The organism is Lachnoanaerobaculum saburreum DSM 3986 (assembly GCF_000185385.1).
Classification (GTDB): Bacteria; Bacillota; Clostridia; order Lachnospirales; family Lachnospiraceae; genus Lachnoanaerobaculum; species Lachnoanaerobaculum saburreum.
In genome coordinates, this window is sequence record NZ_GL622296.1 from 1150435 (window position 1) to 1201756 (window position 51322).

At 37.1% G+C, this 51322-nt stretch carries 45 protein-coding genes; 41 read left to right on the forward strand and 4 right to left on the reverse strand.

Translation table 11 applies throughout. The features are described 5' to 3' along the window. From HMPREF0381_RS15850 to proC, 9 genes are all read left to right on the forward strand, one after another. Nucleotides 1-451, forward strand: a 451-nt coding sequence (locus HMPREF0381_RS15850) for a PTS sugar transporter subunit IIA (RefSeq protein ID WP_008750909.1), incomplete at its 5' end; no start/stop codon positions are given. Further along, the gene (locus HMPREF0381_RS15340; protein WP_008750910.1) at nucleotides 429-704 is read left to right on the forward strand and encodes a PTS sugar transporter subunit IIABC; all 276 of its coding nucleotides are present in this window, start codon (nucleotides 429-431) and stop codon (nucleotides 702-704) included. The genes HMPREF0381_RS15850 and HMPREF0381_RS15340, both read left to right, overlap by 23 nt. A gap of 136 nt (nucleotides 705-840) precedes the next feature. Further along, a complete protein-coding gene (locus HMPREF0381_RS05420) occupies nucleotides 841-1320 on the forward strand; it encodes a pyridoxamine 5'-phosphate oxidase family protein (RefSeq protein WP_008750911.1) in 480 nt (159 codons plus the stop codon). A 9-nt stretch (nucleotides 1321-1329) separates the two neighbouring features. After that, complete coding sequence (locus HMPREF0381_RS05425; RefSeq protein ID WP_040461183.1) at nucleotides 1330-1743, forward strand: EamA family transporter; 414 nt, start codon at nucleotides 1330-1332, stop codon at nucleotides 1741-1743. Between the two features lie 54 nt (nucleotides 1744-1797). Continuing rightward, nucleotides 1798-4023, forward strand: coding sequence for a beta-carotene 15,15'-monooxygenase (locus HMPREF0381_RS05430; RefSeq protein WP_008750913.1), 2226 nt, complete (start codon nucleotides 1798-1800; stop codon nucleotides 4021-4023). A gap of 516 nt (nucleotides 4024-4539) precedes the next feature. Then, nucleotides 4540-7119 (forward strand): selenium-dependent xanthine dehydrogenase, encoded by a 2580-nt coding sequence (gene xdh, locus HMPREF0381_RS05435; RefSeq protein ID WP_008750914.1) that lies wholly within the window; start codon nucleotides 4540-4542, stop codon nucleotides 7117-7119. Nucleotides 7120-7213: 94 nt separating this feature from the next. After that, nucleotides 7214-7864 carry a GDSL-type esterase/lipase family protein gene (locus HMPREF0381_RS05440; protein WP_008750915.1) on the forward strand — a complete coding sequence of 217 codons (651 nt, stop codon included), beginning with the start codon at nucleotides 7214-7216 and terminating at the stop codon, nucleotides 7862-7864. Then, a complete protein-coding gene (locus HMPREF0381_RS05445) occupies nucleotides 7861-8772 on the forward strand; it encodes a LysR family transcriptional regulator (protein WP_008750916.1) in 912 nt (303 codons plus the stop codon). The genes HMPREF0381_RS05440 and HMPREF0381_RS05445 overlap by 4 nt, the downstream gene beginning before the upstream one ends. 9 nt (nucleotides 8773-8781) lie before the next feature. Continuing rightward, nucleotides 8782-9561, forward strand: a complete 780-nt coding sequence (gene proC / locus HMPREF0381_RS05450; RefSeq protein ID WP_008750917.1) for a pyrroline-5-carboxylate reductase — start codon at nucleotides 8782-8784, stop codon at nucleotides 9559-9561. A 58-nt stretch (nucleotides 9562-9619) separates the two neighbouring features. Here proC and HMPREF0381_RS05455 read toward each other — a convergent pair whose 3' ends face one another. Next, nucleotides 9620-9901, reverse strand: a complete 282-nt coding sequence (locus tag HMPREF0381_RS05455; RefSeq protein ID WP_040461186.1) for a hypothetical protein — start codon at nucleotides 9899-9901, stop codon at nucleotides 9620-9622. Nucleotides 9902-10158: 257 nt separating this feature from the next. Here HMPREF0381_RS05455 and HMPREF0381_RS05460 point away from each other — a divergent pair, with 257 nt between their 5' ends. The 31 genes from HMPREF0381_RS05460 to HMPREF0381_RS05610 all read left to right on the forward strand — a co-directional run bounded on the left by HMPREF0381_RS05460 (nucleotide 10159) and on the right by HMPREF0381_RS05610 (nucleotide 47117). Next, nucleotides 10159-11316 (forward strand): NAD(P)H-hydrate epimerase, encoded by a 1158-nt coding sequence (locus tag HMPREF0381_RS05460; RefSeq protein ID WP_008750919.1) that lies wholly within the window; start codon nucleotides 10159-10161, stop codon nucleotides 11314-11316. A gap of 108 nt (nucleotides 11317-11424) precedes the next feature. After that, nucleotides 11425-14349, forward strand: coding sequence for a DNA translocase FtsK 4TM domain-containing protein (locus tag HMPREF0381_RS05465; RefSeq protein ID WP_008750920.1), 2925 nt, complete (start codon nucleotides 11425-11427; stop codon nucleotides 14347-14349). A gap of 13 nt (nucleotides 14350-14362) precedes the next feature. Beyond that, entirely contained in the window at nucleotides 14363-16033 is a 1671-nt protein-coding gene (locus HMPREF0381_RS05470; protein ID WP_040461720.1) for a formate--tetrahydrofolate ligase, read from the forward strand. 17 nt (nucleotides 16034-16050) lie between these two features. Then, nucleotides 16051-17541, forward strand: coding sequence for a UDP-N-acetylmuramoyl-L-alanyl-D-glutamate--2,6-diaminopimelate ligase (locus HMPREF0381_RS05475; RefSeq protein ID WP_008750922.1), 1491 nt, complete (start codon nucleotides 16051-16053; stop codon nucleotides 17539-17541). Next, nucleotides 17528-18901, forward strand: coding sequence for a UDP-N-acetylmuramoyl-tripeptide--D-alanyl-D-alanine ligase (locus HMPREF0381_RS05480; RefSeq protein ID WP_008750923.1), 1374 nt, complete (start codon nucleotides 17528-17530; stop codon nucleotides 18899-18901). Before HMPREF0381_RS05475 ends, HMPREF0381_RS05480 begins: the two co-directional genes overlap by 14 nt. After that, on the forward strand, nucleotides 18882-21107 hold the full coding sequence (gene priA / locus HMPREF0381_RS05485) for a replication restart helicase PriA (protein WP_008750924.1): 2226 nt from the start codon (nucleotides 18882-18884) through the stop codon (nucleotides 21105-21107). Before HMPREF0381_RS05480 ends, priA begins: the two co-directional genes overlap by 20 nt. A 10-nt stretch (nucleotides 21108-21117) precedes the next feature. Then, entirely contained in the window at nucleotides 21118-21618 is a 501-nt protein-coding gene (gene def, locus HMPREF0381_RS05490; RefSeq protein ID WP_034773353.1) for a peptide deformylase, read from the forward strand. Beyond that, complete coding sequence (fmt, locus tag HMPREF0381_RS05495; RefSeq protein WP_008750926.1) at nucleotides 21615-22562, forward strand: methionyl-tRNA formyltransferase; 948 nt, start codon at nucleotides 21615-21617, stop codon at nucleotides 22560-22562. The genes def and fmt overlap by 4 nt, the downstream gene beginning before the upstream one ends. A gap of 35 nt (nucleotides 22563-22597) precedes the next feature. Beyond that, entirely contained in the window at nucleotides 22598-23308 is a 711-nt protein-coding gene (locus HMPREF0381_RS05500) for a zinc metallopeptidase (RefSeq protein ID WP_008750927.1), read from the forward strand. A 2-nt stretch (nucleotides 23309-23310) separates the two neighbouring features. Further along, on the forward strand, nucleotides 23311-24645 hold the full coding sequence (rsmB, locus tag HMPREF0381_RS05505; protein WP_008750928.1) for a 16S rRNA (cytosine(967)-C(5))-methyltransferase RsmB: 1335 nt from the start codon (nucleotides 23311-23313) through the stop codon (nucleotides 24643-24645). After that, nucleotides 24638-25693: a 23S rRNA (adenine(2503)-C(2))-methyltransferase RlmN gene (gene rlmN, locus HMPREF0381_RS05510; RefSeq protein WP_040461189.1), complete on the forward strand. Its 1056-nt coding sequence runs from the start codon at nucleotides 24638-24640 to the stop codon at nucleotides 25691-25693. Before rsmB ends, rlmN begins: the two co-directional genes overlap by 8 nt. Before the next feature lies 1 nt (nucleotide 25694). Next, nucleotides 25695-26423, forward strand: coding sequence for a Stp1/IreP family PP2C-type Ser/Thr phosphatase (locus HMPREF0381_RS05515; RefSeq protein WP_008750930.1), 729 nt, complete (start codon nucleotides 25695-25697; stop codon nucleotides 26421-26423). Nucleotides 26424-26427: 4 nt separating this feature from the next. Continuing rightward, entirely contained in the window at nucleotides 26428-28608 is a 2181-nt protein-coding gene (pknB, locus tag HMPREF0381_RS05520) for a Stk1 family PASTA domain-containing Ser/Thr kinase (protein ID WP_040461190.1), read from the forward strand. Then, nucleotides 28601-29518: a ribosome small subunit-dependent GTPase A gene (rsgA, locus tag HMPREF0381_RS05525; protein WP_008750932.1), complete on the forward strand. Its 918-nt coding sequence runs from the start codon at nucleotides 28601-28603 to the stop codon at nucleotides 29516-29518. Before pknB ends, rsgA begins: the two co-directional genes overlap by 8 nt. Beyond that, on the forward strand, nucleotides 29515-30174 hold the full coding sequence (gene rpe / locus HMPREF0381_RS05530) for a ribulose-phosphate 3-epimerase (protein ID WP_008750933.1): 660 nt from the start codon (nucleotides 29515-29517) through the stop codon (nucleotides 30172-30174). The genes rsgA and rpe overlap by 4 nt, the downstream gene beginning before the upstream one ends. Before the next feature lie 5 nt (nucleotides 30175-30179). Next, complete coding sequence (locus HMPREF0381_RS05535) at nucleotides 30180-30830, forward strand: thiamine diphosphokinase (RefSeq protein ID WP_008750934.1); 651 nt, start codon at nucleotides 30180-30182, stop codon at nucleotides 30828-30830. A gap of 19 nt (nucleotides 30831-30849) precedes the next feature. Further along, complete coding sequence (locus HMPREF0381_RS05540; RefSeq protein WP_008750935.1) at nucleotides 30850-31686, forward strand: hypothetical protein; 837 nt, start codon at nucleotides 30850-30852, stop codon at nucleotides 31684-31686. 182 nt (nucleotides 31687-31868) lie between these two features. After that, nucleotides 31869-32744 carry an Rpn family recombination-promoting nuclease/putative transposase gene (locus tag HMPREF0381_RS05545; protein ID WP_040461191.1) on the forward strand — a complete coding sequence of 292 codons (876 nt, stop codon included), beginning with the start codon at nucleotides 31869-31871 and terminating at the stop codon, nucleotides 32742-32744. 44 nt (nucleotides 32745-32788) lie between these two features. Then, nucleotides 32789-33490: an ABC transporter ATP-binding protein gene (locus HMPREF0381_RS05550; protein WP_008750937.1), complete on the forward strand. Its 702-nt coding sequence runs from the start codon at nucleotides 32789-32791 to the stop codon at nucleotides 33488-33490. Further along, nucleotides 33480-34313: a hypothetical protein gene (locus HMPREF0381_RS05555; protein WP_008750938.1), complete on the forward strand. Its 834-nt coding sequence runs from the start codon at nucleotides 33480-33482 to the stop codon at nucleotides 34311-34313. The genes HMPREF0381_RS05550 and HMPREF0381_RS05555 overlap by 11 nt, the downstream gene beginning before the upstream one ends. Before the next feature lie 139 nt (nucleotides 34314-34452). Beyond that, nucleotides 34453-35049 (forward strand): ECF transporter S component, encoded by a 597-nt coding sequence (locus HMPREF0381_RS05560; RefSeq protein WP_040461193.1) that lies wholly within the window; start codon nucleotides 34453-34455, stop codon nucleotides 35047-35049. Nucleotides 35050-35309: 260 nt separating this feature from the next. Beyond that, nucleotides 35310-36017 carry a phosphoribosylaminoimidazolesuccinocarboxamide synthase gene (gene purC / locus HMPREF0381_RS05565; protein WP_008750940.1) on the forward strand — a complete coding sequence of 236 codons (708 nt, stop codon included), beginning with the start codon at nucleotides 35310-35312 and terminating at the stop codon, nucleotides 36015-36017. A gap of 60 nt (nucleotides 36018-36077) precedes the next feature. Then, on the forward strand, nucleotides 36078-37457 hold the full coding sequence (gene purB / locus HMPREF0381_RS05570; RefSeq protein ID WP_242822765.1) for an adenylosuccinate lyase: 1380 nt from the start codon (nucleotides 36078-36080) through the stop codon (nucleotides 37455-37457). Nucleotides 37458-37467: 10 nt separating this feature from the next. Then, nucleotides 37468-38745, forward strand: coding sequence for an adenylosuccinate synthase (locus tag HMPREF0381_RS05575; protein ID WP_008750942.1), 1278 nt, complete (start codon nucleotides 37468-37470; stop codon nucleotides 38743-38745). Between the two features lie 74 nt (nucleotides 38746-38819). After that, nucleotides 38820-39839: a phenylalanine--tRNA ligase subunit alpha gene (gene pheS, locus HMPREF0381_RS05580; protein ID WP_008750943.1), complete on the forward strand. Its 1020-nt coding sequence runs from the start codon at nucleotides 38820-38822 to the stop codon at nucleotides 39837-39839. A 32-nt stretch (nucleotides 39840-39871) separates the two neighbouring features. Further along, complete coding sequence (gene pheT / locus HMPREF0381_RS05585; protein ID WP_008750944.1) at nucleotides 39872-42292, forward strand: phenylalanine--tRNA ligase subunit beta; 2421 nt, start codon at nucleotides 39872-39874, stop codon at nucleotides 42290-42292. A 45-nt stretch (nucleotides 42293-42337) separates the two neighbouring features. Then, a complete protein-coding gene (locus HMPREF0381_RS05590; RefSeq protein WP_008750945.1) occupies nucleotides 42338-43822 on the forward strand; it encodes a bacterial Ig-like domain-containing protein in 1485 nt (494 codons plus the stop codon). A gap of 68 nt (nucleotides 43823-43890) precedes the next feature. Next, entirely contained in the window at nucleotides 43891-44121 is a 231-nt protein-coding gene (gene secG, locus HMPREF0381_RS05595) for a preprotein translocase subunit SecG (protein WP_008750946.1), read from the forward strand. A gap of 14 nt (nucleotides 44122-44135) precedes the next feature. Next, nucleotides 44136-46313 carry a ribonuclease R gene (gene rnr, locus HMPREF0381_RS05600; protein WP_008750947.1) on the forward strand — a complete coding sequence of 726 codons (2178 nt, stop codon included), beginning with the start codon at nucleotides 44136-44138 and terminating at the stop codon, nucleotides 46311-46313. Continuing rightward, nucleotides 46297-46758 carry an SsrA-binding protein SmpB gene (gene smpB / locus HMPREF0381_RS05605; protein WP_008750948.1) on the forward strand — a complete coding sequence of 154 codons (462 nt, stop codon included), beginning with the start codon at nucleotides 46297-46299 and terminating at the stop codon, nucleotides 46756-46758. Before rnr ends, smpB begins: the two co-directional genes overlap by 17 nt. A gap of 80 nt (nucleotides 46759-46838) precedes the next feature. Beyond that, complete coding sequence (locus tag HMPREF0381_RS05610) at nucleotides 46839-47117, forward strand: LysM peptidoglycan-binding domain-containing protein (protein WP_207635179.1); 279 nt, start codon at nucleotides 46839-46841, stop codon at nucleotides 47115-47117. A 12-nt stretch (nucleotides 47118-47129) separates the two neighbouring features. Here the strand turns inward: HMPREF0381_RS05610 and HMPREF0381_RS05615 are convergent, their stop codons facing one another. Beyond that, entirely contained in the window at nucleotides 47130-48185 is a 1056-nt protein-coding gene (locus tag HMPREF0381_RS05615) for a tyrosine-type recombinase/integrase (RefSeq protein ID WP_008750950.1), read from the reverse strand. Between the two features lie 162 nt (nucleotides 48186-48347). Between HMPREF0381_RS05615 and eno the strand changes: the two genes are divergently transcribed. Next, nucleotides 48348-49646 carry a phosphopyruvate hydratase gene (gene eno / locus HMPREF0381_RS05620; protein ID WP_008750951.1) on the forward strand — a complete coding sequence of 433 codons (1299 nt, stop codon included), beginning with the start codon at nucleotides 48348-48350 and terminating at the stop codon, nucleotides 49644-49646. 81 nt (nucleotides 49647-49727) lie between these two features. Here the strand turns inward: eno and upp are convergent, their stop codons facing one another. Together upp and HMPREF0381_RS05630 are read right to left on the reverse strand one after the other, a co-directional pair. Further along, nucleotides 49728-50357 (reverse strand): uracil phosphoribosyltransferase, encoded by a 630-nt coding sequence (gene upp / locus HMPREF0381_RS05625; RefSeq protein ID WP_008750952.1) that lies wholly within the window; start codon nucleotides 50355-50357, stop codon nucleotides 49728-49730. A gap of 66 nt (nucleotides 50358-50423) precedes the next feature. Further along, nucleotides 50424-51209 (reverse strand): hypothetical protein, encoded by a 786-nt coding sequence (locus HMPREF0381_RS05630; RefSeq protein WP_040461195.1) that lies wholly within the window; start codon nucleotides 51207-51209, stop codon nucleotides 50424-50426. Nucleotides 51210-51322: the final 113 nt, after the last annotated feature.

Sequence of the window (51322 nt, forward strand, 5' to 3'; positions counted from 1 at the left end):
GGTAGTTCACAAGGCAATGATTATTTATGCGAAAAGTGATGAAGGTGTGGAGTGGGAAAGCTTTGACTCTCAGCCTGCAAAACATATATTTATGATTTGTGCACCTGCAAACGGAGCTGATGAGCATCTGAAGGCATTAGCCACATTGTCTACCGCACTTATGAATCCTGATGTAAAGGGCAGACTTGATAATGCCTCTACCAAGGAAGAAGTACAGGGTATATTTGAGGATTTTGTAAAGTCAAGTGAGGAGCAAAAAAAAGAGCCTGATAAAGAAAGCGGCGGTGCAGGAGAGAACAGAAAATATATTGTAGCGGTTACAGCCTGCCCTACAGGTATTGCACATACATTTATGGCGGCAGAGAAGATAAAGGAAGCCGCTAAAGAAATGGGACTGGATGTAAAAGTTGAAACCAACGGTCAGATTGGTGTTGAAAACAAGCATAACTGAAGGGGCAATACCGTTTGCAGCAAGTAATCCGCTGAGAGTAATACCTCCATTGTTTATTTCAAGCGGTGTGGCAGGTGCTTTGAGTATGGTATTTGATTGTAAATCAAAGGCACCACATGGTGGAATATTTGCATTATTGGTAGGAGCAGTTTCAAATCCGTTGATGTATATAATTGCACTGATTGCAGGTACTTTTATAGGAGCATTTCTTTTGATGATATCTTTAAATCTTGGTAAGAAGAAAGAAAACTAAGATATAAAGGCTTATGGGTTTTACCATAGGCCTTTATTGTTGTTAAGAAAAACTTATTCAGTAAAAATGATTCTATGATATAATTATGTGAAAAACTAATATGATTTGCAGTATATTGCAATAGAATGGAGATAAGATGGAATTTAGAGCAATGAGAAGATTTAAACAGCAGTTGTCACATAAGGAGTGTATTGAAATCCTAAAGAATGCACCAAGAGGAGTTATAGCTATGAATGATGAAAACGGATATCCGTATGCTGTTACAATAAATCAATACTATGATGAGGCTGACGGCAAAATATATTTTCATGGCGCAATGCAGGGGAAAAAGGTGGAACTTTTGGCTAAGAACAATAAGATATGCTTTACAACCACTGATGAAGGTCATATAGAAGAGGGCGACTGGGCAAATACATTTAAAAGTGTGGTATGTTTCGGACATGTAGATGAAGTGACCGATAAAGAAAAGATATATATTAAACTGCGCAGATTGGCAAAGAGATTTTATCCGAGTGCGGAATCCATTGAGAAGGAAATGGAAGAAGCAGGCAGCAGAGTAAAAATGTTTATGATAAGTATTGACCATATGACAGGAAAGTCGGTAAATGAGAAGTAAGGGGTGAATATGTGGTTTATATTTGCTTTATTTTCGGCAATATTTGCAGCACTTTCATCAATACTTGCAAAGGTAGGTATTGATGGAGTTAATTCAAATCTGGCAACAGCAATCAGAACGGCTGTAGTGGTTTTGATGGCGTGGGTATTGGTTTTTATAACAAAAACAGAAAATAGTATACTTTATATAGGAAGAAAAAGTTGGATATTTCTCATTTTATCAGGGCTTTCTACAGGTGTATCATGGCTTTGCTATTATAGGGCATTACAGATAGGAGATGCATCAAAGGTAGTGCCGATTGATAAATTGAGTGTAGTTATCACACTTGTACTTGCTTTTATATTTCTACATGAAAATTTTACTGTAAAATCACTGATAGGCTGTATACTGATAGGTATCGGAACATTGATAATGGTGCTTTGATATTTTGAAACATGAGTATAAAGATTAAAATTTTGGAAACACCGGAGAATACCAATGATAAAAAAAAGACTGATATATATATTACTTTTTATAATCTCATTTGCAATGAGTATATATAGCGGTTCACTGTTAGCCGGACAAACATTTATATTAAAGTACATAGAAGATTCAGCTACAAAAGAGCTGTTTATTGAGCATCTGATACTCTTTATAGGCTTTTACCTGATCTTAAGAATAGTAAAAAGAAAAAGTATCATTGTTTTTGCCGTAAGTTTTATCTCAGGGGCATATTTATATCTGCATCAGTCAGCTACAGCACTTATTTTAGATCTTTTATATATTAGAGTATTGATATGTCTTGGGGACATATTATTGCTTTTCATAAGAAAAAAATATACTGAGGAGAGTAGAATTGCAGGTGTTTTAAACAGCTTTGTTATAGGCAGTCTTTTTTATATTATTTCTATATGCATACTGTCAAGTCTGCATATAGCTTCAATAAAAGCGGTTAGAGTTTATACTTTCGGGCTTGTTGTATTTACTATAGCGATATATCTGTGGTTAAGAATTTTTAAATTAATAGAAATAAAGCCATATGCGATATCTGAATATGAAAATATTTTAGAATTAAAGAAGAAAAATTATTTCTGTGTAGGTATGGCGATAATGCTGTCGGCTTTGCTTTTGCAACTTGGCAGAATAAATATTGCGCTTGACTATGACTCACTTAGGTATGGACTTAGAAGCTTGTCCGTGTTGATAGGCAATACGGGAATATATGACAGACTTGGCACTGTAAATGATGTATATGTGTATCCTAAGGGTTTGGAGATACTTACATTGGCTTTAAATAATAAAATATCTTTCGGATTTGTACTTAGCTTCAATTATATGTGTGCCATACTGGTACTGATTTGTGTATATGAGATAATAGCGGTATGCAGTGATAATATAAATAAGGCATGGCTTGGAATAATACTGGTTTCAGTAACACCTGCCGTTATGAATATGAGTATATCAGCAAAGACTGATATGATAACTTTGCTGATGCAACTGATCACGGTGTTAAATATGTGCTTATATGTAAAAAAGAAGCAAGGTTACTATATTATATTTGCATTGGTGTCATTGCTTGCAAGTCTTATCTATAAGCCTACAAGTCTCTTATTCAGTTTCGGAATAGGCTTGTCAAATCTTATTTATCTGTTTTCTCTATATATTTTTAATGAGAATAAGTCGGAGAATGTATTAAGGGATAAGAATAATTATTTTGTAAGTGTCATATATCTGCTTACCTTTCCGGTACTTGCAATAGTACTTGTATATGCAAGGACATATATGCTGACAGGGCATATCATTACCTCGGTGTACTCATCTGTCTGGTACAAGCTTGGAATAGAGACAAAGTATCCGTATACTATCGGGATATATAAAAGCGGCGGCATGAATATGTCATCAGGGGAGAAGGTAGATATGCTTTATCGGTTGTTTCAGTTATTTATAGCTCCAACCGGGGAAATGCATATATATATTGCTTCTCCAACTGTAATTATAACAGTATTACTTGGGTTATCGGTTATATTTACTGTCAGATTTTTATTTAAGAACAGAGAAAACAGGGGTATATTTGCCTATATCGGTATATTACTGTCGGTAGATGCTGCGGTAAGCCTGATTAGCTTATTTATATTAAATCAGATAGACGGCAATTATTTTATACTGTTTTTTACACTGGTAATAATAACGGTATGCTTTTTGACTGAGACCGATTCTGTAAAATATTTATTCAGAGGTCTGTTGCCCTGTATAGTATTTGCATTTTTTATAACGGGTGTAACAAACTGGGCAGGAGTAAGCGGACTTAGTGAAATTGTAAAGAGTGGAAGCAGGTTCGGTATCTACAATCATCATGCCAAGTTTTTAGACAGGGACTTAAAAGAGAGAAAAGAGTTTGCAGATGTGTATGAAGATTTGACGGCACTGGGCAATCCGAGAACGCTTTTATTGTCAGATGATAATTCATTATCAGTTTTGGGTCTTGATATCAGAACTTATACGGACATTACAGGAAGCGGCGGAAATCCGGCAGTGGTAAAGACACTTGATCACTTCAAAAAGTATCTTGACTACGCACAGATTAAGTATATATGTGTAGATGAGGAGTATTTAAAGGACAGGCAGAGAGCATCGGATGTTGTGAAATATATGTACGAAGAAGGCAGTACCGAGGTTTATAAAAAGTATGGTGACGTGGTGATATATAAGGTGACTGTAAAATAATATTTATCAAGTGATAATCAGATATAAAGGCAATTTTAGAAAGAAGAGATATTTATGAGGTCAAAAAGATAAGCGGAATTTCCAAGGCGACTTGAGTATATACAAAAAAATATTTAGATATAGAGAATATACATGATGCTATATTCAGTAATATTAATTACATAAAAAATATTTTGGTGTCATCTAAGTAAATTATGGCATAAATAAAGGACAGACAGGTTTTATAAAAGATTAAATTATTGAGAACCTAAATAAAAATGAGTTTATTTATTGAAATAATTATGTTATAATATTATTATTACATTGTTTGAAAATGTGAATGAATTTATGAAATTTACTTTTGAAATGATATATAAATACCAAGGGTAAGTTGTCGTTACCGGTATTTATGCATAATTTCGATAAATAAATTTCACGATGGTAAATATTGTTTATGCAATAAGTTTTACTAATTATTATATATGTCTTATCTAAAAAAGTTTTAGGCATATAAATGCATCATGGAGGGGAATTTTGATGTACAGTTTTACAGTAAATGGGAAATCGGTTGAAACTGAAAAAGAAGTGTCACTGTTAAGATTTTTACGTGATGACTTAAAGCTCAAATCTATAAAGGACGGTTGCAGTCAGGGCGCATGTGGTACCTGTACCATCATTATTGACGGTAAGGCTACCAGAGCCTGTGTTATGACTACCAAGAGAGCTCAAGGGATGAACATAGTTTCAGTAGAAGGGTTGAGTGAGGAAGAAAAAGAGATTTTTGTATATGCTTTCGGCTCTAAGGGAGCAGTACAATGCGGATTTTGTATTCCGGGTATGGTAATGTCAGGTAAGGCTCTTATAGACAAGAACCCAAATCCGACAGAGGCTGATATCAAAGAGGCTATAAAGGGTAATATTTGCAGATGTACAGGCTATAAGAAAATCATTGAAGCTATTGATCTGGCAGCACAGATAAAAAGAGGTGACAGGCAGATTGATAAGGAACTTGAAAAAGGTGATAAGTTCGGTGTAGGTTCAAATGCTTTCAGAATTGACGTAAGAGAGAAGGTGCTTGGCTACGGTGAGTATGTTGATGATGTTGAGATGGAAGATATGTTGCATGTATCGGCGGTAAGAACAAAATATCCAAGAGCAAGAATACTTGATATTGATTTTTCTGAGGCATTGAAGCTTGAGGGTGTTGTTGCGGTATATACAGCTGAGGATGTACCGAATAATAAGGTTGGACATATTCAACAGGACTGGGATGTAATGATTGCAAAGGGCGAGGTTACCAGATTTGTAGGTGATGCACTATGTCTTGTTGTAGCAAAGAGTGAAGAAATATTAAAGAAGGCCAAGACTTTGGTAAAGGTGGAGTATGAGGTGCTTGAGCCTGTAAGAAATATTACTGAGGCTATGGCGGAGGATGCACCGAAGATTCATCCAAGCGGTAATCTTTGTCAGTCTCGTCATGTGCGAAGAGGTGATGCCAAGACGGCACTTGAAAAATCAAAGTATACTGTTACCGAGACCTTTGATACACCTTTTACAGAGCATGCGTTTCTTGAGCCGGAGTGTGCCATAGCATTTCCTTATAAGGACGGTGTGAAGATATACAGTACTGACCAAAGTGTATTTGATACAAGAAAAGAGGTGTCACTTATGTTTGGCTGGGATCCTGAAAAGGTTGTTGTAGAGAATAAACTTGTAGGCGGCGGTTTCGGAGGTAAGGAAGATGTTACCACACAGCATATAGCGGCACTTTGTGCATATAAGCTGAAAAGAGCTGTAAAAGCAAAGTTTAGCAGAGATGAATCACTTGCTTTCCATCCGAAGCGTCATGCAATGCATGGTACATTTACTTTGGGTTGTGATGAAAACGGTATATTTACAGGACTTGACTGTGATATATATTTTGATACAGGTGCCTATGCATCACTTTGCGGTCCTGTACTTGAACGTGCCTGCACTCATGCGGTCGGACCGTATTGCTATCAAAACCATGATATAAGAGGATATGGATATTATACAAATAATCCGCCGGCAGGCGCATTTAGAGGATTCGGTGTTTGTCAGAGTGAGTTTGCACTTGAGTCTATGATAGACTTACTTGCTGAGAAGGTAGGTATTTCGCCTTGGGAAATCAGATATAGAAATGCTATTGAGCCTGAGAAAGTACTTCCAAACGGTCAGATAGCGGACTGTTCTACAGCACTTAAGGAGACTTTGGAAGCTGTAAAACCATACTATGACAAGTATTATCCTAATGTAGGAATTGCCTGTGCTATGAAGAATGCGGGTGTAGGTGTAGGACTTCCTGATACAGGTCGTGCAAGGTTGAAGATAAATGACGGAAAAGTGGAGATATACTGTGGCGCTTCAGATATCGGTCAGGGATGCTCGACAGTATTTATACAGATGGTTGCAGAGACTCTGGGCTTGTCAAGGTCTAAGATTAAGAACATGGGCAGCAACTCTGAACTTGATCCTGATTCAGGTACCACATCAGGCTCAAGACAGACACTTATAAGCGGTGAGGCCGTAAGAAGAGTTTCACTTGAAGTTAAGGCGGCACTTGATGAAGTAGGCGGTGACCTTGATAAGCTTAACGGCAGAGAGTTCTATGCCGAGTACTTTGAACCTACAGATAAACTTGGTGCAGATGTGCCGTTCCCTAAGTCACATGTGGCATACGCATATGCTACACATCTTGTAGTACTTGATGAGGACGGTAAAGTTTCAAAGGTGGTTGCGGCACATGACTCAGGCAAGGTTGTAAACCCTATCTCTATACAAGGCCAGATAGAAGGCGGAGTACTTATGTCACTCGGATATGCGTTTACTGAGGACTTTAAGCTTCAAGACTGTATGGTTAAATCAAAATACGGAACTCTTGGACTTATGAGAGCTACAGATATACCTGATATTCAGGCTATTTATGTTGAGAAGAAGGAACTTCTCGGAGTGGCTTACGGTTCCAAGGGTATTGGAGAGATTGCAACTATCCCTACAGCTCCGGCTGCACAGAATGCCTACTATAAGAGAGACGGAAAGCTTAGACCGAAGTTACCTATGGATGATACATACTATACTAATAAGAAGAAAAAATAATTTATATTTAAAAGGGGTTGGCATTTGCCAATCCCTTTATTTGTTTATATAATAGATAGAAAAGAATATAAAGAAAAACCGGATAGGAAAATATATGAAAAAGAGAATTGTTATTTTTGGAGATTCGAATACTTGGGGCTATGATGCAAAGAGCGGAGGCAGATTTAATGAAGAGATCAGATGGCCGATGGTAGCTGCAAAAATACTGGGAGACAGATATAGAGTCTGTGAAGAGGGACTTTGCGGCAGAACCACCTGTCTTGACGACCCTTTTAATGAAGGACTTTCAGGACTTAACTATCTTTTGCCATGTTTACAGAGCCATTCACCGCTTGATATGTTGGTGATAATGCTTGGAACTAATGACTGTAAGGAAAGGTTTTCACTTACAGGAGCAAATATTGCACTTGGTATGAGAAGACTTGTGATAAAGGCTCTGGGAGCCGATGTATGGAGAGACAAGCCGAATATACTTATAATTGCTCCGGGTCCTATATTAAAGGAGTGTGAAAACTCAGCTGTGGGCAGCAATATGGGCAAATGTTCAGATAAATCATATAAGCTTTCTATGGAGTATAAGTTTGTGGCGGATGAACTTAAGGTAGGATTTTTTGATGCCGCTCCTTATGTAGTGATGAATGATATTGATTTTATGCATCTGACAGCAGACTCACATATAGCACTTGCAAAAAAGGTAAGTGAAATTATAAAAGAAACTTTGGAAAATAAAGAAGTGAAGATATGACTTTAACACAACTAAAATATGCTATAGAGGTGGCAAATGCCGGTTCTATAAATAAAGCGGCAGGTAATCTGTTTATCACACAGCCCAGCCTCTCATCGGCTATCGCTGAACTTGAGGCTGAGATTGGGATAAAACTTTTTTCAAGGAATAACAGAGGTATATTTTTGACACCTGAAGGAAGTGAGTTTGTAGGATATGCCAGACAGGTGGTGGAGCAGTTTGATCTGATAGAAGCAAAGTATATTTCAAATCCGAGCTTAAAAAAGAAGTTCAGTGTGTCAATGCAGCATTATACATTTGCAGTCAGTGCCTTTGTAAATCTTGTAAAGCAATTCGGAATGGATGAATATGAGTTTGCAGTGAATGAGACAAAGACCTATGACGTTATCAATGATGTTAAGACCTTTAAAAGTGAGATCGGTATACTGTATATAAATGATTTTAATAAGAATATCTTGACTAAACTTTTTAAGGATTCAAATCTTATATTCACACCGCTGATGGAATGCAGTATTTATGTGTATTTGTACAAAAATCATCCATTGGCAGGACATGATAAAATAAAGATGGATGAGCTTATGGACTATCCCTGTCTGTCATTTGAACAGGGAGAGTACAATTCTTTTTATTTTGCTGAGGAAGTACTTTCCACATATGAGTATCATAAGCTGATAAAGGCAAATGACAGAGCTACATTATTAAATTTGATGGTCGGTCTGAACGGGTATACACTTTGTTGCGGTATAATCTGTGAGGAGTTAAACGGTGAGGAGTATAAAGCTGTCAAGCTTGATTCGGATGAGAGAATGACAATAGGTTATATTATAAGGAAGGATATTTCTGTCAGTGAGCTTGGAAAAAAGTATTTGGAAGAAGTAGCAAAATTTAACGATAAGATTTTAGAATAGGAGAAAGATATGAGACTGGGTGTGATAGGTTTCGGAAATATGGGTGCGGCTATTGCAAAAGGTATTGTAGAAAAAAAGGCAATGGATATCAATGATATCGGTATTTTCGATATATATACCAAATCAAGGGAAAAGGCAAGAGAGTATGGATTTAAAGTATATAGTGATGAAATAGACTTGACAGAACATTTTGATAAAATACTTGTGGCAGTTAAGCCGATTCATGCAAAAGCACTTTTTGAAAAAATTTCAGAACATGTAGACGGAAAGTTGATTATGTCAATAGTTGCAGGACTTGAAAGTGCTGATATTAAGTCATATATAGGTGAACAAAGAGTGCTTAGAATCATGCCGAATACACCGGCGCTGGTCGGTGAAGGCGTATTTGCACTTGACAGTGAAAGCAATGCAACAGAAGAAGAAAAAGAGGAGATAGAAAGGATTTTTACTGCAATAGGTCTTGTGGAATGGGTTGAAGAGAGACTTTTCCCTGTAGTCACAGGACTGTCAGGTGGCGGACCTGCATATGTAGCTATGTTTATAGAGGCATTGGCGGATGCGGGAGTACTTTATGGATTAAAGAGAGATGTAGCAATTAAGATAGCTGCAAAGACTGTGCTTGGAAGTGCAACACAGATTCTTGAAACAAATATTCATCCTGCCAGCTTAAAGGATATGGTGTGTTCACCTTCAGGTACCACTATAGAAGGGGTAAGGACATTGGAAGAGCATAGCTTTAGAGCCGGTGTAATAGAAGCTGTATCTAAAGCTACGTTAAAAAGTCAATGAAAAAAGTTAACAAAATAAAAAAGGTCAGCCAAAAGGCTGACCTAAGGGTGATTATACATTATTTAGCAGTTGTAGATTCTACAGTTGTTTCAGCACCCGACTCACTTGAAGACTCGTTTGCAGATTTGTCTTTTGCAGACTCAACAGCACTTGAAGCTTCCTTAGCGGCAGATTCAGCCGCACTTGAAATCTCTTTACCGGCAGACTCGGCAGCACTTGAGGCTTCCTTACCAGCAGACTCAACAGCACTTGAAGCATCAGCCTTAGGTGCACTTGAACCACAACCTGTGAAAGCAAGCATAGCTACAGCAGCAACAGCAAATAATTTAAATTTTAACATTTTAATACCTCCCTTAATAGACACTAACCTATGTCCCTTAACAAAAACCGATTTTATACCTGTTTTTCAAAAATGTCAAATATAATTAGGCTTTATATCTAAAAAAAAGGAAAAAAGTTTCGAAATAATAAATTAATATTAGATAACATTTTTTTAAGATTATATTTTAACGTTCTGATATGATATAAAGTATCGGTTCGGTATATTATTGTGAGGTATTTCTATATTGTAAAATATATAGTAAAGATTGGAGTACTATGATTAGATTTGAAAAGATAGATGAAAATACAAAGAATTTAGAAGAAATAAAACAGTTATATTGGGATGCATTTCCTTTTGAAGAGAGAATTCCTTTTTATATTATGGTATTGGTGGGAAATGACAGAGGTGTAGAGTTTTTGTCTGTTTATGATGATGATATATGGCTTGGATTTATTCACACTTTGGTAGGTGAGAAGTTGTCATATATTTTTTATTTTGCTATAGACGGCAGACTTAGGCGGAGCGGATATGGAAGTAAGATACTTCGTGAGTACAAAAAAATGCACCCACGACTTTCGCTTGCTATTGAACCTGTAGAAGAGGGGAGTGGCAATATAAAGCAGAGAAAGAAGCGACTTGAGTTTTACAATAAAAACGGATTTGAAACTTTAGATACCAGAGTTGTGGAGATGGGAGTTGAATTTGAGCTTATGGGTGCAAAAGGTATGGAAATCAAAGAGAGTGATTACAAATCATTGGTAAAGAAATTTTTTGATTCTTTTGACAGGGATAAGAGAGTTATGTCTGTAAAAGAGATGAGAGATGCCGACAGCTATACCATTAAAAATTTTATGGACAGTAAAGAGCTTATGTACAGAGCAGGTGAAGCTATATTTTATGTAGCGGACTGGAATATAGGGGATAAGGTACTTATACTTGCAGGTAGCGGAAACAATGCGGGAGACGGATATGTGGTAGCTGATTTACTGGATATAGAAGGAATAGATGTAGAAATACTGCTGATAAAGGATAAATTCTCAGAAGACGGAAAGTATTATTTTAATATATGTAATCAAAAAGGAATAAAGTATTCTGTATTGGATGACGGTACGGATTATAATACATTGCTTAAAAAATTTAATTCATACGACTATATATTGGACTGCATATACGGCACAGGTTTTGTGGGAGAGGTGAGAGAGCCTGTTTATTCTGTTATAAAGGCTGTAAACAATTCAAAAGCAATTGTAGTCAGTGCGGATATAAATTCAGGTATGAATGGAGATACAGGAGAGTCAAATATATGTATAAACTCGGATCTGACAGTAAGTATAGGTTTTTTAAAAAAGGGACTTATAACGGATGAGGCAAAAAAACATATAGGTAAGCTTGTAAATATGTATATAGGGATTGTGGCAAAAGAGGAAAGTTAACATGTAGCCCGGAAAATCAATATGTGTTAGAATATTTTCAGCTATATTGCAAATAATACCTATATTAGGTATACTTTAGGGTAGACTTTATGGAAGTGGGGAATTGATGTGGCAGGTCGAAAACAAGAAACCAAAAAAACTAAAAACAGCAGCAGTACAGATAGAGTGAGTAAAAAGACAGAGAACAATGAGCAACTGGAGTTTCTGAATTCGGAAATTTTGATGATTGCCTTGTTCGTTATGTCCCTGGTTCTTTTTTTGAGTCATTTTGGACTTATGGGAGTAGTGGGAAAGTTTTTCAGATCATTACAGATGGGGTTATTCGGCATACTTGGATATGCGGTACCGATGTTTGTATTTATAGGCGGAGCTTTTCTTCTGTCCAATGTAGGTTCAAGTGTCGCAAAAATAAAATTTATCGGAGTGGTGTTGGCGGTTTTGGCAGTGGACACACTTATATCACTGATAGGAATCCCAAGTCTAAAGGCAGTAAGCCTTTTAAAATTTTATACTGAGGGGTGGTATGGCGGTCTTATAGGAGGAAGTCTGGGACTTATTATCTCATCTGTATTGGGTAAGATTGGGGCAATTATATTTTTTATTGCAGTTTTTATCATAGCCATTGTAATACTTACAGGTAAGTCATTCATATCTATGGTAAAGACAGGCGGTAAGATGACCATATCAAGGGCAAAGAGTGATATGGCAAGAGTGATGGAACAAAGGAAACAAAGACGGGAGACAGAGTATGGTGACGGATACTATGACGATTTTGATAACTTTGTAGAGCTGGATATTGACAATAAAAAAGACGGATATGTAGATGAACTTTCAGGTTATAACAAGAGACAAAACAGAGGGAATATAAATCTTGGTGCCATAGACTTTTCAAAGAGAAAGGTAAAGCATACTGTAAGTTTGCCTCCTACAGGTGCCGGTGAAAAAAAAAGTGAACCGATGGTTGGACTCTTTGACAGTAAGAACAATGAGGATTTTAAAAGAACAGAGGCTGATGAGGGTGTAATAGATACCAATTTTTTGGCTGATGATAAAGATATGGAGGAGCCTACAGATTCTATAATAATGAATAAGAGGGCGGACAACTTCTATGGAAATATAAATAGAGGGGATGTAGATTCAAGGCTTGAAAATGATATAGATGAGGAAACTTTAAGAAGAGCTAATGAGATACTGGCAAGAAAAGATGAGATAGATATTTATGAACAACCGTTTTCTACTGTCAGGATCACAGAGGAAGGATCACATGACGACTTCAGCTATATAGATGATGATACTCCGGTTGGAGTATCAAATCAAATGAACAGCGATGATATTGAGTTTAGAAAAGAATACGGTAATGAAACCGGATATAATGAGCAAGACAGTAACACCGATAAGAAATCAGGCAGAGATGATGCTTTATTAAGCAGTGCTGGTGAAAAAACTCTGGTCACTGCAAGCGGCAAGGTTATATTTTCAGATACTTCGGCAGTGCAAAAGAAGTTTGAAGAGCAAAGAGCGGATTCACAAAAGGGCAGGATAAAAACTGAAATTGAAAATAAAAAAACTGTAAAAAGACCGTATGTCTGCCCCGGAACGTATCTGTTAAAGAAAAGTAATAATGCAAATCAGATATTGTCGGACAGTGAATACAGACAGACCGCTATCACATTGCAGGAGACTTTGGCAAGCTTTGATGTAAATGTAACTGTAGAGAATATCAGTGTCGGACCGTCCGTTACACTTTATGAGCTTAAACCTGATCAGGGTGTAAAGGTGTCCAAGGTATTATCGCTTGCAAATGATATTAAACTCGCGCTGGCAGCCAGTGATATAAGAATAGAGGCACCTATTCCTGGAAAATCCGCTATAGGTATAGAGGTTCCGAATAAGCAAAAGCAGACAGTATTTTTACGTGATTTGTTTGAAAGCAGGGCCTTTAGAAACGGTGGGGAGAGTATAGGCTTTGCGGTAGGTAAGGATATTTCAGGTAAAGTTATTGTCTCAGATATTGCAAAGATGCCGCATGTACTTATTGCAGGTGCTACAGGTTCAGGTAAGTCGGTATGTATCAATACATTGATAATGAGTATTATATATAAGTACTCACCTGATGATGTGAAGCTTATTATGGTGGATCCGAAGGTGGTGGAGCTTTCAGTGTACAACGGTATACCGCATTTGCTTATTCCTGTAGTGACTGAGCCGAAAAAGGCGGCTTCGGCACTGAACTGGGCAGTTGCGGAGATGGGTGAAAGATATAAGAAGTTTGCGGCTACAGGGGTAAGAGATCTTACAGCTTATAATAAGAGAATAGAAGATGCAAAAAGAAGAGGTAATATTGAGGGGCTTCCTAAGAAGTTGCCCAAGATTGTTATAATTGTTGACGAGTTGGCGGATCTTATGATGGTTGCAAATGCCGAGGTGGAAGATGCTATAGTCAGACTGGCTCAACTTGCAAGAGCCTGTGGAATACATCTGGTTATTGCCACACAAAGACCAAGTGTCAATGTTATTACAGGAATAATAAAGGCAAATATTCCTTCAAGAATTGCATTTGCAGTATCATCCGGTATAGACTCAAGAACTATACTTGACAGCAATGGTGCTGAAAAGCTTCTTGGAAAGGGTGATATGCTGTTTGCACCATACGGTTCACCAAATCCTATCAGAGTACAGGGTGCTTTTGTATCTGATGAGGAAGTATCTGCTGTGGTGGATTTTATTAAGAATCAAAATATGCAGGCGGGTTATGATGAAAATACAATAAGGCATATAGAAGAGAGTGAAAAGATTGCCGACGGCACAAGTGATACGGCGGACAGAGATGAACTGTTTGAGGCGGCCGGCAGATATATTATAGAAAAAGACAGAGCTTCAATAGGCAATCTTCAAAGAAATTTTAAGATTGGCTTTAACAGGGCTGCAAGAATCATGGATCAGCTTGCGGATGCAGGGGTGGTAGGTGATGAAGCAGGCACAAAGAGGAGAGAAATACTGATGAGTATGGATGAGTTTTTGAATGTATTATAGATTTGGAGAATGTATGTTTAGCGATATTGAAATTGCAAGAAGTGTTAAGATGAAAAATATTGCAGATGTTGCAAGTGATTATGGAATAGCTGAAGATGATCTGGAAATGTACGGCAAGTACAAGGCAAAGCTTAGTGAAGAGTTTTTAAAGTCTCGTAAAGGAATAAAAAGCGGAAAGCTTGTACTGGTTACAGCCATCAATCCTACACCTGCGGGAGAGGGCAAGACCACTACACTTGTAGGACTTGGTCAGGCATTTAAAAAGATGGGTAAAAAGGCGGTAACAGCACTTAGAGAACCGTCTTTAGGCCCTTGCTTCGGTATAAAGGGAGGTGCCGCAGGCGGAGGACTTTCACAGGTAGTACCTATGGATGAGTTAAATCTTCACTTTACGGGAGATTTTCATGCTGTCACATCCGCCAATAATCTTTTGGCGGCAATGCTTGACAATCATATTCAGCAAGGTAATGCACTTTCAATAGATACCAATGCAATTATTCACAAAAGATGTATTGATATGAATGACAGAGTGCTTAGAAATATAGTAGTGGGTATCGGCGGCAAGACTGACGGTGTGGTAAGAGAAGATCACTTTGTGATATCGGTGGCTTCCGAAATAATGGCAATACTTTGTCTGGCTGATGATATGGATGATTTGAAAGAAAGACTTTCAAACATTATAGTTGCTTATAACTTTAAAGGTGAGCCGGTGTTTGCAAGAGATATTAAGGCGGTAGGAGCTATGGCGGCACTGTTAAAGGATGCAATCAAGCCGAATATTGTGCAGACGCTTGAACATTCACTTGCATTGGTACATGGCGGGCCTTTTGCAAATATTGCACATGGATGCAACTCGGTCAGAGCAACTAAGATTGCCATGGGTATGGGTGATATTGCACTTACTGAGGCAGGTTTCGGTGCCGACCTCGGAGCGGAAAAATTCTTTGATATAAAGTGCAGGAAAGCAGGGATAGCACCTGATTGTGTAGTGCTTGTGGCTACTGTAAGAGCCTTAAAGTACAATGGAGGTATTGCAAAGGACGAGCTTTCAAAAGAAAATCTTGAAGCACTTAAAAAAGGAATTGTAAATCTTGAAAAGCATATAGAAAATATCAAGCTTTTTGGTGTACCTGTGGTTGTTACACTAAATCACTTTGTGACTGACAGCAAAGCGGAGATTGATTTTATAAGAGAGTTTTGTGAAAGCAGAAAATGTGAGTTTGCAGTTTCAAAGGTATGGGAAGAAGGCGGAAAGGGCGGAGTCGAACTTGCAAAGAAGATTCTTTATACTCTTGAAAACAAAGAAAGTCATTTTACACCGCTCTATCCTGACGATATGAGCATTGAAGATAAGCTCTACACTATTGCAACAAAGATATACGGTGCAAAAAATGTAACATATTCTCCTGCTGCAAAAAAGGCAATTGACAGGGCTAAGGCACTCGGATTTGGCAATTTGCCCGTGTGTGTGGCAAAAAATCAATATTCACTGTCGGATGATCAAAATAAGCTTGGCAGACCTGAAAACTTTGATATAAATGTAAGAGAGGCCTATGTAAATGCCGGCGCAGGATTTGTAGTTGCTGTTACAGGCAGTATTATGACTATGCCGGGACTTCCAAAGGTGCCAGCAGCGGAAGCTGTGGATGTGGATGAAAACGGAAATATAGTAGGACTTTTCTAAATGACTTGGGAGAAAAAATGAAACTTATAGAAAATACTGACGGTCTTGATATTGATATAATATCCGGAAAGTTTGATGATGATTTTTCGGATTTGGTATTCAACACAAAAAATGTGGTTAAGGATTGCCTGTTTGTATGTATTAAGGGTAGAAATTTTGATACACATGATGTAATAGATGAGATTGTAAAGCTTGGTGCCAAGGCTGTAGTAGTGGAAAGAAATATAAAAAGAGATGATATCTGTGTTATAAAGGTAGACAGTACCAGAGCGGCACTTGCAAGACTTTCAGCTGCATATTTTGGTCATCCGGCAAAAAAAATGAAGATAATCGGAATCACAGGAACAAAGGGCAAGACCACATCATCTTATATGTTAAAAAAACTCTTGGAACAAAACGCCAAGGTCGGACTTATAGGTACAAACGGTATAACCGTCGGTGATATACACAGGAGTACGCTAAATACAACACCTGAGTCCTATGAACTGCAAAAGACCTTTAAAGAATGTTTGGATGCGGGTTGTGAATATGTGGTAATGGAAGTATCTTCACAGGCTGTGATGCTAAAGAGAATTGAAGGAATAAAATTTTATATCGGTATTTTTACAAATATTTCACCTGATCATATCGGACCTGATGAACATAAGGACTTTACAGAGTATCTGATGTATAAGTCACTTTTCTTTAAACAATGTGAAAAGACTGTTGTAAATGCTGATGATGAACATTCTGCATATATATTGGAGCAGTCCACATCAGATGAAAAGTATGAGTTTGGAAAGTGTGGAGATTTTGTTATAAATAATATTAATTATATTTCAAAGAAGGACTTTTTAGGTACAAGTTTTTGTATAAGCTGTTCCAAGAATGTAAAAGATAAATACCGGGTAAGTGAGGTCGGTGATATACTTGTAGGAATCCCCGGAGAGTTTAATGTATATAATGCTTTATCCGCACTGAGTGCCGCAATTATCTGTAGGGTAAAACCTGCGGTATTGCAGACCGCACTAAAGGATATTAAGGTAAACGGCAGAATGGAAGTGGCATATTCGTCACATGATATAAAGATAATCATTGACTATGCGCATAATGCAATAAGTACGGAAAGTCTGATAAAAACTCTTCGCAGATATGAGCCGAAAAGACTTGTGGTAGTCTTTGGTTCAGGTGGAAACAGGTCTAAGGACAGAAGATATTCTATGGGTGAAATCTGTGGAAAGATGGCAGATTTCTCAGTGGTTACGGCAGATAACTCAAGATATGAAAAGACGGAGGATATCATTGCGGATATTGTTGAGAAATTATCTGAAACAGGTGGAAAGTATATCACTGTTCCGGATAGGAAAGAGGCGATATTTTATGCAATGGAGAACTCTAAGCCGGGTGATATTATTGCAATAATAGGCAAGGGACATGAGGACTATCAGGAGATAGACGGAGTGAGACATCATTTCCTTGACAGGGAAGTAGTGGAAGAATGCTTGGAGAAGATGAATGAGAGAAACTAGTGTGAGAGAGCTTATAGCTGCTACAGGCGGTGTGCTTATCTTTGGAAATGAAGATGCCGTATTTTCAAATATTGTGATTGATTCAAGAGAGGCAAATAAAAACAGCCTTTTTGTTCCGGTAGTCGGAGAAAAAAATGATGCACATAAGTTCTTAGAATCGGTCTATGATGCCGGATGCAGAGTGGCAATAAGTTCAAGAAAGGATATTTTCTCAAAACCCGATTTTAATATAGTGCTTGTAGAGGATACAATTAAGGCACTGCAAAGTCTTGGCATATATCTTAGAAGTAAACTTTCTTTACCGCTTGTAGGAGTGACCGGAAGTGTGGGAAAGACCACTACAAGAGAGATGACAGCACTTGCACTCTCAGACCTTAAGGTATTTAAGACTCCAAATAATTTCAACTCACAGCTTGGTGTGCCTGTCACAATCAGCAGGATAACTGATGAGGAGATAGGAATTATAGAGCTTGGTATGAGCCTGTTCGGTGAGATGGAGCGTATTGCAAAAATAGTCGGATGTGACAGTGCCATAATTACAAATATAGGTACTGCACATATTGAAAATCTTCACACAAAAGAGAATATAAGGTCTGAAAAGTTTCATATAATGGACGGTATGAAAGCCGGCAGTGTGGTATTTTTAAATGCCGACAATGATATGCTCTCCAACCCTCCTAAGAGAGAGGGTATAATATATAAGTTTTTCAGTGCCAAGGGAAATACCGATTGTGATTACTATGCAACTGATATTGTATTTCACAATGCGATGCCGGAGTTTACAGCACATATTTGCGACAGAAGTATAAAAGTAACTTTGAATGTATTTGGGGAACATCAGGTATCAAATGCATTGGTTGCACTGGCTGTAGCACACCACTATAATCTTGATATAGAGTCCGCAAGTAAGCATCTGTCTTCGTTTAGAGGCTTTTCACACAGACAGGAGCTGATAGAGTTAAAGAATCTTACTGTCATAGATGATACCTATAATGCCTCACCTGACTCTATGAAGGCATCGCTTTCTATCTTAAAGGACTTTAGGGCAAGGAGAAAAATTGCCGTTCTGGCAGATATGAAAGAACTTGGAGCGGATGAAGTTAAGTTTCACAGGGAAGTCGGAGAGTTTATATCTGAAAATGTGAAACCGGATGCTGTATTTAGTGTAGGAGAATTGGCAAGAGAGATTGTAAACTGTACAGATATTTTCGGCAAAAGTTTTGACAGCAATGAAGCATTGGAAAAATATCTGTTGGAATATTTGGAGGATGGCGATGTATGCCTGTTTAAGGGTTCTAACAGTATGAGACTTTTTGATGTGGTAGATAAAATAAAAAATTATGAAAAATTTATTCGCTGATATAATTATAGCAAATACAAATGTGGACAGACCATTTACCTACCTTATTCCTATTAATCTTAGAGATAAGGTCACTCGGGGCTGTCCTGTTTTGATTGAGTTTGGGAAACTGACTAAAAAGGGTTATATAATAGATATAAAAGAAGAAAGTGATATAGATATATCTAAACTGAAATATATAACAGATATAGAAAAGGGGGGATTAAGTACAGATGAAAATTTACTGCGCTTGGCTATATGGATAAAGTACAGATATGGTGTGACTTTTGATAAAGCAATAGCCACAGTAATGCCGGTGAAGTCAGGCATGAAAGAAAAATCAAACAATGAGATTTTCTTAAACGGCGAGATTGAAGAATCGGTTTTAGATGAACTTAGGAGAAAGAGAAAAACTGCCAGAATAAGGCTCTTAGAAGAACTCAAAAAAACTTTCAGTTTGCCGCAAAGCTATGTAAATAAGGAACTTAAGGTTAATTCGGCTACAATAAAGAAAATGGTTGAAGAGGGCTATATCACAGTCGGTACCAAGAAGGTTAAATCAAATCCGCTTCTGCCGGTATTAAAATCTTTGGGTGTGGATAAATTTAGTGAGATACAAAAGCCGAAAGAATATATTCTAAATGAAGAGCAAAAACAGGTAACAGATATCTTCAAAACAGACTTTTGTACAGGTGAAAGAAATACCTACTTACTACATGGCATTACAGGAAGCGGAAAGACTCTTGTATTTATAAATATGATAAAATATGTGATAAGTAACGGTTTACAGGCTATTGTACTTATACCTGAGATTTCATTGACTTATCAGACAGTGTTAAGGATGGTAGAGTATTTTGGAGACAGAGTGGCTATAATTAATTCAAAGCTGTCAAAGAATGAAAAATTTTATCAGTTTGACAGGATAAAAAAAGATGATGCAGATGTGATAATAGGTCCAAGGTCTGCGATATTTGCACCTGTAAAAAGGCTTGGACTTATAGTAATAGATGAAGAGCATGACTCCGCCTATAAAAATGAAAGTGTACCGACCTTTAACATTAGAGATGTAGCAGGCAAACTTGCAAAAATTGCCGGTGCATCATTAATTTTGGCATCTGCGACTCCGACTCCTGAAACCTATAACAGGGCTATAAACGGAGAGATAAAGCTTTTAGAGCTGAAGAAAAGAGCTAAGAATACTTCACTTCCGAAAGTAAGTATAGTGGATATGAGAGACGAGCTCAAAAGAGGTAACAGAAGTATTTTCAGTAACAAATTAAAAACTTTGATAGAGGACAGATTAAGGAAACATGAGCAGGTGATGCTCTTTATGAATAGAAGGGGATATTCAAGCTTTGTATCATGTCGATTTTGCGGTGAAGCAATAAAATGTAAGCACTGTGATGTGACAATGACTTTGCACAATAACAATAAGCTGATATGTCACTACTGTGGATATAGTGTCGATTTGCCGAAGGTTTGCCCAAGCTGCGGTTCAAAATATATTGCAAACTTCGGCACCGGTACACAAAAACTTGAAGTGATGACAAGGGAAGTCTTTCCAAATGCCAAAGTTTTACGAATGGATACAGACAGTGTTTCAAAGAAAAACAGTGCAAATGATATGATTAGAGACTTTGCAAGAGGTGATGCGGATATTTTGATAGGCACACAGATGATTGTAAAAGGTCATGACTTTGACAATGTGACACTTGTAGGGATAATGGCGGCAGATACTTCACTGTATGTGAGCAATTATAACAGTGCACAAAGAACATTTGAGTTGCTCACACAGGCGGCAGGCAGAGCAGGCAGGGCTAAGACGGGAGAGGCTGTAATACAGACATATAAGCCGGAAAACTATGCGATAGCGGCCGCCGCCGCACAGGACTATAAAAAATATTTTGAAAATGAGATGGCATACAGGAAACTGGGCGGTTATCCTCCTACCTGTTATATGCTTACCGTAATGTTTAGCAGTATCAAAGAGGAAGAGCTGAATAAATGTGCAATCAGTATAGTTGGCATATTGAAATCAGATAATAAATTTAAAAATTCGGCAATAATAGGACCTACCGATCCGAGTGTGGTGAAGGTAAAGGACTATTATAGAAAACTGGTATACATAAAAAATACTAATTATGATATACTTTTAGATATACAAAAAAAAATAGAAGAAGGTCTAAACTCTTACAGAAACGTAGGAGCAGTGTATGACTTTAATTAAGGAGATAGATATGGCAATAAGAGCAATACGAGTAATGGGAGACAATGTCTTAAATAAAAAGTGTAAAGAAGTAAAAGAAGTAAATGACAGAACAAAGATTTTGATAGAAGATATGATTGAGACCATGAGAGAGGCGGGAGGTGTGGGACTTGCGGCTCCTCAGATAGGTGTATTAAAAAGAATAGTGGTAATAGAGACGGAGCCTGACAATGTGCATGTGCTTATAAATCCTGTAATAATAAAGCAGGACGGTGAGCAGGTAGGATATGAGGGTTGCCTTAGTGTGCCGGGAAAAAGCGGTATAGTAAAAAGGCCTAATTATGTAGCGGCAAAGGCATTTGATATTGATATGAACGAGTATACTATAGAGGGTGAGGGATTACTTGCAAGAGCAATCTGCCATGAATGTGCACATCTTGACGGTGAATTATATGTTGACCTTGTAGAGGGTGAACTTATAGACAATGAAGAACTTGAAAAGATGCAAAAAGAAGAGGCAAATGAAGAATGAAAATAGTTTTTATGGGAACTCCCGATTTTTCCTTACAACCGCTGAAAAAGCTTATAGAGGCAGGACATTATGTCAGCCTGGTACTTACAAGGGAGGATAAGAAAAGAAACAGAGGTGAGCTTAGCCCTACACCGGTAAAGGAGCTGGCACAGGAGTTAAATATTCCTGTGCTTACTCCTTCAAGAATGAAGGATGAAGCACTGCTTGAGAGACTTAATTCGGAAAGGGCTGATTTTTTTGTAGTGGTGGCATATGGAAAAATTTTGCCTAAGGAAATACTTGATATGCCGAAGTTCGGCTGTATCAATATTCATGCATCACTTTTGCCTGAGTACAGAGGTGCGGCACCTATACAGTGGTCAATCATAGACGGCAAGAAAAAGACGGGGATTACCACAATGCTTATGGATGAGGGGCTTGATACCGGAGATATTTTAAAGCAATATGAACTGCCTATTTCCGATAATGAGACGGGAGGTTCACTATTTGAAAAGCTTGCTTTACTTGGAGGTGAGGCTATTGTTGATACTATAGATAATTTTAATAATATTACACCGAAAAAGCAGGGGGAGTCTACTACCGGGTATGCCAAGATGATTTCAAAGAGCATGGGTGACATAGACTTTAATAAATCAGCCATAGAGATAGAAAGACTTATAAGAGGGATGAATCCATGGCCAAGTGCATATACAAAGTATATGGGCAAGGTTTTAAAGATTTGGGAAGCAAAGGTGGCAGAGAATATATCGGAATTACCAAATATAAAATTAAATGAAAATTATGGCAAAATATATAGCTTTAATAATAGAATTTTTATAATATGCAATAGCAGTGCATTGGAAGTGATGTCATTGCAACTTGAAGGCAAGAAGAAAATGTCTGCAAAGGACTTTTTGCTTGGGAGAGAGATAGAGCAGGGATATGTATTGGGAAGTAAAGTATAATTGCAGGTTCTATAAATAACAATAAGGAGGGGTTTATGTACTACGGTTACGGTTTGGATATAACATATATATTTGTAATCATCGGAATGATAATAACATTGTCAGCTTCATGGAGAATGAAAGCAACATTTGCAAAGTATGAAAGAGTGAGATCTGAATCAAATCTTACAGGAAGAGAAGTGGCGGAAAGAATACTGAGGGCAAACGGAATTTATGATGTGGGAGTAAGACCTGTATCAGGCAGACTTACCGACCACTATGACCCGAGAGATAAAACTGTCAGCCTAAGTGAAGTGATATATAACTCCACATCAGTGGCGGCAATTGCGGTAGCGGCACATGAATGTGGTCATGCGATACAGGATAATGTAGGGTATGTACCGCTAAACTTAAGAAGCGCATTTGTACCGGCAGCAAACTGGGGAAGCAGACTTGCCTGGCCGATGATAGTTATAGGGCTTTTCCTCGGATACGGAAATATGTCAAATATATTTATTCAGATAGGAATCGGTATGTTTTTGCTTGCAGTAATTTTCCAGATTATAACATTGCCTGTAGAGTTTGATGCTTCAAAAAGAGCATTGGCAGAACTCAAGAGCAATAATATTCTACCGTCAGGTGAGGACAGGAGTGCAAGAAAAGTGCTTTTTGCGGCGGCTATGACCTATGTGGCTGCTGCTGCTTCAGGAGTGTTACAATTACTGAGACTTTTGCTTTTATTTAACGGTAGGGGAAGAAGAAACTGATAATGGAAAAAACAAATATAAGAACTCTCATTTTGGAAGCTCTGATGCTTATAGATGTTGAGGGAGAATACAGCCATAAGGTCATAGATATGGCACTTGAAAAATACTCATATCTGTCTAAGGCGGACAGAGGATTTTTTTCAAAGGTAGTTCATGGAGTAGTGGAGTACAGACTGCAACTTGACTTTATTATAAAAAAATATAATGGGGGCAAGCGCATAAAGCCTGTAATCAGAGAGATACTTAGAATGGCAATCTATCAAATACTGTACATGGACAGGGTACCTGACAGAGCCATAATAAATGAGGCTGTAAATCTTGTGAAATTAAGGAGATTGACAGCACTTACCGGATTTGTAAACGGCATACTCAGAAAGATAAGCAGTGAAAAAGAAACTGTAAGCTTTGACAATATCGGTATAAGGTATTCTATGCCTGAGTTTTTGCTTGATATAATAAAAGAAAATACCGGTAAGTATTTTGATAAGACATTGGAGTATTTTCTTGAAGGCAGACCGGTATCTATAAGAGTAAACACATCAAAGTCAAAGGTTACCGATGTGGTTAAGGAGCTTGAAGAAAGCAATATCAGGGCTGAAAGATCAAGCCTTAATGATGCCGTTTTGTATATCAGGGGATTTGATAAAGTAGACGATATCTCTGTGATAAAATCTGGTAAGTGCTACATTACAGATGTGTCATCTTCGATGATAGCGGAACTTATAATACCTGATAATATAAAAAAGGTTTTAGATGTTTGTGCGGCACCGGGAGGGAAGAGCTTTTTACTGGCAGATAAGATAGATAATGAAGCTTTGATTTATTCCTGTGATATCAGTGAAAATAAGGTCAATCTGATAACGGAGAATGCAAAAGTACAGGGATTTAAAAATATAATTCCTTTGGTGGCGGATGCAAGGGTATTTAATGAAAGATTTGCAGAAAGTGATTTGGTAGTGGCGGATCTTCCATGCAGCGGTATAGGTATTATAGGTAAAAAGCCTGATATAAAGTATAGATTAAATGCTGAGAATATGATCTCACTTGCCATTTTGCAAAAAGAGATACTTGACAATGTATCGCAGTATGTGAAAATTGGTGGAGAACTTATATTTTCCACATGTACATTGAATAAAGCGGAAAATGAAGAGAATGTATCATTGTTTTTAAAAAATCACAGTAATTTTAAAGCAGTGGATTTAACTAAGAGACTTAAATCCATACTGATTGAAAAGTTTGATAAAGATGAATTGGAAAAAGGGTATCTTAAGCTGATACCGGGAAGAGACGGCTGTGACGGTTTTTTCATTGCAGTATTTAGGAGAGATGATGACTGATATAAAGTCAATGGATTTTGAAGAGTTAAAGACCTTTGTAAAGGATATAGGTGAACCGGCATTCAGAGCAAAGCAGTTGTTTGAATGGATGCATAAATTGCTTATAGAATCCTTTGATGAATGTACAAATCTTTCAAAGGCATTCAGAGAAATATTAAAGTCACAAGTTATACTGACAAGACTTAAGATGGTGGAAGTCTTTACATCAAAGATAGATGATACAAGAAAGTATTTGTTTGCGCTGTCTGACGGAAATATCATAGAGAGTGTGAGAATGAAGTATGAACATGGCAACTCGGTATGCATATCATCACAGGTGGGATGTAGGATGGGATGCAAGTTCTGTGCTTCTACACTGGACGGGCTGGTCAGAAATCTTACAACGGCTGAGATGCTTGATCAGGTATACAGCATTCAAAGGATTTTAGGAGAGAGAGTATCCAATATAGTTGTGATGGGTTCAGGTGAGCCTTTGGATAACTATGATAATATAGTGAAATTTGTTAGAATTATAAGCAGTGATATGGGATTAAATATCAGCCAAAGAAATATTACAGTGTCTACCTGTGGCATTGTTCCAAAGATAAAAAAGTTGGCGGATGAAGGACTGAATATTACTTTGGCACTTTCACTGCATGCACCGAATGATGAAATAAGAAAGACTATAATGCCTGTAGCCAACAAGTATGCATTAAAGGATATTATCGCAGCCTGTGACTACTATTTCAAAAAGACCGGGAGAAGAGTATCATATGAGTACTCTTTGGTGGCAGGAGTAAATGACAATATGGAAGAGGCAAAAAGTCTTGTAAGACTTGTAAACGGTAGGAATATCCACATCAATCTTATACCTGTAAATCCTATAAAGGAGAGAGATTTTAAGCAGTCGGATAAGCTTAAAATAAAGGCGTTTAGAGATTTTTTGGAAAAGAAAGGTGTCAATGCCACAATAAGAAGAGAGATGGGCAGAGATATTGATGGTGCCTGTGGACAGTTGAGAAGAAGATTTATTGAGTCAAGCAATAAATCTGAAAGCTTGGAGGTGTAATATGTATTCGGTTGCATTGACCGATGTAGGTAGGAGAAGACTTATAAATCAGGATACGGTATATATAAGTGATGTGCCGATAGGGGTGTTGCCAAATTTATATATTGTAGCTGACGGTATGGGAGGAGAAAAAGCAGGAGACTATGCATCAAAGTCCTTGATAGGATATATGTTAACATATATTGAAAATACAATGAAGATGCCTGTAGTGGCAATACGGGAATCCATAGAGTATGCAAATGAAAATTTGTTTGCAGAAGGAAGTAAAAATCCGAATCTTACAGGAATGGGCACTACTGTAGTTGCGGCAAGTATAATAGATAATATATTGCATGTTTTCAATGTCGGAGATTCCAGATGCTATATATTGGATGACAAAGATATATATCAAATAACAAAGGATCATTCTCTTGTGGAAATGCTTGTATCAAAGGGTGAAATCACAAGGGAGAGTGATGAGTATAAGGAGAACAAGAGTAAGATAACGAGGGCTGTAGGAGCAGAGGCAAAGGTACTTATAGACAGTTTTGAGGTGGAACTTTTGGGGAATGAGTATGTGTTATTATGTTCAGACGGACTTACAAATATGGTAGATGACAGGAAGATTTTTAATATAATATCTTCAGGAGCCGGTGTGGAGTCAAGTGCAAAAAGACTAATAGAGGAGGCAAATCTGTCAGGTGGAAGTGATAATATATCAATTTTACTTATAGATATGAATGCGAGGTAATATTATGAATCTTGAATCAGTTGTCTTGCAAGGGAGATATGAAATCATAGAGAAAATAGGCTCAGGCGGTATGTCAAATGTATTCAGAGCCAAGGACTTAAAACTGGGAAGAATGGTTGCCATAAAGGTGCTGAAAGATGAGTTTTGTACAGATTTGGACTTTGTTGACAAGTTCAAAAAAGAGGCACAGGCGGCGGCAGGGCTTTTAGGTGAAAATATAGTAAATATCTATGATGTAGTAGATGAGGGCAGGTACCATTTTATAGTAATGGAGCTTGTAGACGGTATAACTTTAAAGGAATATATAAGAATAAAGGGAAAGCTTGATATAACAGAAGGGGTAAGTATAGCTATACAGGTGGCAAGGGCACTTAAGACAGCTCATGCACAGCATATAGTTCATAGAGATATAAAACCGCAAAATATACTTATAACGGATGACAGCAAGGTGAAGGTAGCGGATTTCGGTATAGCAAGGGCTGTATCTGAGCAGACTGTCAATGCAAATGCTATAGGTTCGGTACATTATATTTCTCCGGAACAGGCAAGAGGTGGAAGATGTGATGCCAGAAGTGATATATATTCTTTAGGTATCACAATGTATGAAATGTTTACAGGTAGAGTTCCTTTTACAGGGGAGTCTACTGTAGCGGTGGCGCTTGCACATCTTGAACAGGCTATGACACCACCGGGGGTATATAACAATAAGATATCCCCAAACCTTGAAAGAATTATACTAAAGTGTACAAAGAAGGATCCGGCCAACAGATATCAAAATATTACAGAGCTTCTTGATGACCTTGAAAATGTACTCTTAAATCCTGATAAAGCATATGAGGTAAGCGGCTCTACTAAGGTAATAAAAGCTGAGGATACAGCAATGTTAAGTCAGGTAGAACCTATTGATGATATGAGCGATGACGAGTATGAAAGAGGCGAGAAAGAAGATGAAGATGAAGATGATGATGACTATGATGAGGAAGATGAAAAGATGGATAAGATTATGTCCATTGCAGGTGTAGTCATAGCGGTAATAATAGTAGTACTTTTGGTTTTCTTTGTAGGCAGATTTACAGGAGTCTTTGGCGGAGGTAAAACTGATAATTCACAGAGCAAAATGGACTCTACACAGACGACTATGCCTGATGTAGTTGGACTGTCTGAGAAGATGGCGGATAAGAAACTATCAGACAATAACCTTCAGATGCAGGTAAAGTCAAGTGAGTACTCGGATACTGTGGAAAAGGGCAATGTAATATCACAGGAACCTAAGTCCGGTGAGGTGGTCTCAAAGTATTCCAAGGTGAGTGTGGTAATAAGTCTGGGTTCAGATGCCTTTGATATATCAAAACTGAATCTGGTAGGAAAGACTAAGGAAAGTGCAGAAAGTTTGTTGAAGGAAAACGGATTTTCAGTGGATACCAAGGAGGAAGTTTCAGATACCGCTGCAAAGGGTACAGTCATATCATACTCTCCTACAAAGCCGAAAAATGGTGAAAGAGTGACTTTGACTGTCAGCAGCGGTAAAAAGATAACCAAGGTGGTAGTACCGAATATTACAGGTATGAGTGAATCTGAGGCAAAGGCATTGCTTGAGACAAACGGTTTAGTACTTGGTAAAAAGGCGGAACAGCACAGTGCAACTGTGGCAAAGGGGATTATAACAGGTCAGTCGCTGGCAGCAGGTTCAAGTGTAGACAGTGGAAGCAGTGTAGACTTTGCAGTAAGCAGCGGCACGGCACCCGAGACAACTCAGGCAAGCAGTGAACAGCAGCAGCAAAGTGCAAGTGAACAACAGCAGGCAACACAACAACAGACACAGCAGCAGGCAACACAACAACAAACACAGCCTACTAAGGCAACAGTGGCACCGGCGACTGCCGCATCAAATTACAGATATGTAGGTTCAATTGATACAAACTATTCATTGCAGGATGTTATAGGACCAAGCTCAGGACTTACAAGTGTAAAGGTCATGATTCGACTTAAGCAGACTGTTAACGGAAGTGATGTATATTCCACATTGATGGATGCAAGGACGGTAACAGGTGACACAATACTTCCTGTAAGATTTAGAACTATTGTAGGTGCTAACGGAGTGGATCAGGGACAGGTTGAGATTGTAAATGTAGACAGTGGAGATGTATTGAAATCATATACGGTGGAGTTCTTTAGAGTTGAGTAATTTTGATGAAGGCAAAGTTTATTTTGCAAAAATAATAAAGGGAATTGCAGGTTTCTATTACTGTATCATCTTTGATGAGTGTGAAAGAAAAGGGCAGATTTTTGCCTGTAAGGCAAAGGGTATTTTTAGAAATATAGGTGTGAAGCCGCTGGTTGGTGACAATGTTGATTTTGAGATTACAGATACTAAGGATTTTGAAGGAAATATTGTAAAGATTCATACAAGAAAAAATGCCCTGATTAGGCCGGCAGTGGCAAATATTGACAAGGTAGTGCTTGTTTTGGCGGTGGAATCTCCATCGCCTGCATTCTATTATTTGGATAAGTATTTAATAAATATGTCAAATGCAGGTATAAAGGTTGAGATATGCTGGAATAAGACCGACTTAAATATGGATAAAGCTTTGGAGTATGCAAAAATATATAGTGATGCAGGTTTTAAAAATATTATAGCTTCAACTGTGGAAGACGGTGGACTTAAAACTTTAAAAGAAGCATTAAAGGGAGAGGTGAATGTGCTTGCCGGTGCTTCAGGTGTTGGAAAGTCATCCATTACAAATATTTTGGCACCTGAGGCAAATATGGATACCAATACGGTAAGCAAAAAGATAGAAAGAGGCAGGCATACCACCAGACATTCCGAACTCTTTATGATTGATAATGATACATTTGTGTTTGACACTCCGGGATTTACAAGCGTGGAATCTCCTACATTTGATAAGGAGGAGCTAAGGTTTCATTTTAATGAGTTTACAAAATATGAGGGTAAATGCAGATTTGCGGGCTGTATGCATATAAATGAACCTGACTGTGCGGTAAAAGAAGCTCTGGAAAAAGAATATATAAGCGAATCCAGATATCAGAGCTATAAAAAAATGTATGAGGAAATGTCTGAAAGGAGAAAATATTGAAAAAGAATATTGCACCGTCATTACTTGCAGCAAACTTTTTTGATTTATCATCACAAATGAAGCTTTTAAAAGAGGGGAATATAGAAATATTGCATCTGGATGTAATGGATGGAATGTTTGTACCCAGTATTTCATTCGGAATGCCGGTGATAAGTTCATTAAGAAAGTCGGTGGATTTTTTCTTTGATGTACATATGATGGTGGAAAATCCCGAGAGATATATTGAAGATTTTTATAAAAGCGGTGCTAACGGTATAACAATACATTTTGAGGCATGCAAGCATATAGACAGATGTATTTCGCTGATAAAATCTTTTGGACTTAGAAGCGGTATTGCAATAAATCCCGCCACGCCGGTTTCTTTTTTACATAATATCATTACTGAGGTGGATATGGTGCTTATAATGAGTGTGAATCCGGGTTTTGGAGGTCAAAAGTTTATCCCGTACAGTTTGGACAAAGTAAGAGAATTGCATAAGATTAAGACGGAAAAAAATAAGAATCTTATAATTCAAGTGGACGGAGGTATTGGAACAGAAAATATTAAGGCACTTTCAGATGCCGGTGTAGATGAGTTTGTTGCAGGGTCTTCCATATTTAAAGGAGATATTCTAAGTAATATAACAGATTTAAGAGATGCACTGGGAAGGGATTGAAGTTAATGAATGCAATAATTATTACAGGCGGTGATATTGATTTATCACTGCTTGAATCATATATAAGTCAAAATAGATATGCCACTGTTATAAGTGTGGATGCAGCTGTTAAAAAGCTTGAAGAGATAAATAAAATGCCGAATGTAATGGTAGGAGACTTTGATACTTTAACAGATGAAAGTAGACTTGAGCATTATGCCGGCTTAGGAGTTGAGATAGTAAGGCATAATCCTGTTAAAGATTTCTCAGACAGTGAGCTTGCAATAGATTGGGCATACAAAAGAAATATAAGTGAAATTGTGGTTTTTGGAGCTTTGGGAAGGAGATTTGATCACACCTTTGCCAATATTTTGCTCCTACAAAAGTACAAAAAGCTTGGTGTGGATATTACTATAATTGATAGATTTAACAGGATATATGTAAAATCCAACCCTTTTATTTTGGAAAAGCGGTCTGTATGGGGCAAGTATATAAGCTTTTTTGCAATAAGAGAAAAGGTTCTTATAGAATCACTTACCGGAGTGGCGTATCCTGTAGAAAATAAATATCTTGACAATATAGAAAGCCCAAGTCTGTTTATAAGTAATGAGATAGTAGAGGATTATATGAGTGTGATATTTAACGGGGAGATATTGGTGGTGGAAAGTAGAGATTGATTGACATAAGGAAAATATTATGTTTACAGAGATGATAAAGTGTGAATTTAAACAATTACAAAAACCGCTGAAACTTGTATCGGTGACAATAGCTATGATGACAGTAACAGTTTTTTTGATTGTAAGATTAATATTCTTAATCTCCGGTATAAAGAGTACATCAGCAATAATATTGTGGTATATAATTAGCGGTATTGTTAATTTATTTTGTGAGTTTATATACCCTGTTTTTACATTACTTATGTATATATATGGGGGAGATGTATTTTATAGAAGTATGTATTCTACAGATACATCTTCTGCAAATAAACTGATTTTAAGTAAATTTATACCTATGGCAATATTTCAAGTAGCGGTTAGAGTTGAAATGTTTGTAGCTGCAGCACTGATAATGGGTGAATTTGATTCAATAAGGTACGGGTATGGATATGGAATATCTTTCAGTGATATAGTAAATTATTCGGAGTTTTATTTTACAGAAATTCATAATGGTGAAGCAGTAACGGAGTTACTTGCATTTGAAGTTATTATAGCTAAAATAGTCGGTATTTTTGCGACTACACTGCTTCTGTGGTTGTGTGTCTCTATAGGGAAATCTTTTAAAAAAGCAGGTATTGCAATTACGATGATACTTTTTATAGTTATTTGTATTTTGCTGTTGGCTGAGAGTTTTACAGGACATTTGGTAAGACAGGTAATTGTAGGCGGTATAAAAGATCGAGAAGGTATCCAATGGAGTGAACTGGACTGCCATATCTATGCAACGGCATCAATATTAAAAAATGCAGTATTGACAGTAACTTATTATTTATTAAGCTGTCGTATTGTCGGAGCAGTACTGAAACGTAAAAGTTAACTTTTATAGTTTTAAATAAAGAGCAGATTATACAAGGTATCAGTCTGCTTTTTATTTTAATTAATATAAAATTTATTGTTTTTTCAGATTAAAAATTGTATTATATTTGTAGGTGGTATTTATATTTCTTAAGTTGTCTGTGTAATATTTTATTCTATATGTTGTTAATTAGGGGGAAATCTATGGAATTAAAGTCAAAGCAAAGGTTTATAGAGGCTATAGGGACATTGAATCCTATAGAAGATGCTATTTTTAGAAAAATGGCGGAGAGTAGAGAGTTTTGTGAAGAAATTTTGAGAGTGTTTTTGCAGGAACCTAAACTGAGAGTGGTAAGCAACCATTCACAACACTCTGTAACAAGTATAGAAGGCAGATCCGTTATACTGGATGCATATTGTGAATTGGAAGACGGAAGAAGAGTAAATGTAGAAGTTCAAAATGCCGACAATACAGATCATCAAAGAAGAGTCAGGTACTATAGCAGTGTATTAACTACAAGTTTGATGAAAAAGGGAGAAGGTTTTGATAAAGTTCCTAATATTTGTATAGTTTATGTCTGTAACTTTGATATATTTGGGCTTAATAAAAGTCTATATATAATAAAAAGGGTTATTGATAAAACCGGTGTTGAATTAGATAACGGATTACAGGAAATTTATATCAGCTCTGTAAATGACGGAAGCCTTATAGCGGAACTGATGAAAGTTTTCACAGAAAGTGATGTATATAATGAGAAATTTCCTATAACATCAGAGATGAAACTTCGATTTAACAAAGGAAAGAAAGGAGAAAAAATGACAGAGGCATTAAAGGGAGTATATGAAGCATTGCGAGAAGAGGTTGATAGAGAATCTATGAAAGCAGCAATGAGAGAAGGAATGGAAAGAGGTATAGCAGAGGGAAGAGCCAAGGGCATAGAAGAAGGGAGAGCGGAAGGAAGAGCGGAAGGTATATTAAGCAGTCTGGTCTCATTAACTAAAGACGGTCTGATAAGTATAAATGAAGCGGCAAAGAGAGCAAATATGAGTGAAGAAGATTTTGAAAAATATTTGAATTGAAATATAATGTGGGGATAGTATAAATGTGAAAGAGGAAAATCGGCATGCTTGAACTATTGAATTTAAAAGATATTAATAAAAAATATGGGATAAAACCGGCACTGAAAAATATCAATCTTAATATAGAAAGTGGAAAGATAATAGGATTACTGGGACCAAACGGAAGCGGAAAGACTACAATTACAAAAATTATTGCGGGACTGCTAAAGCCAAGTAGCGGCATAATAACAATAGACGGTCATAAACCCGGTGAAATAACAAAGTCATATGTTGCCTATCTGCCCGATAAAGACTTTCTGGATATTAATATGAGTATTGATGATACTATAAAAATATTTGCCGATTTTTATGCTGATTTTGATATAAGTGTAGCATATAGATTACTTGAAGATTTGCAATTACAATATAAGTCTAAGATAAAGACTCTTTCAAAAGGGAATAGGAAGAAGATTATGCTTATGCTTGTTATGAGCAGGAGAGCAAAGTTATATGTTTTAGATGAGCCGATAGCGGGAGTTGACCCAGTAGCCGGAAATTATATTTTAAATACTATTATCAGTAACTACAATAAAACATCCACAGTACTTATATCGACACATCTTATTGCAGATATTGAAAACATACTGGATGATGCAATCTTTATAAAAGATGGAGAAATCATAATGTGTGAATCTGTAGCCACTATAAGAAATGAAAAGGGATGTTCAGTAGATGAGTACTTTAGAGAGGTGTATAATGACAGGTAAAATGATAAAGTACGAACTTAAGCAAATGAGACCTGTTTTGCTTATTTCTTTCATAGCATTATTTTTTGTTACGATTGTAGGGTTTATGGTTGGAGTATTGCCTATTTTGATTTTTGGCGGTAAAAATATAGGAACAGGGATATGGTCAACAGTTATGACAGGTATTTCATTCTTAGCCTATGCTTTTATATTACTTGTTATAGCAATAGGAATGGATATATTTATAGGATTCAGATTCTATAAAAGTATGTATTCATCTAAAGGATATTTTACACATACATTGCCGCTAAAGACAAATGAGCTTATTCTCGGCAAGACAATACCTGCAATATTGGTGCAGATATTGGTTGATTTAATGGTTATAATATCGGCAGTAATTATATTTTTAGGATATTATGTGGCGAAAGAAGGTTTGGAAAATGCAATATACAATATTACAAGTTTAATACAAATATTTGCAGGCAGGTACTTTTATACAGGCTTTGGAATTATATTGGCAGCAATTATACTTGGAATATTTGCAGTTATAAAAACAGTATCAGTAACTTTTATACTGCTTTTATGTGCATCTTTAGGTCAGCTCTTCAATTCGTATAGGATACTTATGGTGGTGGTATCTTTTATAGCAATAAACAGAATAATTGCAGCTGTTGAGTGGTTTATAAATGCAGTAGTTATGGAAGGAGTTAAAGCAGACTTCTACAGAAGAGGAACAGGTACAATGATTAATCTTATTTTTGTTGCAATTATAAATATAATATTGCTTATTGTATCGTATATGCTTAATTACTACATTATAAGTGAAAAATTGAATTTAGAATAATAAATAAAATTTTACTGATAAAATAAAAAATATATTGAAACTTTATAAGTGGTATGATTTAAAATATCTAAATTGGATATTCTAGTCATACCACTATTTTTATATAATGATACCAGTTTCAGACATGGAGGAAAGAGTCATGGAAAGAATGAAAGAAAGTACAGTATTTAAATTGGTTGTGACAGCACTTATGGCGGCATTATGTTATGTAAGTTTTACATATTTGAAGATTCCCATTCCTACAATATCAGGTGATATGACGGCACTTCATATAGGTAATGCATTCTGTGTTATAGCGGCATTGTTGCTTGGAGGTGTTTATGGTGGAGTTGCGGGAAGCCTTGGAATGACAATAGCTGATATTTTGGATCCGGTATATATTACATCCGCACCGAAGACGTTTATATTGAAGCTTTGTATAGGACTTATTTCAGGTTTTGTTGCACACAAGATTGCACATATCACAGAAAGCCATGATACAAAGTATATTATAAAGTGGTCTGCAATATCTTCAATATGTGGTCTTGGATTTAATGTTATCTTTGATCCTATAGTCGGGTATCTTTATAAGACATATATACTTGGAGTTCAGGCAGATGCAGCTAAGATAATGGCCACATGGGCGGCAGGAACTACTCTTATAAATGCAATAATAAGTACAGTACTTATTGTGATACTGTATACGGCACTGAGACCTGTGCTTGTAAAGTCGGGATTATTCCTGAAAATAAAATAGCATACTCCATTTTAAAGATATTTTTATTCGCTATGTAGCGGATGGAAATATCTTTTTTAGTTAATCAACAGTAAGGTATTTTAATGACAAAATTGATTATAATTGTATTAAAACTTGATTTTATGGAGCAGAAAAGAGTATTTTTCCTAATATATTGCCACATCTTAAAGAGTAGTATATAATACAGTCGTGATATCTGCCTGCTTCGTTTATTGGTTGGCAGTGGAATATTGTAGATTGAAAGCAAATGGAGGTATACAATGGAAAAGTTGGAGCAGTTATATGAAGGAAAAGCAAAAAAGGTGTTCAAAACTGCCGAACCGGATGTACTTATAGTTTCTTATAAGGATGATGCCACAGCTTTTAACGGTGAGAAGAAAGGAACAATTGTTGGAAAAGGTGCGATTAACAATCGTATGACAAATCATTTGTTTAAGCTTTTAGAAAAGAAAGGGGTTCCTACACATTTTATTGAAGAACTCAATGACAGAGAGACTGCTGTAAAAGCTGTAGAAATAGTACCGCTTGAGGTCATTGTAAGGAACTATTCAGCCGGAAGCTTTGCAAAGAAGCTTGGAATGGAAGAAGGAATTAAGTTAAAGACTCCTACACTTGAGTTCTCATATAAGGATGATGATCTTGGAGATCCTTTTATTAACGGATACTACGCACTGGCACTTGATCTTGCCACACAGGAAGAGATAGATAAGATTGCTTCATATGCTTTCAAGGTAAATGAAACATTAATTAATTATTTTGACAATCTGGGGATAGATCTGATAGATTTTAAGATTGAATTCGGCAGATATAAAAAAGATATAATACTTGCAGATGAGATTTCTCCTGATACTTGCAGACTTTGGGATAAAAATACACATGAAAAGCTTGATAAGGACAGATTCAGAAGAGACCTTGGCGGAGTGGAAGATGCCTATGCCGAGGTGTTCAGAAGACTTGGTATAAATTAGGAGGAGAGTTTGAAAGATAGATATATAAGCCCCCTCTCTGAAAGATATGCAAGTGAAAAAATGCAATATATTTTTTCACAGGAAAAGAAGTTTAGAACATGGAGAAAACTTTGGATTGCATTGGCAGAGACAGAAAAAGAACTCGGTCTTAATATCACAGACGAGCAGATAGAGGAATTAAAGAAGTTTAAAGATGATATAAACTTTGATGTGGCAAGGGAAAGAGAAAAAGAAGTCAGGCATGATGTAATGAGCCATGTCTATGCTTACGGAGTTCAATGCCCTAAGGCAAAAGGAATTATACATCTTGGAGCTACAAGCTGTTATGTAGGTGATAATACCGATATTATTATTATGAAGGAGGCACTTGAGCTTGTCAGAGAAAAGCTTGTCAATGTGGTAAATGAGTTATCAAAGTTTGCACTTAAGTATAAGGAACTTCCTACTTTGGCATTTACTCATTTCCAGCCCGCACAGCCGACCACAGTCGGAAAGAGAGCCACACTTTGGATAAATGAACTTCTGCTTGATTATGAGGATATAAACTACACTCTTGAAAATCTGAAACTTTTGGGATGCAAGGGGACTACCGGTACTCAGGCCTCTTTTGTAGAGCTTTTTGACGGAGATAATGAAAAAATAGATAAAATAGATCCTATAATTGCAAAAAAGATGGGATTTAAGGAATGTTATCCTGTGTCAGGTCAGACTTATTCAAGGAAAGTGGATATAAAGGTATTAAATGTCTTAGCAGGTATTGCAGCTTCAGCACATAAGTTTTCAAATGATATCAGACTTTTACAACATTTAAAAGAGATTGAAGAGCCTTTTGAAAAGTCACAGATCGGTTCTTCTGCAATGGCATATAAGAGAAATCCTATGAGAAGTGAAAGAATTGCATCACTCTCAAACTATGTAATGAGTGATGTCATTAATCCTATGATGGTTGCTTCCACACAGTGGTTTGAGAGGACATTGGATGATTCCGCGAATAAGAGACTCTCTATACCTGAAGGATTTTTGTGCATAGACGGTATACTTGATTTATATTTAAATGTGGTAGACGGTTTGGTGGTATATCCTAAAGTTATAGAAAAACATTTAATGGCAGAATTGCCTTTTATGGCTACAGAGAATATAATGATGGATGCGGTGAAGGCCGGTGGAGACAGACAGGAACTGCATGAAAGAATAAGAGAACTTTCAATGATCGCGGGAAGAAATGTAAAGGAGCTTGGGGAAGATAACAATCTGCTTGATTTAATTGCAGAAGATCCGATGTTCAAACTTTCAAAAGAAGAATTGAAAGATTCTATGAAGCCTGAAAAATATATCGGTAGAAGTGCCGTTCAGGTGGAAGATTTCATAAAAAGAAATATCAAGCCGATTCTGGATGAATACAAAGATATTTTGGGGTTAAAGGCTGATATAAATGTATAAGGAGAGTTAAATGGTAAGAGCTATAGTAGGTGCTAACTGGGGTGACGAGGGTAAGGGCAAAATCACAGATATGCTGGCTGCAAAAGCGGATATTATTATTCGTTTCCAAGGCGGAAGCAATGCAGGTCATACGATCATAAACAATTATGGTAAGTTTGCATTGCATTTATTGCCGTCAGGAGTGTTCTATGATCATACAATAAGCATTATAGGAAACGGTGTTGCACTAAATATTCCGTATTTAATCAAAGAAATAAATGAGATAGTAGAAAAAGGTGTTCCAAGGCCTAAGATTTTAGTATCTGACAGAGCACAGCTTTTGATGCCGTATCATATTTTGCAAGACACCTATGAGGAAGCAAGACTTGCGGGAAAAGCATACGGCTCTACCAAGTCGGGAATAGCTCCTTTTTATTCAGATAAGTTTGCCAAGATCGGTATTCAGGTAAGTGAGCTGTTTGATGATGAGATACTTGAAGAAAAGGTTGAAAAAATCTGTACACTTAAGAATGTAATGTTCAAGTATCTATACCATATGCCTGAGCTTGATAAGACAGAGCTTTTAAACACTCTCCGTGAGTATAGAGATATGATAGAGCCTTTTGTATGTGATGTAAGTACATATCTTTATAAGACAATCAAAGAAGGTAAAAACATTCTTTTAGAGGGTCAGCTGGGTTCACTCAAAGACCCTGACCACGGAATCTATCCGATGGTTACATCATCATCTACATTGGCTGCATACGGTGCAATCGGTGCAGGTATCGCTCCATATGAAATAAGTGATATAACAACGGTAGTTAAAGCATATTCATCTGCGGTAGGTGCAGGAGAGTTTGTCAGTGAAATCTTAGATGAAGCTGCAGCTGATGAACTTAGAAGAAGAGGCGGCGACGGCGGAGAGTTTGGAGCCACCACAGGAAGACCCAGAAGAATGGGATGGTTTGATGCTGTTGCCTCAAGATATGGTGTGAGAATACAGGGTACTACAGAGGTTGCACTTACTGTACTTGATGTACTTGGATATCTTGATGAGATTCCTGTATGTGTAGGATATGATATAAACGGTGAAATTATAAAGGACTTCCCGACAACAAGCAGGCTAAAGCTTGCAAAACCTGTATATGAATATCTTCCGGGATGGAAATGTGATATCAGAGGTATAAAGGAATATGACAAGTTGCCAAAAAATTGCAGGAAGTACATTGAGTTTATAGAAAAAGAACTTGAAGTACCTGTGAAATTGGTAAGTAACGGGCCGGGCAGAGATGATATTATCTATAGATAAGCCCAAATAGTGATTTGCCCCATATCAGCATAAACTGATATGGGGCTTGACTATTCATTAAATAAGGAGAAATAATGATAGACATAATAGAGAAACTTCAAAAAGAAGCTTTAGAAAAGATAAACAGTGCAGAGAATAAAGAAAGATTGAATGAATTAAAAGTAGCTTATCTTGGAAAGAAGGGTGAGATTACAGCTCTTCTTAAAAATATGAAAAATATAGCTCCTGAGGACAGGGCTGAATTCGGTAAAGTAGTGAATGAGGCAAGAGAGGCCATTGAAAATACATTAAACAATGTGGGAAATGAACTTTCAAAACTTGCACTTAAAACAAGGTTGCAGGCAGAAACAATAGATGTTACACTACCGGCAAATAAAAGAGAGTTCGGACACAGTCACCCGAATGTAATTGCATTACATGAAGTTGAAAAAATCTTTACAGCTATGGGCTATGAGGTTGTAGAAGGACCTGAAATAGAGTATGACGAGTATAACTTTACCAAGCTTAATATACCTGCAAATCACCCGGCAAAGGATGAGCAGGATACATTCTATATATCAAATGATATAGTACTTCGTACACAGACATCACCTGTACAGGCAAGAATTATGGAGACCGGTAAGCTTCCTATAAAGATGATAAGTCCCGGAAGAGTATATCGTTCAGATGAGGTGGATGCTACACATTCTCCCACTTTCAATCAGATAGAGGGACTTATTGTAGATAAGGATATTACATTTGCCGATCTTAAAGGAACACTTGAAGTATTTGCAAAGAAACTTTTTGGAGAAGAAACCAAGGTTAAATTCAGACCTCACCATTTCCCTTTTACAGAGCCAAGTGCGGAAATGGATGTTACATGTTTTAAATGTCATGGCAGAGGATGTAGATTTTGTAAGGGCAGCGGATGGATAGAGATACTTGGCTGTGGAATGGTACATCCACATGTATTTGATATGTGTGGCGTTGATAAGAATAATTACAACGGATTTGCATTCGGTATCGGACTTGAGAGAATAGCACTCTTAAAGTATGAGATAGATGATATGAGACTGTTATATGAAAACGATATCAGATTCTTAAAGCAATTTTAGTCAACAAAAAATATATAGATCAGAGGTAAAGAATGGATACAGCATTATCATGGATAAAGGCATATGTGCCTGACTTGGATGTGACACCAAGTGAATATACAGATGCAATGACTCTTACCGGCACAAAGGTAGAGGGTTATAAAGAATTGGATAAAAATCTTGAAAAAATAGTAGTAGGTGAGATACTTTCAATAGAAAAACATCCCGATGCTGACAAGCTTATTATATGTCAGGTGGATGTGGGCAATGAGAAAATACAGATAGTTACAGGAGCATCAAATGTGTCTGTAGGAGATAAAGTTCCTGTGGTACTTGACGGCGGTAAGGTGGCAGGCGGACATGATGGAAGTCCTCTACCTGAAAACGGTATAAAGATAAAAAAAGGTAAACTTCGCGGGGTAGAGTCATTTGGAATGATGTGTTCTATTGACGAGCTTGGACAGGATAAAAACTATTTTCCTGATGCACCTGAAAACGGTATATATATCCTTCCTAAGGACTCAAAAGTAGTTGCCGATGCTATAGAGCTTCTGGGACTTAGAGATACCATATTTGAATATGAGATCACATCAAACAGGGTGGACTGTTATGGTGTGATAGGAATTGCAAGAGAGGCGGCTGCCACATTTAAGAAAAAGTTTGTATTACCAAAAGTAAATCAAACAGGAAACAGTGAAAATGTAGCCGACTATCTAAGCGTAGAAGTAAGAGATAGTGAGCTTTGCAAAAGATATGTGGCAAGAGTTGTAAAAAATATCAAACTTGCACCTTCACCTGCATGGATGCAGGAGAGACTTCGTGCAGTAGGAATAAGACCTATAAACAATATAGTGGATATTACAAATTATGTTATGGCGGAGTACGGTCAGCCGATGCATGCCTTTGACTATGATCTGCTTGAAGGACATAAGATAGTGGTGGACAGAGCAAAAGACGGGGAAGAGTTTGAGACACTTGACGGTATGGTAAGGAAACTTGATAAAGATATCCTTATGATAAATGATGGAAAAAAGGCTGTAGCTGTTGCAGGTATCATGGGTGGAGAAAACTCAAAGATTACAGATGATGTGACTACAATGGTATTTGAGTGTGCTACATTTGACGGTACTAATATCAGACTTTCATCAAAGAGACTCGGACTTCGTACAGATTCATCAGGAAAGTTTGAAAAGGGGCTTGATCCGAACAATGCATATGATGCAATGATGAGAGCTTGCTCACTTGTAGAAGAGCTTGGTGCAGGTGAGGTGGTAGGAGGATATGTTGATGTCTATCCTGTAAAGGCGGTGGAATCAAGAGTCAAATTCGAGCCTGAGCGAATCAATAAGTTACTTGGAACTGATATATCAAGGGAAGATATGCTTGAAATCTTTGACAGAATTGAGTTAAAATATGATAAAGAGACTGATGAGATTGTAGCTCCGACCTTCAGACAGGATATTCATTTTATGGCTGATCTTGCCGAAGAGGTGGCAAGATTTTTCGGATATGATAAGATACCTACCACATTGCCGAAGTCAAGTGCTGCTATAGGCGGTATCAATCTAAAACTTGAGATAGAAGAGCTTGCAAGAGATGTGGCAAAATTTTTGGGATTTTCAGAGGCAATGAATTATTCATTTGAAAGTGCCAAGGTCTTTGATAAGTTGAATCTTTCAAAGGACAGCCGGTACAGAAAGGCTATAGAGATTTCAAATCCGCTTGGTGAAGACTTCAAAATCATGAGAACTCAGGCTGTAAACAGTATACTTAATTCTCTGTCAACCAACTACAACAGAAGAAATAAGGATGTACATCTGTTTGAACTTGCAAATATCTACATTCCGAAAGAACTTCCGCTAAAGGAGTTGCCTGATGAGAGAATGCAGTTTGTACTTGGATTCTATGGTAAGGAAAACTTTTTTGATATGAAGGGTGTAGTAGAGGAATTTTTATACACTATAGGAATTGTCGGAAAGCTCCACTATGATCCAAGCTGTAAGGAGGAATTTTTACATCCCGGAAGAAAGGCTGATATAGTATTTGACGGTGTCCGCCTCGGATACTTAGGTGAAGTACATCCGCTTGTATGTGAGAACTACAAGCTGGGTGAGAGAACATATATTGCAGTGCTTGATTTGCCGAATATTATTTCGTTTGTAAACTTTGATATAAAGTATACCGGAATAGCAAAATATCCGTCAATTTCAAGGGATGTTTCACTTGTGGTACCAAAAAATATATTGGTAGGTGAAATAGAAGATATTATTGAAAAGAATGGCGGAAGCAATCTTGAGTCCTTTAAGTTGTTTGATATATATGAGGGTGACCAGATAGAAGCGGGATTTAAGTCTGTGGCTTATTCACTGACATTTAGGAATAAAGAAAGAACTCTTCTTGACACTGAGGTGAATGAAGTTATGGATAAGATTTTGAATAAACTTGAGGCTAAGAATATAAAGATCAGATCCTAAGCTTGCTATATGAGTCTTTTGATATTTTTTGAAAAGTGAGAAAAAATGGGTAGAAGTAGGAGAAGGAAAAAAAAGAGTAAAGCTTTTATCAGATATTTTTGCCTTTTTATATGTGCTGTTATCTTATTTACTTCTCTACTGATCGGAGATGACACCAAGGCTTATGGAGAAGGAAGAAGTGCTATATATAAAAATCCTATCAATCCGGATTATGAGAGCAATGATAACGGCGTAAAGACATCATTTAGATTTAGATTACTTAACAATTTGAGTGGAGAAGCAGAATACGGCTCCAATGCAATGTCACTTATATCTGTAAGTGATGAGGACAACAAAAGAAGTACAATAAAGAACTTTGCAGATATCCTGGATATGGATATATATAGCAATCTTTGTTTTTGTGCAAATATAGAAAACAGTTCCGGTGTTGACAGAAATATAAGTGTGGATATAATATTGCCTTCAGATGTGGACGGCAGTATTTCCACAATCAGACTTATTAACTCAAGTCTTGATATCTTTAAAGGAGATTTAACCGGTGTGGATATTAAGTATGAGATGAATGACGGCAGTGTTACAGAGGCACAAAGAAAATCAGGAAAGGAACTTGACTTTAATAAGGTAAAGACAATCAAGATAGACGGTAAAATATCTGCCGGGCAAAAATTTGAGGGTATTTTACCGATGGAAATCATTGAAAATAAGTCACTGCCTGAGAAAAAAGATGACTTTGTGGATGATCTGAAGACTATTGATGAGATAAATACCGATAATAACTTTGATTTTAAGATAAACTACAGATACCCAATCAAAAAAGAACTTGACCTTAGCATTGCTACCTGCCATGGAAGTGAGAGAGTTGAAGACTTTTCAAAAGGTAAGATAGTAGGTATAGCAAAAAGAGATGAGGAAAGCTATGATATACTGCCAAGTGATATAATAGAGAAATTTGGTGATGCCGATACAGCCTTTTTTTCAATGTTTACTGTGGATGAAAAAAGGGATGATTTTGTAAATGATTATTCCTTTGTAAGTGTGGATACAAAAGGTTTACAAGATTTGGTAAAGGACAGCGGATATTCATTGCTTATAGAAGATTTTGCATTGAAGAATAAATATGATTTTATAGCAGGTGAAAAAAAGCATATTTATGAAGACGGACTTGAACTGAACCTTGGTAAAAAGGATAAATACGGGCATATACTTTCAAAGGTCTATGTGGAATTTCAAAAGGTACTGGATTGCAGGGACAGTGAGGTGGCACTGGGCAGAGAATGGAATAAATTTGACAATCTGGTATCGGCAAGGCTTCAAAGTGACGGAAAAACAATAGATATAGATAGAGATAAGATAAAGGTTGAGAGCAATGTAGATACAAAGACAAAGGGCGATTACACTGTGAAATATTCCTATGAAATATTGCCGGATATCAGAGTAAGCAATATTGCAAAGGTAAAGGTAGTGGAGGATACAAAGACTCTACAGACTGATACTGAGAGCAAAGAGGGCAGCAATGTGAAAATTGAGTAATCTTTGCTTGCAATAGTGGCGGTTTAGTGATATTATAAAGTCAGTTTTGTATAAAATGGAGTGTAGATATGTTAAATAAGTTGATTTCAATAATATTTATTTTAGTGTGTGTTTTCCTGACGACGGTGGTACTGTTTCAGGAGGGTAATGAGCAGGGACTCGGTTCAATAGGCGGTATCGCAGATACATATTGGGGTAAGAACAGAGGACGTTCAGTAGAAGGTTTGCTTGAGAAGCTTACCAAGGTAGCTGCGGCACTGTTTTTGATTTTATCATTAGTTTTAAATATTGTTAAATAATAAAAAGCACTCACATGAGTGCTTTTTATTATAAGTTTATAAGGGTAGATATGTATAACATTGTAGAGAACAGAAAAAAAGTAATCATGGACTTTGTAGAAAGTCCGATGTATGTACCGATGAAAGAAAAGGAACTTGCAACCTTTTTCGGTATTGAAAAGGCAAAAAGATATGAGTTAAAAGAAGTATTACAAGAGTTGTTGCTGGAGGGAAAACTGGAAATAACTAAAAGAGGTAAGTATAAAAAATCCGAGAAGAAGTTTTTACTTGGTGAGTTTATAGCAAACCAAAGAGGTTTCGGTTTTGTAAAAGTAGAGGGTAGAGACTCGGATATATTCATACCGGCTGAATACACTTCCAATGCTATGAATGGTGATACTGTAAAAGTAGTTATAGATATGGAAAGCGGTGAAAAAAAGGCTGAAGGTCATATTATAGGTATAGAAAAACATGCTAATTCACAGGTTGTGGGCTACTATCAGAAAAGTAACAGATTCGGCTTTGTATTACCTGATGATACAAAGATCTTTAAGGATATATATATTCCACAAGGTAAAGGTAATGGTGCCAAGACCGGAGATAAAGTAGTAGTTGATATCACAGATTTCGGAAATGATAAGAAAAAACCTGAGGGCAAGGTAGTAGAGATACTGGGTAAGAATACCGATATAGGAGTTGATATACTTTCAATAGCACGCTCATTCGGACTTCCTGAAAAGTTCGGGGAAGAGGTGGAAAATGAACTGAAAAGTATTCCAAAAAAGGTGCTGAAAAAAGATATCAAAGGAAGGGCGGACTTTAGAGATAAGGTGACTGTGACAATAGACGGCGAGGATGCAAAGGATCTTGACGATGCAATAACATTAGAAAAAAATGGTAATGTATGGCATCTTGGAGTGCATATAGCGGATGTCACAAATTATGTAAGGGAAAATACCGCATTAGACAAAGAGGCACTTCAAAGAGCTACAAGTGTGTATCTTGTAGACAGAGTAATACCCATGCTTCCAAAAAAACTAAGTAACGGTATATGCTCACTTAATCAGGGCGAAGACCGACTTGCACTTTCATGTATGATGGAAATAGATGAAAAGGGCAATATAATAGGCCACAATATTTGTGAGAGTGTTATTAATGTAAATGAGAGAATGACTTACACAGCGGTCAATGAAGTGATTACAAACAGCAATGAAGAGACTGAAAAGAGGTATGCGGACTATATAGATCTGTTTAAGGATTTTAAGACTGTTTCAGATTTGCTTAGAGGAGCAAGGACAAAGAGAGGTTCTATAGACTTTGACCTGCCTGAGAGCAAGGTAATACTTGATAAAAACGGCAGAGCAATAGATATAAAGCCATATGAAAGAAACAGTGCTACAAAACTTATAGAAGACTTTATGTTGGCTGCCAATGAGACGGTAGCGGAGGATTTTTTTTGGCAGGATATACCGTTTCTTTATAGGGTTCATGAAAATCCGGATCCGGATAAGATGAAGAGTTTGGCAATATTTATAAATAACTTCGGCTTTACACTTAGAAGAAAAAATGATGAAGTGCCGCCAAAGGAAATTCAAAAGCTGCTTGTCAATATAGACGGAAGTGATGCAGAGCCTATAATATCAAGAATTGCACTTAGAAGTATGAAAAGGGCAAGATATGACACTGTTTGTATAGGACATTTCGGATTGGCTGCAAAGTATTATACACATTTTACTTCTCCCATCAGAAGATACCCTGATCTTCAGATACATAGAATAATCAAAGAGAATATAAGAAACGGGCTTTCAAGTAGGCGTATAGAACACTATAGGAATATTTTGGATGATGTTGCATTGCAGTCATCTAAGATGGAGAGAAGGGCTGAAGAGGCGGAAAGAGAGACTGTAAAGTATAAAAAATGTGAATATATGCTAAATCATATCGGAGAGGAGTTTGACGGAATCATAAGCGGAGTAACAAGCTTTGGAATATTTGTTGAACTTGAAAATACGGTAGAAGGCTTTATAAGGATGTCTGATTTGGAGGGCGATTACTTTGAATATAATGAAGCGGGATATGAGTTGGTAGGAGAATTTACAAAAAAGAAATTTGTTTTGGGTCAAAAAGTAAGAGTAAAGGTATATGATATTGACAGACTTGCAAAGAGAATTGACTTTAAACTTGTAAAGGAGAAAAATGGCAGAGGGTATTAAGGTTATTGCAAATAACAAAAAAGCATATTTTGACTATTTTATCTTAGAAAACTATGAAACAGGTATTGAGCTTTTTGGAACAGAGGTAAAATCTGTAAGAATGGGTCATGTTTCTATCAAAGAGTCATGGATAAGGATTGAAAGGGGAGAACTTTTTATTATGGGTATGCATATCAATCCATATGAGAAGGGCAATATATTCAATAAAGATCCTCTTAGAGTAAGAAAGCTTTTGATGCATAAAAAGGAAATACTTAAGCTTGATGCAAAGTTAAATGAAAAGGGGCTTACCATAGTACCGCTGAAAGTATATCTGAAGGGAAGTCTTGTAAAGGTGGAGATCGGTCTTGCAAAGGGTAAGAAAAACTATGATAAGAGAGAGACATTGGCTAAGAAGACACAGCAAAGAGAAATAGAAAAAGCAATGAAGAGAAGCATGAGATAAACATTTGTTCGATTTTATTCTTGACAAACATATGTTCTTGTTGTAATATTATTTACATAGAACAGATGTTTGGAGGGAATATGAGAAAATTATTTTTAGCTTTTATTTTTACATTGTTTTTGGTCAGTTTTTTGATAGGCAGAGCGAACACCACAAGGGCAGGTATGGACAAAGAAAATATAAGATATACCTCTGTGAAAGTGGAATATGGTGACAGCTTGGACAGCATATCAAGAAAATATAATAATATAGGAATATCAAATGCCGAGTATATTAAAGAAGTACTTAAAATGAACGGTATGAACTCGGACAGAGTACATCCGGGTTGCTTTATAGTTGTAAGCTATAAGGAGGAGTAAGGTCGGGGGAGATCAGCTCTCCCTCAGCTTTACAGCATTTCTGGCACTTTTTCGCCTGTCATCCTCTATAGCGGCATAGTGCTTTTTGGTAGTATTTACATCACTGTGTCCAAGTACATCGGCTACAAGATAGATATCACCGGTTTCTTTATACAGATTGGTGCCATATGTGGAACGCAGTTTATGTGGTGTAATTTTTTTTAGCGGACTTATTATTCTTGCATATTTTTTGACCAGATTTTCCACACTGCGTACAGACATTCTTTTGTTTTGCATTGACAGAAAGAATGCACCTTCATGTCCGCTTTCTTCCAAGATAAGGACTCTCTCATCAAGGTAGTTTTGAAGGGCTTCACTTACTTCGTCGGAGAAATATACAGTTACTTCTTTGCCGCCTTTTCTGTGTATCAATATTCCGTTATTTTTAAAGTCTACATCAGATATATCCAGTCCCACACATTCGGAAACTCTGATACCTGTGCCAAGCAGCAGCGAGAGTAGGGCTACATCACGCACTTTAGTCTTTTCATGGTATGCTTTTTGTCTGTCACTGAGTCCTTCACCTTTTTCTGCCTCATCAATCATCATAGCGACCTCATCTATATCCAGTCTTATTATTTCCTTTGAGTGAAGCTTAGGCAGTTGTACTCTTTCCATGATGTTTTCGTTTATTTTTTCCACTCTGTAAAAGTATTTGAAAACACTCTTCAGTGTGGATACTTTTCTTTTTATAGCATTTTCCTTATTTGAAATTTTTTTTCCTTCACTTTCACGATATTTCAGATATTCCATAAATTCTTCAATATCTGTGACAGACAAATTTTCAAGCACTGAAAGTGGTATATCAGTTATTTTAGAATATGTATTTTTTATACTTGGATTTTCATTCAGCAAAAACTCCAGAAAAACCTTTATATCATAAGCATAGGCGATCTGTGTTCGTGACTGTGTTCTTGGCTCAATGCCTCTAAAAAAGTCTTTGAAAAAGGCGGGCAACTCAGAGAGCATCTTTCTAAGTTTTTGAATATTATCTATATCTACTTGTTCACTGTATTTGAAATCCGACATAAACTCTCCTAAATAAATGTAGTAACTATTATTTTCATATTATAACAAAAAACTATAAAATTATATAGAGTTATGTTTTGATTTGTGTTATTATACTATCGTCGCAGGTAGTTAATTTCATATAGATAAGCGATATATGAGACCAAAAGGAGGTTTTTACCAATGAACTATTTAGAAATTGAGAAAGTAATCGGAAGAGAAATACTTGACTCCAGAGGAAATCCTACAGTTGAGGCTGAGGTTTATTTGGCAGACGGAACAATCGGAAGAGGAACAGCTCCGTCAGGTGCATCTACAGGTGAGTTTGAGGCACTTGAGCTTAGAGACGGTGACAAGTCACGCTACCTTGGAAAGGGCGTTTCAAAGGCTGTTGAGAATATAAATACAACTATCAATGATGTACTTGTGGGTATGGATGCATCAGATACATATGCTGTGGATAAGGCTATGATAGAGGCTGACGGTACAAAGGACAAGTCAAAACTTGGTGCAAATGCAATCCTTGCAGTATCTATAGCTTGTGCAAGAGCTGCGGCTATAGCACTTGATATTCCTTTATACAGATTCCTTGGAGGCGTTAATGCAAACAGACTTCCTGTTCCGATGATGAACATCTTAAACGGTGGTGCCCATGCATCAAACAATGTAGATGTACAGGAATTTATGATAATGCCTGTAGGAGCTCCAAGTTTTAAGGAGGCTTTAAGATGGTGTGCAGAGGTATTCCACAATTTGGCGGCTCTTTTAAAGGCGGAAGGTCTTGCTACAAGCGTAGGTGATGAAGGCGGTTTTGCTCCAAACCTTACAGGCGGTGATGAGGAAGCTATCGAGTTTATACTTAAGGCAATTGAGAAGGCAGGTTACAAGCCCGGTGTTGACTTTATGATCGCTATGGATGCGGCTTCAAGTGAGTGGAAGACAGGTACAGTAGGTAAGTACAAACTTCCGAAGGCAGGTACGGAGTTTACATCGGCAGAGCTTGTTGAGCATTGGAAGAAGCTTATTGACAAGTATCCGATAATCTCTCTTGAGGACGGTCTGGATGAGGAAGACTGGGAAGGATGGAAGATCTTTACAAAGGAACTTGGAGGAAGAGTTCAGCTTGTAGGTGACGATTTGTTTGTTACAAATACAGAGAGATTGGAGAAGGGTATTAAGAACGGCTGTGCTAATTCAATCCTTATCAAGCTTAACCAGATAGGTTCCGTTTCCGAGACTCTTGAGGCTATTAAGATGGCTCATAAGGCAGGTTACACTGCAATATCTTCACACAGATCAGGTGAAACGGAGGATACAACTATAGCTGACCTTGCTGTAGCTCTTAATACATGTCAGATCAAGACAGGTGCACCTTCAAGATCGGAGAGAGTTGCCAAGTACAATCAGTTGCTTAGAATTGAAGAGGAACTTGGAGAAAGTGCTGTATATCCGGGTATCAAAGCATTTAATGTAAAGAGATAATCTTATATAATTTTAAAAGACCGGTTCCGGGTTTTACCCGGAGCCTTTTTAAACTCAAAAAACCACCTTGCGGTGGCTTAATTATTTTGTACCGAAGATTCTGTCACCTGCATCTCCAAGTCCCGGGCAGATATAAGCATCCTCATTAAGCTCTCTGTCAAGATGCCCGACATAAATCTGTACATCGGGATGAGCTTTTTCAAGTGCCTTAAGTCCTTCAGGAGCGGCGATTATACACATAAACTTTATTTTCCTGCCGCCATGCTTTTTAATCTGTGAGATGGCATCTATGGCTGAACCGCCGGTTGCAAGCATAGGGTCTGTGACAACAATTATTCTCTCTTCAATAGGTTTTGGCAGTTTACAGTAGTATTCCACAGGTGTATGAGTTTTTTCATCTCTATAAAGTCCGATATGTCCTACCTTTGATGCAGGAACAAGATTCAGGATACCGTCTACCATACCGAGTCCGGCTCTGAGTATAGGTACAATAGCAAGTTTTCTACCTGCAATCACCTCAGTCATACAAGTTTCAAGCGGAGTCTCCACCCGGACGTCCTCCATAGGAAGGTCATTAAGTGCTTCATAACCCATGAGCATGGCAATCTCTTCAACTAAAGCTCTGAATTCATTGGTTCCGGTATTCTTATCACGAAGCCTTGAAATCTTGTGCTGAACCAACGGGTGCTTATTAATATAAACTTTTGACATTTTTCACCTCAATCTTTAATTTAATTCTCCTTATTATAGTGCAAAAAAACATATAAGTACATAGAATTATTTTGTTGCGGGAGAATACTTTACAAGAACATAGTCGCCAAGTTCATGCGGTACAGGAATGGCTACAAAAATATCACCGCCTGCTTCATATGAGAATACCTTCGGGAAAGCTTCATTTATATCATTTTTTTTGACCAGCGGAAAGTCTGCATCTTCTATCAAAGTCTTCAACATATCCACACTTAAACTTTTTTTGTATTCGGCAAAGCCGGCAGCCTGTGCATTAGAAGCATTCTCAAGTACCACATCATCAGACAGTATATAGTTTGCAAGTGTAAGCGGGTCAACAAAATCGGACAGTCCGATACTCTTGTCACTTTCAAGGTCTATATTATTTGTGAAGATAACATTATTGTTACCGCTTTTTCCGGTATATACAATACTCACTCTCTTGCCGCTTTGGTTCTTTATATTGTATTTAAGCTTTACATCAGAGCCGGGAGAAGTGGCAAATGATTTTAAACCGAGTTTGGCATTGTCGGAAATCATAGTGTTTAATGAAGTATCATCCTTACTGCCGGTGAGCTTTGGATAAGTTATTTCACTCTTATCCTCAGAAAAACTCTCCGATTCTTCAGTGACGCTCTTTTTAGTATCGGTTTCAGCAGGTTTATTAAAATCCTTGGATAAGGTGCTTTCACTGCCTGCCGTAGTTGTGGGAGACATAGCCCCTTTTGCTTCAGTTGTCATAATACTTTTTATATCGGCTGTTTTTCTTTTTTTACAGCCTGCAAAAAGTAAAGGCAACGCAACTATTGTCAAATATAAAAATAATCTTTTCATTTTCCCTCCATATAAATTGATATCTATAATTGGCATATACTATTATACATTAAATTAAAGAAAAGAAACATTAAATATAAATTAGATTTTGTATGATAAAAAGAGAGAGTACT

Excerpts from the sequence above, each read along its gene's own strand:
- pheS (WP_008750943.1), top strand. The coding sequence starts at position 38,820 with ATGATAGACATAATAGAGAAACTTCAAAAAGAAGCTTTAGAAAAGATA.
- HMPREF0381_RS05445 (WP_008750916.1), top strand. The coding sequence starts at position 7,861 with ATGACTTTAACACAACTAAAATATGCTATAGAGGTGGCAAATGCCGGT.
- HMPREF0381_RS05615 (WP_008750950.1), bottom strand. The coding sequence starts at position 48,185 with ATGTCGGATTTCAAATACAGTGAACAAGTAGATATAGATAATATTCAA.
- proC (WP_008750917.1), top strand. The coding sequence starts at position 8,782 with ATGAGACTGGGTGTGATAGGTTTCGGAAATATGGGTGCGGCTATTGCA.
- fmt (WP_008750926.1), top strand. The coding sequence starts at position 21,615 with ATGAAAATAGTTTTTATGGGAACTCCCGATTTTTCCTTACAACCGCTG.
- HMPREF0381_RS05470 (WP_040461720.1), top strand. The coding sequence starts at position 14,363 with ATGTTTAGCGATATTGAAATTGCAAGAAGTGTTAAGATGAAAAATATT.
- secG (WP_008750946.1), top strand. The coding sequence starts at position 43,891 with ATGTTAAATAAGTTGATTTCAATAATATTTATTTTAGTGTGTGTTTTC.
- upp (WP_008750952.1), bottom strand. The coding sequence starts at position 50,357 with ATGTCAAAAGTTTATATTAATAAGCACCCGTTGGTTCAGCACAAGATT.
- HMPREF0381_RS05550 (WP_008750937.1), top strand. The coding sequence starts at position 32,789 with ATGCTTGAACTATTGAATTTAAAAGATATTAATAAAAAATATGGGATA.
- pknB (WP_040461190.1), top strand. The coding sequence starts at position 26,428 with ATGAATCTTGAATCAGTTGTCTTGCAAGGGAGATATGAAATCATAGAG.
- purB (WP_242822765.1), top strand. The coding sequence starts at position 36,078 with ATGCAATATATTTTTTCACAGGAAAAGAAGTTTAGAACATGGAGAAAA.
- HMPREF0381_RS05630 (WP_040461195.1), bottom strand. The coding sequence starts at position 51,209 with ATGAAAAGATTATTTTTATATTTGACAATAGTTGCGTTGCCTTTACTT.
- HMPREF0381_RS05545 (WP_040461191.1), top strand. The coding sequence starts at position 31,869 with ATGGAATTAAAGTCAAAGCAAAGGTTTATAGAGGCTATAGGGACATTG.
- HMPREF0381_RS05610 (WP_207635179.1), top strand. The coding sequence starts at position 46,839 with ATGAGAAAATTATTTTTAGCTTTTATTTTTACATTGTTTTTGGTCAGT.
- HMPREF0381_RS05500 (WP_008750927.1), top strand. The coding sequence starts at position 22,598 with ATGTACTACGGTTACGGTTTGGATATAACATATATATTTGTAATCATC.
- HMPREF0381_RS05535 (WP_008750934.1), top strand. The coding sequence starts at position 30,180 with ATGAATGCAATAATTATTACAGGCGGTGATATTGATTTATCACTGCTT.
- HMPREF0381_RS05455 (WP_040461186.1), bottom strand. The coding sequence starts at position 9,901 with ATGTTAAAATTTAAATTATTTGCTGTTGCTGCTGTAGCTATGCTTGCT.
- smpB (WP_008750948.1), top strand. The coding sequence starts at position 46,297 with ATGGCAGAGGGTATTAAGGTTATTGCAAATAACAAAAAAGCATATTTT.
- HMPREF0381_RS05540 (WP_008750935.1), top strand. The coding sequence starts at position 30,850 with ATGTTTACAGAGATGATAAAGTGTGAATTTAAACAATTACAAAAACCG.
- eno (WP_008750951.1), top strand. The coding sequence starts at position 48,348 with ATGAACTATTTAGAAATTGAGAAAGTAATCGGAAGAGAAATACTTGAC.
- rsmB (WP_008750928.1), top strand. The coding sequence starts at position 23,311 with ATGGAAAAAACAAATATAAGAACTCTCATTTTGGAAGCTCTGATGCTT.
- rlmN (WP_040461189.1), top strand. The coding sequence starts at position 24,638 with ATGACTGATATAAAGTCAATGGATTTTGAAGAGTTAAAGACCTTTGTA.
- HMPREF0381_RS05440 (WP_008750915.1), top strand. The coding sequence starts at position 7,214 with ATGAAAAAGAGAATTGTTATTTTTGGAGATTCGAATACTTGGGGCTAT.
- HMPREF0381_RS05480 (WP_008750923.1), top strand. The coding sequence starts at position 17,528 with ATGAGAGAAACTAGTGTGAGAGAGCTTATAGCTGCTACAGGCGGTGTG.
- HMPREF0381_RS05475 (WP_008750922.1), top strand. The coding sequence starts at position 16,051 with ATGAAACTTATAGAAAATACTGACGGTCTTGATATTGATATAATATCC.
- def (WP_034773353.1), top strand. The coding sequence starts at position 21,118 with ATGGCAATAAGAGCAATACGAGTAATGGGAGACAATGTCTTAAATAAA.
- rnr (WP_008750947.1), top strand. The coding sequence starts at position 44,136 with ATGAGTGCTTTTTATTATAAGTTTATAAGGGTAGATATGTATAACATT.
- HMPREF0381_RS05460 (WP_008750919.1), top strand. The coding sequence starts at position 10,159 with ATGATTAGATTTGAAAAGATAGATGAAAATACAAAGAATTTAGAAGAA.
- HMPREF0381_RS05430 (WP_008750913.1), top strand. The coding sequence starts at position 1,798 with ATGATAAAAAAAAGACTGATATATATATTACTTTTTATAATCTCATTT.
- HMPREF0381_RS05590 (WP_008750945.1), top strand. The coding sequence starts at position 42,338 with ATGGGTAGAAGTAGGAGAAGGAAAAAAAAGAGTAAAGCTTTTATCAGA.
- HMPREF0381_RS05575 (WP_008750942.1), top strand. The coding sequence starts at position 37,468 with ATGGTAAGAGCTATAGTAGGTGCTAACTGGGGTGACGAGGGTAAGGGC.
- HMPREF0381_RS05420 (WP_008750911.1), top strand. The coding sequence starts at position 841 with ATGGAATTTAGAGCAATGAGAAGATTTAAACAGCAGTTGTCACATAAG.
- pheT (WP_008750944.1), top strand. The coding sequence starts at position 39,872 with ATGGATACAGCATTATCATGGATAAAGGCATATGTGCCTGACTTGGAT.
- HMPREF0381_RS05555 (WP_008750938.1), top strand. The coding sequence starts at position 33,480 with ATGACAGGTAAAATGATAAAGTACGAACTTAAGCAAATGAGACCTGTT.
- priA (WP_008750924.1), top strand. The coding sequence starts at position 18,882 with ATGAAAAATTTATTCGCTGATATAATTATAGCAAATACAAATGTGGAC.
- xdh (WP_008750914.1), top strand. The coding sequence starts at position 4,540 with ATGTACAGTTTTACAGTAAATGGGAAATCGGTTGAAACTGAAAAAGAA.
- HMPREF0381_RS05560 (WP_040461193.1), top strand. The coding sequence starts at position 34,453 with ATGGAAAGAATGAAAGAAAGTACAGTATTTAAATTGGTTGTGACAGCA.
- HMPREF0381_RS05515 (WP_008750930.1), top strand. The coding sequence starts at position 25,695 with ATGTATTCGGTTGCATTGACCGATGTAGGTAGGAGAAGACTTATAAAT.
- HMPREF0381_RS05425 (WP_040461183.1), top strand. The coding sequence starts at position 1,330 with ATGTGGTTTATATTTGCTTTATTTTCGGCAATATTTGCAGCACTTTCA.
- purC (WP_008750940.1), top strand. The coding sequence starts at position 35,310 with ATGGAAAAGTTGGAGCAGTTATATGAAGGAAAAGCAAAAAAGGTGTTC.